The 57,671-nt window shown below is 47.9% G+C and carries 43 protein-coding genes (1 of these 43 running past the window's edge); 26 read left to right on the top strand and 17 right to left on the bottom strand.

Annotation, left to right across the window (positions count from 1 at the left end; all coding sequences use genetic code 11):
* Nucleotides 1-107, bottom strand: the 5' end (the start) of a protein-coding gene (gene rpsG, locus QN395_RS14745) for a 30S ribosomal protein S7 (RefSeq protein ID WP_322120246.1). Its footprint begins 364 nt before the window's first position; 107 of the gene's 471 nt are visible here — the first part of the coding sequence; the start codon lies at nucleotides 105-107; its stop codon lies off the left edge, out of view.
* Between the two features lie 140 nt (nucleotides 108-247).
* Nucleotides 248-631: a 30S ribosomal protein S12 gene (gene rpsL / locus QN395_RS14740; RefSeq protein ID WP_322120247.1), complete on the bottom strand. Its 384-nt coding sequence runs from the start codon at nucleotides 629-631 to the stop codon at nucleotides 248-250.
* Nucleotides 632-1,118: 487 nt separating this feature from the next.
* Between rpsL and QN395_RS14735 the strand changes: the two genes are divergently transcribed.
* The gene (locus tag QN395_RS14735; protein ID WP_322120248.1) at nucleotides 1,119-3,062 is read left to right on the top strand and encodes a phosphoethanolamine transferase; all 1,944 of its coding nucleotides are present in this window, start codon (nucleotides 1,119-1,121) and stop codon (nucleotides 3,060-3,062) included.
* Nucleotides 3,063-3,205: 143 nt separating this feature from the next.
* Here the strand turns inward: QN395_RS14735 and QN395_RS14730 are convergent, their stop codons facing one another.
* The 3 genes from QN395_RS14730 to QN395_RS14720 form a co-directional block, all read right to left on the bottom strand.
* Nucleotides 3,206-4,744, bottom strand: a complete 1,539-nt coding sequence (locus QN395_RS14730) for a DUF3999 domain-containing protein (protein ID WP_323492263.1) — start codon at nucleotides 4,742-4,744, stop codon at nucleotides 3,206-3,208.
* Nucleotides 4,741-8,637 carry a DUF2339 domain-containing protein gene (locus QN395_RS14725; RefSeq protein ID WP_322120250.1) on the bottom strand — a complete coding sequence of 1,299 codons (3,897 nt, stop codon included), beginning with the start codon at nucleotides 8,635-8,637 and terminating at the stop codon, nucleotides 4,741-4,743. Before QN395_RS14725 ends, QN395_RS14730 begins: the two co-directional genes overlap by 4 nt.
* A gap of 248 nt (nucleotides 8,638-8,885) precedes the next feature.
* Nucleotides 8,886-9,941 carry a DUF3667 domain-containing protein gene (locus QN395_RS14720; RefSeq protein ID WP_323492264.1) on the bottom strand — a complete coding sequence of 352 codons (1,056 nt, stop codon included), beginning with the start codon at nucleotides 9,939-9,941 and terminating at the stop codon, nucleotides 8,886-8,888.
* Between the two features lie 188 nt (nucleotides 9,942-10,129).
* On the opposite strand from QN395_RS14720, the gene QN395_RS14715 reads away from it, so the two are divergent.
* From QN395_RS14715 to QN395_RS14675, 9 genes are all read left to right on the top strand, one after another.
* Complete coding sequence (locus QN395_RS14715; RefSeq protein ID WP_322120252.1) at nucleotides 10,130-11,269, top strand: ABC transporter permease; 1,140 nt, start codon at nucleotides 10,130-10,132, stop codon at nucleotides 11,267-11,269.
* Nucleotides 11,269-12,162: an ABC transporter ATP-binding protein gene (locus QN395_RS14710; protein WP_322120253.1), complete on the top strand. Its 894-nt coding sequence runs from the start codon at nucleotides 11,269-11,271 to the stop codon at nucleotides 12,160-12,162. The genes QN395_RS14715 and QN395_RS14710 overlap by 1 nt, the downstream gene beginning before the upstream one ends.
* On the top strand, nucleotides 12,162-13,109 hold the full coding sequence (locus QN395_RS14705; RefSeq protein ID WP_323492265.1) for an MlaD family protein: 948 nt from the start codon (nucleotides 12,162-12,164) through the stop codon (nucleotides 13,107-13,109). The genes QN395_RS14710 and QN395_RS14705 overlap by 1 nt, the downstream gene beginning before the upstream one ends.
* Nucleotides 13,110-13,135: 26 nt before the next feature.
* The gene (locus tag QN395_RS14700; RefSeq protein WP_322120255.1) at nucleotides 13,136-13,774 is read left to right on the top strand and encodes an ABC-type transport auxiliary lipoprotein family protein; all 639 of its coding nucleotides are present in this window, start codon (nucleotides 13,136-13,138) and stop codon (nucleotides 13,772-13,774) included.
* Between the two features lie 197 nt (nucleotides 13,775-13,971).
* The gene (locus tag QN395_RS14695) at nucleotides 13,972-15,174 is read left to right on the top strand and encodes a VanZ family protein (RefSeq protein ID WP_323492266.1); all 1,203 of its coding nucleotides are present in this window, start codon (nucleotides 13,972-13,974) and stop codon (nucleotides 15,172-15,174) included.
* Between the two features lie 139 nt (nucleotides 15,175-15,313).
* A complete protein-coding gene (locus tag QN395_RS14690; RefSeq protein ID WP_322120257.1) occupies nucleotides 15,314-15,658 on the top strand; it encodes a (2Fe-2S) ferredoxin domain-containing protein in 345 nt (114 codons plus the stop codon).
* Nucleotides 15,659-15,685: 27 nt separating this feature from the next.
* Complete coding sequence (locus QN395_RS14685) at nucleotides 15,686-16,336, top strand: alpha/beta hydrolase (RefSeq protein WP_322120258.1); 651 nt, start codon at nucleotides 15,686-15,688, stop codon at nucleotides 16,334-16,336.
* A gap of 81 nt (nucleotides 16,337-16,417) precedes the next feature.
* Complete coding sequence (locus QN395_RS14680) at nucleotides 16,418-17,608, top strand: D-alanyl-D-alanine carboxypeptidase family protein (RefSeq protein WP_323492267.1); 1,191 nt, start codon at nucleotides 16,418-16,420, stop codon at nucleotides 17,606-17,608.
* 143 nt (nucleotides 17,609-17,751) lie between these two features.
* Nucleotides 17,752-18,330 carry a GNAT family N-acetyltransferase gene (locus tag QN395_RS14675; protein WP_322120260.1) on the top strand — a complete coding sequence of 193 codons (579 nt, stop codon included), beginning with the start codon at nucleotides 17,752-17,754 and terminating at the stop codon, nucleotides 18,328-18,330.
* An 85-nt stretch (nucleotides 18,331-18,415) separates the two neighbouring features.
* Here the strand turns inward: QN395_RS14675 and QN395_RS14670 are convergent, their stop codons facing one another.
* The gene (locus tag QN395_RS14670) at nucleotides 18,416-19,261 is read right to left on the bottom strand and encodes a sterol desaturase family protein (RefSeq protein ID WP_322120261.1); all 846 of its coding nucleotides are present in this window, start codon (nucleotides 19,259-19,261) and stop codon (nucleotides 18,416-18,418) included.
* Nucleotides 19,262-19,550: 289 nt separating this feature from the next.
* Here QN395_RS14670 and QN395_RS14665 point away from each other — a divergent pair, with 289 nt between their 5' ends.
* Entirely contained in the window at nucleotides 19,551-20,396 is an 846-nt protein-coding gene (locus tag QN395_RS14665) for a D-amino acid aminotransferase (RefSeq protein WP_322120262.1), read from the top strand.
* 21 nt (nucleotides 20,397-20,417) lie between these two features.
* Nucleotides 20,418-20,708, top strand: coding sequence for a DUF493 family protein (locus QN395_RS14660; protein WP_323492269.1), 291 nt, complete (start codon nucleotides 20,418-20,420; stop codon nucleotides 20,706-20,708).
* A gap of 309 nt (nucleotides 20,709-21,017) precedes the next feature.
* Here the strand turns inward: QN395_RS14660 and QN395_RS14655 are convergent, their stop codons facing one another.
* On the bottom strand, nucleotides 21,018-22,664 hold the full coding sequence (locus QN395_RS14655; protein ID WP_323492270.1) for a chemotaxis protein CheW: 1,647 nt from the start codon (nucleotides 22,662-22,664) through the stop codon (nucleotides 21,018-21,020).
* A 12-nt stretch (nucleotides 22,665-22,676) separates the two neighbouring features.
* Complete coding sequence (locus tag QN395_RS14650; protein ID WP_323492271.1) at nucleotides 22,677-23,630, bottom strand: hypothetical protein; 954 nt, start codon at nucleotides 23,628-23,630, stop codon at nucleotides 22,677-22,679.
* Nucleotides 23,631-24,402: 772 nt separating this feature from the next.
* Between QN395_RS14650 and lipB the strand changes: the two genes are divergently transcribed.
* From lipB to QN395_RS14615, 7 genes are all read left to right on the top strand, one after another.
* Nucleotides 24,403-25,074, top strand: coding sequence for a lipoyl(octanoyl) transferase LipB (gene lipB / locus QN395_RS14645; protein ID WP_323492272.1), 672 nt, complete (start codon nucleotides 24,403-24,405; stop codon nucleotides 25,072-25,074).
* A gap of 20 nt (nucleotides 25,075-25,094) precedes the next feature.
* Nucleotides 25,095-26,069: a lipoyl synthase gene (lipA, locus tag QN395_RS14640; RefSeq protein ID WP_322120267.1), complete on the top strand. Its 975-nt coding sequence runs from the start codon at nucleotides 25,095-25,097 to the stop codon at nucleotides 26,067-26,069.
* Between the two features lie 32 nt (nucleotides 26,070-26,101).
* Nucleotides 26,102-26,518 carry a hypothetical protein gene (locus QN395_RS14635; protein ID WP_323492273.1) on the top strand — a complete coding sequence of 139 codons (417 nt, stop codon included), beginning with the start codon at nucleotides 26,102-26,104 and terminating at the stop codon, nucleotides 26,516-26,518.
* 73 nt (nucleotides 26,519-26,591) lie between these two features.
* Complete coding sequence (locus tag QN395_RS14630) at nucleotides 26,592-28,010, top strand: TolC family protein (protein ID WP_323492274.1); 1,419 nt, start codon at nucleotides 26,592-26,594, stop codon at nucleotides 28,008-28,010.
* Nucleotides 28,007-29,344: an efflux RND transporter periplasmic adaptor subunit gene (locus QN395_RS14625; protein WP_323492275.1), complete on the top strand. Its 1,338-nt coding sequence runs from the start codon at nucleotides 28,007-28,009 to the stop codon at nucleotides 29,342-29,344. Before QN395_RS14630 ends, QN395_RS14625 begins: the two co-directional genes overlap by 4 nt.
* Nucleotides 29,341-32,556: an efflux RND transporter permease subunit gene (locus tag QN395_RS14620; RefSeq protein ID WP_323492276.1), complete on the top strand. Its 3,216-nt coding sequence runs from the start codon at nucleotides 29,341-29,343 to the stop codon at nucleotides 32,554-32,556. The genes QN395_RS14625 and QN395_RS14620 overlap by 4 nt, the downstream gene beginning before the upstream one ends.
* 110 nt (nucleotides 32,557-32,666) lie before the next feature.
* Entirely contained in the window at nucleotides 32,667-35,366 is a 2,700-nt protein-coding gene (locus QN395_RS14615; RefSeq protein ID WP_323492277.1) for a diguanylate cyclase domain-containing protein, read from the top strand.
* 91 nt (nucleotides 35,367-35,457) lie between these two features.
* On the opposite strand, the gene QN395_RS14610 is transcribed toward QN395_RS14615, so the two are convergent.
* The gene (locus QN395_RS14610; RefSeq protein ID WP_323492278.1) at nucleotides 35,458-36,261 is read right to left on the bottom strand and encodes a sulfite exporter TauE/SafE family protein; all 804 of its coding nucleotides are present in this window, start codon (nucleotides 36,259-36,261) and stop codon (nucleotides 35,458-35,460) included.
* 707 nt (nucleotides 36,262-36,968) lie between these two features.
* On the bottom strand, nucleotides 36,969-37,460 hold the full coding sequence (locus tag QN395_RS14605) for an antibiotic biosynthesis monooxygenase family protein (protein ID WP_323492279.1): 492 nt from the start codon (nucleotides 37,458-37,460) through the stop codon (nucleotides 36,969-36,971).
* Nucleotides 37,461-37,804: 344 nt separating this feature from the next.
* On the opposite strand from QN395_RS14605, the gene QN395_RS14600 reads away from it, so the two are divergent.
* Nucleotides 37,805-38,716 (top strand): AraC family transcriptional regulator, encoded by a 912-nt coding sequence (locus tag QN395_RS14600; RefSeq protein WP_323492280.1) that lies wholly within the window; start codon nucleotides 37,805-37,807, stop codon nucleotides 38,714-38,716.
* Between the two features lie 126 nt (nucleotides 38,717-38,842).
* A complete protein-coding gene (locus QN395_RS14595; protein ID WP_323492281.1) occupies nucleotides 38,843-39,751 on the top strand; it encodes a ketopantoate reductase family protein in 909 nt (302 codons plus the stop codon).
* 689 nt (nucleotides 39,752-40,440) lie between these two features.
* Here the strand turns inward: QN395_RS14595 and QN395_RS14590 are convergent.
* The 3 genes from QN395_RS14590 to QN395_RS14580 all read right to left on the bottom strand — a co-directional run bounded on the left by QN395_RS14590 (nucleotide 40,441) and on the right by QN395_RS14580 (nucleotide 41,821).
* Entirely contained in the window at nucleotides 40,441-40,917 is a 477-nt protein-coding gene (locus tag QN395_RS14590) for a DUF6691 family protein (RefSeq protein ID WP_323492282.1), read from the bottom strand.
* Nucleotides 40,917-41,366, bottom strand: a complete 450-nt coding sequence (locus QN395_RS14585; RefSeq protein ID WP_323492283.1) for a YeeE/YedE family protein — start codon at nucleotides 41,364-41,366, stop codon at nucleotides 40,917-40,919. Before QN395_RS14585 ends, QN395_RS14590 begins: the two co-directional genes overlap by 1 nt.
* A gap of 101 nt (nucleotides 41,367-41,467) precedes the next feature.
* Nucleotides 41,468-41,821, bottom strand: coding sequence for an ArsR/SmtB family transcription factor (locus QN395_RS14580; protein ID WP_416352058.1), 354 nt, complete (start codon nucleotides 41,819-41,821; stop codon nucleotides 41,468-41,470).
* 96 nt (nucleotides 41,822-41,917) lie between these two features.
* Here QN395_RS14580 and QN395_RS14575 point away from each other — a divergent pair, with 96 nt between their 5' ends.
* A complete protein-coding gene (locus tag QN395_RS14575) occupies nucleotides 41,918-42,790 on the top strand; it encodes an MBL fold metallo-hydrolase (RefSeq protein WP_323492284.1) in 873 nt (290 codons plus the stop codon).
* A gap of 67 nt (nucleotides 42,791-42,857) precedes the next feature.
* On the opposite strand, the gene QN395_RS14570 is transcribed toward QN395_RS14575, so the two are convergent.
* Nucleotides 42,858-44,168, bottom strand: a complete 1,311-nt coding sequence (locus QN395_RS14570) for a hemolysin family protein (protein ID WP_322121643.1) — start codon at nucleotides 44,166-44,168, stop codon at nucleotides 42,858-42,860.
* 477 nt (nucleotides 44,169-44,645) lie between these two features.
* Here QN395_RS14570 and QN395_RS14565 point away from each other — a divergent pair, with 477 nt between their 5' ends.
* A complete protein-coding gene (locus QN395_RS14565) occupies nucleotides 44,646-46,724 on the top strand; it encodes a site-specific recombinase (protein WP_323492285.1) in 2,079 nt (692 codons plus the stop codon).
* 251 nt (nucleotides 46,725-46,975) lie between these two features.
* Here the strand turns inward: QN395_RS14565 and QN395_RS14560 are convergent, their stop codons facing one another.
* Nucleotides 46,976-49,390, bottom strand: a complete 2,415-nt coding sequence (locus QN395_RS14560) for a beta-L-arabinofuranosidase domain-containing protein (RefSeq protein ID WP_323492286.1) — start codon at nucleotides 49,388-49,390, stop codon at nucleotides 46,976-46,978.
* 426 nt (nucleotides 49,391-49,816) lie between these two features.
* Here QN395_RS14560 and QN395_RS14555 point away from each other — a divergent pair, with 426 nt between their 5' ends.
* Nucleotides 49,817-50,824 (top strand): tetratricopeptide repeat protein, encoded by a 1,008-nt coding sequence (locus QN395_RS14555; protein ID WP_323492287.1) that lies wholly within the window; start codon nucleotides 49,817-49,819, stop codon nucleotides 50,822-50,824.
* A 1,100-nt stretch (nucleotides 50,825-51,924) separates the two neighbouring features.
* Nucleotides 51,925-54,567 carry an Ig-like domain-containing protein gene (locus QN395_RS14550; RefSeq protein ID WP_322121644.1) on the top strand — a complete coding sequence of 881 codons (2,643 nt, stop codon included), beginning with the start codon at nucleotides 51,925-51,927 and terminating at the stop codon, nucleotides 54,565-54,567.
* 111 nt (nucleotides 54,568-54,678) lie between these two features.
* On the opposite strand, the gene QN395_RS14545 is transcribed toward QN395_RS14550, so the two are convergent.
* Nucleotides 54,679-55,518: a phytanoyl-CoA dioxygenase family protein gene (locus tag QN395_RS14545; RefSeq protein WP_322120280.1), complete on the bottom strand. Its 840-nt coding sequence runs from the start codon at nucleotides 55,516-55,518 to the stop codon at nucleotides 54,679-54,681.
* Between the two features lie 269 nt (nucleotides 55,519-55,787).
* Between QN395_RS14545 and QN395_RS14540 the strand changes: the two genes are divergently transcribed.
* Complete coding sequence (locus tag QN395_RS14540) at nucleotides 55,788-56,909, top strand: beta-ketoacyl-ACP synthase III (protein ID WP_323492290.1); 1,122 nt, start codon at nucleotides 55,788-55,790, stop codon at nucleotides 56,907-56,909.
* A 71-nt stretch (nucleotides 56,910-56,980) separates the two neighbouring features.
* Here QN395_RS14540 and QN395_RS14535 read toward each other — a convergent pair whose 3' ends face one another.
* A complete protein-coding gene (locus QN395_RS14535) occupies nucleotides 56,981-57,502 on the bottom strand; it encodes a TlpA disulfide reductase family protein (protein ID WP_322120281.1) in 522 nt (173 codons plus the stop codon).
* Between the last annotated feature and the right edge of the window lie 169 nt (nucleotides 57,503-57,671).

Raw genomic sequence — 57,671 nt, 5'->3', positions numbered from 1 at the left:
TTCTTGCCTGACAACATCAATACGTTTACAAATTTTGCTACTTCTACATTGCCGAACTTTGGGTCCGGCAGAATATCCCGTTTCGGGACTTCACGACGACGTGGCATTTCGATTCCTTTTCAATCTTCAGTTGAGTCGCAGATAACATTTCATCTACTTCTCGCGGCAAGCCATCATAACCTGCCACTTACTCAGCCCATTAGGAGCCGACACTGCTCCATTTTATGGAGATTAATTTACAAGAGTATTACTTCTTAACGGCCTTAGCGCGCTTCGTACCGTATTTGGAACGAGCTTGCTTACGGTCTTTAACGCCTTGAGTATCCAAAGCACCGCGAACCATATGGTAACGCACACCCGGCAAATCCTTTACACGACCACCGCGCAACAGCACTACGCTATGTTCTTGCAAGTTATGGCCTTCACCACCGATATACGAAATTACTTCGAAACCGTTAGTCAGACGTACTTTGGCAACTTTACGCAAAGCCGAGTTAGGCTTTTTTGGAGTTGTCGTATAAACGCGGGTACAAACGCCACGTTTTTGCGGGCTGTTTTCCAGCGCCGGTGATTTGCTTTTGACGCGTACAGAGACACGTGGCTGGCGAATCAGTTGATTGATGGTTGGCATCGTTTTTAATCCAACAAAATACAACGTTAAACACAAACCCGGAAACGGTTGCCCGGGGACTTAAATCTTTATTGGCATCGAACTTTCATCCGACACACCCGATTTTTGCTGAATAAACCAATCATATTTTTGGGAAAATATGCAAGCTATAGACCATCCAAAATCGAGAACTCGCAAGTTTAAACCCTAGATCTTGCCGCTGTCAATCTGTTTGTGTCGGCGTAAGCTACACCAAATCAAGTAGTTAGCGCGGCATGATCATAAGTTTGGGCTTACAGAATAGCCCGTTTGCGCTGGAATACAAGGCAAGCATTTAGGGTCGCATTCGCAAACAGCTTGAAAATAAATTGCAACATAGTTTTTCTCATCAGCACCAAGCCATCTTAAATCCTTTATATTTACGCGCTTTACGCTGTATTCACGATTCACTGCGCTTGGCGCATGTCTGGGCATTGCGCCTGGCAGACCACACCGGACCACCATCACCATGCCGCCTTTGTTGCAGCCCGCCGCTATTTATATTGTTGTCAGCTATTTTTTACTGTCGGCATTACCATTCTTCTCATTGTTGCTAGATAAGCCCGTAGAACAGGCTTGGCAGATTGTGGTGATGGAAGTAATCACCTGGCTTGCCTTATGGGCAACCATGAAGCGGCCGCGCTGGTTTCACTGGTTGCTGCTCCCTGCTTTTTTTGCAGTACCGACGGAAATCTATTTACGCCTGTTTTTTGGGCAAGGTATCTCAACGCATCATCTGGGCATCATCGCAGAAACCAGCCCAAAAGAAGCGCTTGAATTTTTAGGCAATAAAGTCTGGCTATTGCTAGCCGTATCGATCACCGTCATTGCCTGGTGGTGGAGTATTTTAAAGTTAAGCAAACGAACTCAGGCTCTGGATTGGACGCATAAGTCTCGCTGGTTGGTCATTATCTTAGTGCTGTGCGGCGCGGCCACATGGACTTACGGCGAGCAAATTGGCATTGCATCTGCATCCGCCAAAGCCAGCGCAAAGGCGTCAACTAGCTTAAGCGCTAGCACCTCTGTCAGCGAGGAAGAAGATGAGGATGAAGACGACGACAGCAGTACCTCGGCACCAACAGCAGCATCAATATCAGTGCCAGCATCTGTCTCAGCACCATCAGTGGCAGGTAAAAAGATCACTTTCTATGAGAAAGCCTGGAATCAGCTACTGCCGACGCTCCCCAAACTACCTCATTGGGCAAAGATCCCTTACGACGAGGAAACCTTCGCCCGCACCTGGCCGTTCGGCCTGGTTATCCGGGGCAAGGATTTTTGGAATGAGCGCAGTTATTTGTCGCAACTCGCAGAAAAGAGTAGTGAATTCCACTTTAAAGCGAGTCTGACTGGCGATAAAAACCAGCCCCAAATCGTCGTCATGGTGATTGGAGAATCCTCACGCTATGACCGCTGGAGTCTCAACGGCTATGAGCGCGCTACCAATCCACTGTTAAAGCAGGAAAGCAAGCTCGTCAGTTTTACCGATGTAGTCACTGCCGTCTCTGCTACCCGTTTGTCGGTACCTATCATCGTCTCGCGCAAGCCTGCGGCACAGAGTTTAAAAGCGGGTTTTGCTGAAAAGTCGTTTATCAGCGCGTTCAAAGAAGCGGGTTTTAAAACATTTTGGTTGTCAAATCAAATGAGCTTTGGGCAATTTGATACGCCGACCTCTGTGTTTGCCAAAGAAGCCGATGTCACACAGTTTTTAAATCTAGGCGGCTTTACGAATAACTCCAGTCTGGATCAAATTTTGTTGTCGCCGATGGAAAATGCCATGCACGACCCAGCAGTTAAAAAACTGATTGTGCTGCACACCTTGGGTAATCATTGGAATTACAGTCATCGCCATCCTAAAGAATTCGACCAGTGGAAGCCATCATTATTTGGCATCAACAATCCGGCCTATACCGATCTAAAAAACAAGCAAGCGCTCAATAATAGCTATGACAATTCCGTGCTGTATGTTGACTGGATGTTGTCTGAGGTAATCAAGCGACTCAAAACGAGTCAGCAGCTGACCTCGATGCTGTATGTATCTGATCACGGACAAACCTTGTATGACGGCAGTTGCAACCTCGCCTTTCATGGCCATAACACGCAGTATGAATTCCATATTCCGGCTTTCATGTGGTACTCGGACGCGTATCAAACCCAGTATCCCGACAAGATCAAACAATTGTACAAACACCAGAACGCCAGACTGTCCACAGAGAACGTATTTCATTCTTTATTAGACATGGCGAATATCCATTACCCGGGCGAGCGCCTTGAATGGAGTTTTCTAAATCCGAAGTTGCAAACCCATATTCGCTATGTTGATAGCTATGGCTGGACCAACTATGACAATGCCACATTCAAAGGTGATTGCCGTGAGGTGATGGATAAAAAGACACCGCTGACGCAAGAGAAATAAAAAAAACAGGGGAGTATGTGAATTGAAAGCCGTATTGTCCAATCATTCTCTGGACAATACCACCTAATTACTTCATACACCCTCATGTATATAAATTAAACTACCCAAAACTAACCAAAACTCGTTAGATAAGAAAGCGACGATTAATTCCCGCTTTCTTTAGACATCGTCCGAAATAAAGACCACGCCATTCCGCCGAGCAGGAGTAAACCTGCTGCCAGCGCTGCCCATAACCAGATTTTGTTGGACGCACTTTTGTTCTCTTTTGTCGCTGGTGGCTGCGAATTTTCTGCTACGGATTCGACTGGTGCTGTAGCAGCTGAGATGTTCACGCTTGCCGCATCCATTTTAAATACCTGATCTTTACGGTAAGCAGGTAGCAATGTCGCTAGCGGCAGCGCGCTGCTGTCTTTTTGATCCACGCCCCATTGCAGGCTAAACGGTGGATTTCCTCGCGCTAAAAAGGCCAGATTACGTGGAATACTGGCAATTTCTATTGTCGGCGGCGTCGCCCCAAGCAAACTAATCGCACCTGCTGTTTGCAAGCGCAAACGTGTATAAATACCACCGTTCATAGGCAGATTTTCTGACTCGACCTCATACTCACCTTGCTTTAAGCGATACAAGACGCTCTGAGTTAATCCAATGAAATTGTCTACCGGCGCGGCATCTGCCTGGCGCTTATGGCGCAAAGCATGCAAGGCGTACAGCGGCGAGTGATATAGGCGATGCTCTCCATAGCTTGTATCATCCGGATTACCCGATGTATTCGCTGGCAACTCGCCCAAAATCTGCACATCTGCCAATGTATTAATCTCTGCAAGCCGAATCCGCAGGTTATCGATCGGCGTATTCTTGGGTAACAGGTAGTCGCAATAATGAATCTCGCAGCTTATCGCCGAAATACGGCTAGACCATTGCAAGGGCGACAGCGTTTCTAACTGCTTCACACTATCCAGCGTGAACGACCGTATCGCCGCACTGCGGGCTGAATCAAGCCAGTGCAGGCGTACAAACCGGGCATGGGCGCCATATAAATCCAGGGTTAGTCGTTCTATCGCCGCGCCCTGTTGCTTGAGTATCGCCAGTTGCTGTTCACCACCTATGCTGCGCCATTGATGCAAATCATCGCTCGCTTCCAGCGTCAAGGGAAACAAACCTTCCGCATTGTCTGCCAAGCTCACACGCGCTTGCAAAAACTGTCCCTGAACCTGGCTGGCGTCGATAATCCAATCGCCGCCCGATGCTGGCGTTTGCGCAGCAAGCTTGCCCGTACTGATGGAAATCAAAGAGCCATCCGGTTTCTGCGTAAAGCTGAGTTGCACATCATTACGGGAAGCAGATTGATCAGCGACGGCCGTTTTCAAAGGAAACACAGGGAGTTTGTTTGATATGAATTCGGGCGCAGTTGCATCTTGCTGCGCTTGCTGAAGCCATGCATACGGCACCGCGGCGCCGCTGGCATTGAGGATACGAACATCGCGCAAATCGGTATGAGCGGCAGAAGGATAAATCGTCGTGGGCAAACTCAATTGATAAAATGGTCCGTCACCACTGAGGGCGATGGTAGCTTGTTGAACGGGCTTTGGCTTAGGCACATCGGCAGCAGCAATATTGGCGGCCTGTGTAGCAAAAGAAACCGCCATGCACCCAAGCACGCTGAAGAGATTGCGCGACGTCATATGGCGGCTCCAGAGTTGGGCTTTGAAGCGGGCTCTGTATCTGGCTTCAGATCAGATTTCTCCGCATGCGACGACTCTTTTTTTACTGGCACAGGCGCAAAATATCCGACGACCAACAACAGCACGCCCACTCCGATAAACGAGACGATGCGATACAAACCACCACGATCGGCTAATTCAACAATAAACAATTTCAACACCACAACCGCAAGCAAGCCTGCACCCGCCATCCACACAGAGCGTGAGCCACGGCGGTTGCCAAACAACATCGCTGCGACACCGGCAATTGCCCAGGTAATTGACACCGCAGCTTGCGCTAGCCATGAGGCAAATAAGCTGTCGAACTGCCACTCCACACCCGCCCAATGATGGATGGTACGCAGTACCATGCCGGTAATCAATGCCAGTGCTAACGCAGCAACCAGTTTGCTGATGGCAGATTTTAATTGTTCATCATAGGCTTTGACTGGCAACGCTCTCCACCAGGCAACTAGCGACGCTAATACTAGCCATTGTCCCAACTCCAGAGGATTGATCAGGGGAATGTAAGGCAGAGGTGCAGCACTGCCAGCACTGACAACATTACTGATACAGCACCATAAAAACAGATAGGCGGCAACCGGTGTGCCCGCGATCTCCACATAGGCCTGACGGAATTCGCTTAGCGGCCAGCGACGCAATACAAACTGTGATCGGACCAGCCACAAACTGAGTGCTGGTACCAAAATCCAGCCCAGCATAGGCCACGCCGACCAAGGCTGAGAAATACTACTCATATGCCATTGCACTTCACGTGCTCCCAGCAAAACAAAGAACCAGAAACCGCACACATGAAACAGTTTGCGGAAAAAATGTTCACTCCAGCGCGCTTGCACGAATAACAAACGTAGATGCCACGCCAAGGCAATTGGCCAGAGCAACCAGCCCAAGGCTTGCGAGGGTATAAATACGCTGGTGCCGTAAGCAGCTCTAAATAACTCGATCAAGCCAATCAGCATCAAAGCAGGTAAGGTGAAAAAAGTCGCCTGTCCCATTTGTGACCAGTTGCGCCAACGCGCCAGTACTGACATGACGATAGACAGCATCAGCACAATCGCAATTCTGCTGGCGGGGATAAAACTAAACAAATCGGGATTTAAAAGACGATATGCTGCCTCATCAAACAGCGCACGCAAAAGCCATAACAAGCCCCAGACCACCGGTGCCCAAAGTAAAACATCCAAAGAAAGCCATGACTTGGCTGATCTTGTGGCATCGTGATCAACTGATTGCTTAGCCGCCATTTGTAAACGATCACCACTAAACCATGCCGCCAGACCAAATACCAGAGGCGTCCAGAAATTGAATGAATTGCTCATCAAAGATCCGGAGTCGGCCAAAGCATCCAACTGGGCTAACGCTGGCGCATCGGTTTGGTACAGTAAAAATAAAGGCACGGAGAACACTTGCAATAACAAGGCAAATGCGGCCAATGCACTATGTGACATTCTCAATGCCACCCACAAAGCAAGACAAGCTGTGATCGGCCAGATCAACGCGGCTTGCTGAAAATTAATCGCAAACAACATCGCCAGATGCAGCAATCCTACGCCCGCAACCACCGCGACTGAATTGGCCAAGGACCAGTTTGGTGCCTGATTATTTTGTTTGGCTTCACGCAAGATTGCCGCCATGCGCCATCCTGCAGTGAATAAAATACATGCTGCAATCACCAGCGCAGTGAGTAAGCCTTGCGAACCGCTTTCTAAAGCGCTGTTTGCGGGAGCAAAGCCGCTGGCAGAGCGATGCAAACCTGCGATAAAACTGACCACAGCGACTACTTGCAAAGTGCCTACGACAGGCAGCAAAGGCTTTAAGCGCCAGCGGTTAGCAACTCCAAATGTGACGACCGACAATACCGCCGTGGCTGCGGCGGCGACAGAAGGAACAAACCATTGCCACGGCAACACAGTCAATGCTGCCATACCCAGCCAAGGTAGCAGTGAACCTGGAATCGCTTCCCAATGGTCTGTCGTGTTTAACGCTGCACGACGATGTTGTAACCACATTGCGAACGCGCTGGCCGCTAGCAAGATCGGGCCAATGCTGGAACCATGCAAGAAGTGACCAACAGCAGTCGCGTCTATCGTGATGGTGTTGAGTAATTTATAGGATGCCCCCAGCAATACCAGATACGCAAACCCGCGTGCATACGGGCGACGTTGCCGCACACCCAGCCAGTGCATACCAGCGCCCTCCACCGCCCAAGCCGCGCCAGTCCAGACGCCTTCCAATCCCAGCGGAATGGCGAGCGTACCGAAGATCACGCCAACAATCGCATATGCCTCAGCCAATAACGCCAGCCCGGCTTTCTCTTTAGAAAAAACTATGCGTGCCAGCAATAAATAAAACCCACTGAGCGCCAATGCCGAAAAGGCGGCGCCGAATTCCCAAGGCTTCATCAGCAGATATTGCAAGCTAAACGCAGTAAGCGGCGTACCAAATACGAGGGCACTATCGACCCGGCCAACTTGCGCCAAGGCTGCGCCGGCTTGTTTTGCCAAGCTGTCAGACTCAACTAACTTCGCATCTAATAGCGTACGGCGTGCGAATAGCAATCCGACCGCCGTAAACAATAAAAAGAATACGATCAAAAATGCCTGCACTGTCGGGTATTGCGCATCGCTGTAATACTGATTGGCCCAGCCCGAGGCGAGGGTGAATGTGCCGACAAAACCGATCACATTCAACACACGCCAGGCATTAAACCAAGCAATCAATACAATCCCGATATCCAGAATCGTCAGGTAAGTGAACAGACCGACCATGTGATTACCACCAGTCGAAGTCAATACCGGTGTCGCAAAACCCTCCAGCGCGGCGATGATGGCAAGTGCTGGCGCCTTCTGGAAAATCGCCAATGCAGCACCCAGCAAGGACACCGCCAACATAAATCCAAATCCTGCTTCGGCCGGAATTAATCCATGAAATTTAATCGCTGCTAGCGTCGTCAGATAAAACACGCCAACGCCCATGCCCTGCAAAATCAAGCCGTAATCCCGACGCTTATGTCGCAAAAGCCACCCCAGTCCCAATAAGACCATGCCAACCAATGCGACACCGGCGTAGCGCAACTCAATCGGTACCGTAACGCGTTCAGCGGTGTAACGTAATAAGAAGGCTAGCCCAAGGAATAAAATCAGTACGCCAGTTTTCACCAGCGCGTTGCCGCCATAGATCAAGTTGCGGACAGGTTCTGGCAAACGATCGCGGAACGGAATCTGCGGCACCGGCGGTCGTCGTGGTGCGATCGTCGGGCGTGCTGTCGCTGCTGGTGTAGTTGCCGATGTCGATGCAGTTACTGAAATTTGCGCGTTGTTTGTATTGGCCTTGATCGCGGCGGCTTGTGTTGGCTTCGCTGCTAGCTCCGTTACCGCCGGGTCTGCTGTAACAGCAACGGATTCTGGCTTCAGAATTGCCGCCATCTCATTGATCGCCTCGGCCAGCGAACTTGCGGAACTTGTCGAACTTGTTTTAGATATAGGAGCAGAAGGAACCATAGGTACGGTAGCCACAGGACTCATCACAGGCTCTGCAATCACATCAAGCGCTAGCACCTGATCGGTTTCAACTTCACTGATATGGGATTGTTTGCTGACGATGCTTGATGCAGCCAGTTGCTGCTCTACCGTCTGCAAACGTCGCTCCAATACTGCGACCTGTCCCCGGAGTTCCACCAGTTCTGCATTCTGGTTTTTGCCGTCATCAGATTTTTTATTCCGACTGTTCTGACTGAGCACTTGCTTTAAAACATGCGCCGCAAAACCACCAACGATGGCATATAACACCGCGGCATTGGTTGATGAGGTCGCTATACCAAGGATCAAACCAATAATGGCGCCCAATATCCACATACTGCATCCTTTAGATCAATACCCCCAAAACGAGGGAAATAGTCGGGCGATAGTAAACCAGGAATGATGTTATTTCTACAAAATTAAAACAATCACAAGAAAATGCCCTTCTTTTGCCAGACCTTTAAAACGCGTGAGACCACTCAAAGATATTAAAATTGGGGGAGTATTGCCATCTACAGCCTTGATGTCCATACTTTATATGGACACTTATAAGAAAAGTTATCATACTCACCCAAGTATGATAATTAAATCAATGTCACAAACAAGACGCACAGCGCGATGCCAACACAGATCAGATACAGTCCCATTAACATCAGCGCCCGCAGTATTTGCGCCAGCCATCGACCGTGATAGACCTGCCGTAATGCGATGACAAAATAAACCAGGAACCCAATCGTCAACAATTCAGACGGCACAAACGGAATCATCAAGAGCAAGAACAATAAAAATGTGAAAGCATGCAAATGAAACGCCAATACCAGGTGAATGCCGTACACCAGATGGCGGCGGAAATACACCAGCCATAACAAGAACGCAAATACAGGCATCAGCACGAACACCGCATACGGGGCTTTATGCAAGGCCTCTTTGCCTAGTTCTTTTCTGGTTTCTTCAGGATGAAGCTGATACTCCTTAAAACGTTTACCCGCTCGTTTGACCCATGCAATGGCCGCAGGACTGCCACCTAGCTGTGATTTGACTTTGGGTGGCACGGAAGCATCGCTTTTTTCCACTACCTCAGATGCCGCAGATTCCTCAGACGCCTCCTGCAATACTCCACTCTCCCCGATAGATTGCCCAGCCTTACGGGTGTCACTATTCTTTTTTATATTTGCTTTTAATGGATCAAGGACATTGCCGATGCCGATACCAATGCCGGTAGCTGCAGCGGCGACATCTTCGTCCGGGTCATCCATCAACTCCTTCATGACATTCTCTTTATTAGCCGTCTGTGCTTTCTCAATATCGCCACCACTGACAGGCAGATGTCCGAACAGCCCAAACAGCACAAAAAATATAAAGCTCATCGTCAGATATAGCTGCAAGGGCTTGATATAACGTTGTCGTCTTCCTGCCACGTATTCCGCAGTCAGCCTGCCGGGATGAGCGATTAACATCCACAAAGTACGAGTTAAGGTGCCTTCCAGCGCGATATAGTGATGCAGATATTCGTGAATAAATTCCCACAAGGTCGGAGTTTCTATATGCGTTTTTTGGCCGCATGCAGGACAAAAATTCTTCGGTGCTGGGTGATCACAATTGGCACAGTAGCCAGTGGAATGATGGTGACTGGAAGTCATACTGGGGGATAGTCAATAAGTTAAAAAGCAAATGAGATAGCGTCGAAATTGGCGGCTAGATAAAGCGACAAGCGTAAAAATAAGTTGCAGTGAAACATGATCAGATTGCAAATGCAAGCATGGCAAACTCATGCTGATTTTGGGTCAGGATGATTGCCGCTCAATTCAATCTCCCTTACACTGCGGGTATGCCCCGTGACACACCTCCCTCGCTGACCAGACACTCATCCAACCCGAATACCATCCATCTGGCAGGATCGTGGCGGGCGCACACCCTGAGCAATCAAGCGCTGATGCAAACCTTGACCGCGCAATTGCAAGCGCTGCGCACACCGTTGGAGTTGCCGAATAATTTGCACTGGGATTTGCGCGACATTACCGCACTTGACCATATTGGCGCACAAATTTTGTGGCAGATCTGGGGCAAAAAGCGCCCTGCTGATTTGCAATTGCAGACATATCACGAAGGCTTATTTGTCAGACTGGAAGAAGTCTGCCAGCTACCAGTGCCGCACTTACCAAAAGAACGGTGGGAGCGGGTCAGCCAATTGGGTACATTTGTACTAAGTTTTGTCGAGCATGGAAAAGGTCTGACCATTTTATTGGGGCAGCTCATCCTGGATTTATTCCGCCTGATCCGTCATCCGCTGCAAGGCCCCTGGAAAGAAATTTCTGCCAACCTGTACCGTACTGGTTTTCAGGCATTGGGGATTACGGCGCTAGTTGGTTTTTTGATCGGGATTGTGCTGTCTTATTTGTCGGCGCAACAGTTGCGCGCTTTTGGCGGCGAGTTATATATCGTAAATATTTTGGGTATGAGCATCGTCCGCGAACTAGGACCTTTGCTGGCAGCGATCTTGGTTGCAGGTCGATCAGGGTCAGCGATCACCGCGCAGCTCGGTGTGATGCGGGTGACGGAAGAGCTAGACGCCATGCGGGTGATGGGAATACCACATGGTTATAGACTGATTATGCCGCGAGTAATTGCCTTGGCGATTGCGATGCCTTTGCTGGTGATCTGGACCGATGTGATGGCATTAGCCGGTGGCATGCTGGCAGCGCAATCCCGGCTGGGGATGTCACCGACATTTTTTCTGTATAAATTGCCAGAAGCCGTCGCTTTGATTAATTACTGGATTGGCATGCTCAAAGGTGTCACCTTTGGCATATTGATTGCGCTGGTCGCCTGCCATTTTGGTTTGCGCATTAAGCCCAATACCGAAAGTCTGGGTCAAGGCACAACCAGCTCGGTTGTGATCTCGATTACGATTGTAATTATTGCTGATGCGATATTTGCGATCTTGTTTAGCAAGTCAGGATATTACTGATGACTACTACCTCGATTGCCTCGGTTGCACCCACTGCCTCCAATTCCATCATCGATGTCCAGCATCTGCGTACCCAGTTTGGTCACGCGGTTGTGCATGACAATTTAAATTTACAAGTGCAGCAAGGCGAGATTTTATCGATCGTCGGTGGTTCCGGCTCGGGCAAAACGGTCTTAATGCGCCAGATGCTGGGCTTGGAGACACCGGCGCAAGGCAACATTCGCGTGTTTGATGAAGACATCCATGCGCCCAGCACCAACAATCTGGATTTTTTACGACGCCGCTCTGGCATGCTGTTTCAGCATGGTGCTTTGTATTCTGCACTCAGCGTGTTTGACAACGTCGCCCAACCGATGCGGGAACTCCGTACCTTATCGGAGAGTCTGATTGCCGACATGGTGTATCTCAAACTACACATGGCGGGGATTGGGTTTGAACATGCGAAAAAAATGCCCGCCGATTTGTCCGGCGGCATGATCAAACGAATCGCGCTGGCACGTGCGTTGGCACTTGATCCCGAATTATTATTTTTGGACGAGCCAACGGCAGGACTAGACCCTGATCGATCAGACAGTTTCGTCAAGCTGATTCAATCACTGCGTCAGCAATTACATTTGACAGTCGTGATGGTGACGCATGATCTGGATACCTTATTCGCCTTATCCAGCAGGATCGCCGTGTTAGCAGAGAAAAAAGTCGTTACCATCGGCACACCGCAAGAAGTGGTGGCGTTTCAGCATCCGTTTATTCAGACTTTCTTTCTGGGTGGACGTGGCTGCAGAGCGATGGAAGTATTCACGTCACCTGATGTCAAAGATAGCAGTGATCATAGTCATAGTAAGAGCAACAGCGGTAGCGTGGACGATGCGCACGGCAAAGGAGTTAATACCTGATGGAAAACAGATCTCACGCACTGATGGCAGGTTTTTTTACGATTGCCTTATTGGTTTTGGCGGCGGTCTTTGCGCTCTGGCTGGGCAAAGATAAAATCAAGCGTACACCGTACGAAATTGCGACCAAATTGTCGGTCGCCGGACTAAATATGCAAGCCGCCGTGCGCTACAAAGGCATACGGGTTGGCAATGTCAGCAACATCAGCTTTGACCCCACTACACCCGGTCAGATTTTATTGCATTTAGATGTGATGTCAGACACGCCTGTGACCAAATCCACCTATGCCACACTGGCTTACCAAGGCGTGACCGGTATTGCGTTTGTGCAGTTGGATGAAGACAATATTCATGCAGATCACGCACCACTGCTGGCCTCGACTCAAAACGATGTAATTCCACGGATTCCGCTGCGCCCGGGCATGATGCAAAATCTGGAGCAACGTGGCGTCGCTATCCTGAACCAGACCGAAGAGCTGACTAAGCGCCTGAACCTGCTGCTCGACCCAAATAATCGCCAATCCATCGCCACCACAGTAGAAAACATCGGCAAAGCCGCCGCAGCCTGGCAAACAGTCCCGGAAAAACTCGGCCCCGCTTTAGACAAACTACCCGCGCTGGCCGAGCAAACCCAAAGCACCCTGATCGCCATCAAAACCTTGTCGGGCGACGCCAGCAAACTCAGCAACAACATCAACCAGTTCACGGTCAGCATGCAAGCGCCAGACGGCCCTTTAGCCAGGCTCAACCAGTCAGTAGAACAAATCAGTGCCGGCATCAGTCAGGAAACCCTGCCTAAAATCAATGCCATCACCAACGACGCCCGCAGCAGTTTGCGCGCGATCAACCGTACCACCGATGCACTCAATGAGCGGCCGCAAAGTCTGTTATTTGGCAATGCAGCGCCGGCACCAGGGCCGGGTGAGCCGGGCTTTGTCGCACCGAAGTAATCGCGTATAGAAACTAAGGAATTTTCATGAATCACAAGCAGATTTATCCATCACGTTCTGGTGTCGTACGGACGTATAGCTTGATGTTAATTGCACTGGCAATAGCTTTAACAGGCTGCTCAAGCGCTCCGGCACAGAAGCAAAGTTATGACTTTGGGCCTTTATCTGCGCCGGCGTCTACGTCGACTTCGATTACTCCCATATTGGCTATCAGTCTGGCAGACATCAATGCCCCTGCATCGCTAGACAGCACAGCGATGCTATACCGGCTGCAATACGATAACGCGCAACAAGCGCGTCCATATGCGCAACATCGCTGGAGCATGCCTCCGGCGCAATTGCTGACACAGCGATTAAAAACCAGAATCGCCGCGGCTGGCGGTACCGTGATCGCCAGCCGGGATGCAGTAAGCAGTTTGTCGGTCTTGCAAATGGATCTAGATGAGTTTTCACAAGTGTTTTCCTCCGCTAGCAGCAGCACTGTGCAAATCCAAATCCGCGCTACCGTCTTCAAAGGACGTAATCTACTGGCGCAGCGAAGTTTTCAGCAGCAGGTCGTAACGCCAACCGCGGATGCGCCGGGCGGTGCAAAAGCCATGGTCACCGCCAGCGATGCGCTGATCAGCGATGTGATGGCGTGGATGCAGACCTTGAGGTTGAACTAGAGAGAATTTGTTGTGCTCACATTGCTAGAAATAGAAATAAAATCGAAGTTACTTTTACTCCCTCTGCGGTAAGCGGGAGAGGGTAATAAAGTCAGGAACAAAACGTAAAAGAATATAGTGCGCTTAACATACTGGTAGTAGGTATATATTGAGTGTCCATACAATACTTGGACAATCCAGTATATTTATAAAAAATAATGGGGAGTATATTGATTCAACCCTCATTCTCGATCATCGCAATGCAGAATACGTCGTCAAAAAATATCGAGCCGCAGATTGAAACGCCACTTGAAATCCAGCGCCAGGCCTCGCCATTTGCGCGGGTCGCTTTGCTTGCGTATGCCTTCCTGATTGTTTATGCCAGTCTTTATCCTTTCTCCGGCTGGCAAAACGATAATCTGGCAGCACTGACCGATGTGATAAAGCAGTGGCCACGCTATTGGACTGGCTTTGATGCGGTTACCAATGTGATCGGCTACATGCCACTGGGTATGCTGATTGTATTTGCGCTATATCCGGTGTGCAGGCGGCGCTGGTCTGTGTTGATTGCCTCGTTTTCTGGCGCTGTACTCTCGGCCAGTATGGAAACGACGCAGTATTTTTTACCCAGCCGCGTGACCTCTTTACTAGACTTTTTGACTAACTCTGGCGGCGCTATTCTGGGGTCCATACTCGGTGCGCTGCTAATCCCTTTATTGCTAGAAAAAGGACGCTTGCGTTTACTCCGCAAGCAATGGCTGTATGGGGAAGCCAGCCGGGAAGTACTGGCGCTCGGCTTGTGGCCAATGGCGCAAATTTACCCGCAAGCCTACTTGTTTGGTCTGGGTCAAATCCTGCCGATTTTATCGTTTTGGCTGAGTGATTTTTTAGATATGCCAATTGATCTGGGTGGCATGCTACTCAACGGAATAGAACTCAGTCCAGAAAAATTCCTGCTGGCAGAAACCATTATCACTGCCTGCGGTTGTACCAGTGCGGTACTGATTTGCCTGTTTATTCTGAATCGCCATGCGCCCAAGGTCCGCTTATCAGGCTTACTTTTACTAGCGGCTATTGGCATCAAATCACTAGCAAGCGCCCTACTGTTTAAACCGGAATATGCCTTTGCCTGGCTTACCCCCGGCGCACAAGGCGGCCTATTGATCGCGCTGATTATGTTGTACGGATTTTCGTTCGCACCGCACCAGGTGCAGCGACGGCTAGCGATTTTGATGCTGGTGATTAGCTTAACGGTGATTAATCTGATCCCGAGCAATCCTTACTTTACGGTCACGCTGCAAACTTGGGTACAAGGTAAGTTTCTCAACTTTAACGGCGCTGCGCAATTTTTATGTCTGCTCTGGCCATTCATCAGCTTGTGGATATTGCTGAGCAGAAAAACATCCATCAAGAGTAAATAACGATCATCAATAAAAAACGTAACGAAGTGTTCCGATCTGCTTACGTTGAGCTTGATCCTAGTTTGAGCGTGTATCATAGTCGCCTATGCATTCGTCTACATCGAATGCGCTCACTCACCTCAGAACACGATAAATGATCATGGCTGATACTCTTAATAATCCCAAAACTCCCGACGCACCGTATTTTGAAAAGCATGTTTTTTTCTGCATGAACCAACGTGAAGATGGCCGCCCTTGCTGCGCTGATCGTGGTGCGCAGGCTGCGCAAGAACATACCAAGAAACGGATTAAGCAACTCAACCTCAGCGGTCACGGCAAAATTCGCATCAACAAGGCTGGATGCCTGGATCGCTGCGAAGAAGGTCCGGTGATGGTGATTTATCCTCAAGGCACCTGGTACACCTTTGTCGATCAATCCGACATCGATGAGATTATCGAAGTGGATCTGGTCGGTGGCGGTACGGTAGAACGCCTCAAAATTTAAGTTTGAAGACTTAAGATTGATATCAATATGAATGCCCAAACAGAACATTTTTTTACGCAAGGTGCGGTTGGTCAGCTGGAATGCGCACTGGATTTACCTGATGCAGAACATTTTCCAGCACCACGCGGGCTTGCCTTAGTTGCTCATCCGCATCCCTTGTTTGGAGGGACGATGGATAATAAAATCGCCCAAACACTGGCGCGTGCTTTTGTTACCTTGGGTTATGTCGCAGTCAGGATGAACTTTCGCGGCGTCGGCAAGTCAGAAGGTGTGCATGACAACGGCGTCGGGGAAACTGATGACATGGCTTTACTTCTGGCGCAAATGCGGACGCGTTATCCTGATCTACCGCTGGCCTTAGGCGGATTTTCGTTTGGTACCTTTGTGCAGGCACAATTGCAACAGAAGCTGATTGCGCAAGGCACGCCAGCAGAACGACTGGCATTGATCGGTACCGCAGCAGGCAAATGGCCGATGCCGGATGTGCCAGCCAATACGATTTTGATCCATGGCGAGCTCGACGATACAATCCCGCTGCAAGCCGTTTTTGATTGGGCACGACCACAAGATATCCCTGTCATTGTGATCCCCGGAGCAGATCATTTCTTCCATCGAAAACTGCAACATATAAAAAATTATGTCGTCAATTTGTGGGATGAGTCTGCCAATGCGAGCTAACCCACGCTAGACCAAACTTGTCCGCTAGACTATGAACGTCCTTACTGTTTTACTTTTCAATGCTACTTTTTTACTGATTCAATGAAAAAATTTCTCGCTACATTCCTCTCCGTCAACTCCTCCGCTGTCCTCGTACTTGCCAGCGCATTGTCAAGCCTGACTGTCAGTTCCATTGCCAATGCCCAAAGTCTGCCAGCGCCCACGATTGCCGCTAAATCCTGGATTTTAGTCGACACCACCAGCAATCAGGTCATCGCTTCACAAGATGCGACGCTGCGCATAGAACCTGCGTCGCTGACCAAGATCATGACAGCGTATCTGGTGTTTTCTGCGCTCAAAGATAAAAAGCTTGATCTGAATCAGTCTGTTAACGTATCGACTCACGCATGGAAGGTCGATGCCAGCAGCTCCAAAATGTTTATCGAGCCAAATAAGCCTGTCACCATCAACGAATTGCTATATGGACTGATCGTTCAGTCGGGTAACGACGCCGCTGTTGCGCTGGCGGAAACGGTAGCGGGCAGTGAAGAAGCCTTCGTCGTTCAAATGAACAAAGAAGCCGAGCGCATGGGGCTTAAGTCCAGCCACTTCGCCAATCCACATGGTTTGCCTAGCCCCGAGAATTATTCTACGGCACAAGATTTGTCGACTTTGGCTGCGCGCCTGATCAATGATCACCCACAGTTTTACAAAACCTATTACTCGACCAAAAGCTTCACGTATAACAAAATCACCCAACCAAACCGCAACCGCTTATTGTGGCTAGACCCAACCGTTGATGGGATGAAAACAGGCCACACCGAAGCGGCTGGTTTTTGCCTGATTGCCTCCGCGATTCGTCCTAATGGTAGCGGTCAGCGTCGCCTGATTTCTGTCGTCACAGGCACTGCCAGCGATCAGGTCAGAGCGCAAGAAAGTTTAAAACTGCTGAACTGGGGCTTCCTCAATTTTGATACTGTCAAGCTGTATGAAAAAGGTCAGGCTATTGCCACACCAGAAGTCTGGAAAGGTACACAAGCGCAAGTCAAAATCGGCTTCACCCGTGATCTGTATGTCACTTTGCCAAAAGGCGCTGCCGCTAAATTGAAACCCGCTCTGGAACGCAAAGATCCACTGGTCGCTCCTATCCCATTGAATAGCCAGGTTGGCACAGTCAAGATGATGTTGGACGGCAAACCGGTCGCAGAATTTCCAGTACTGGCGCTAGAGCAAGTCGACCAGGCAAGTATCTTTGGTCGCGCCTGGGACTCTTTACGCTTACTGTTTAAGTAAGCGATAGCTTTCAGATGCGCTGATGGATTGATTCATCAACGCATCCTCAAAAAAGGACAAGACTCATGCAGTTCTTGTCCTTTTTTTCTGATTGTTGACTGAGATTAAAATAGAGTTTTTCTGATCTGGCCTTCACAAAAATAATGACCTTAAAACCAATGAGCCGCACCTCCTTTACAATCCGCGCCGCAGAACCTGCAGATGCTGTCCGTCTGACAGCGCTCGGGATTCACGTCTGGTTGCACACGTATGCAAAAAATGGCATTTCTGATCCAATTGCCCGCTATATATTGGAAGAATTTACTGTCACAAAAATGCGCGCGCTGATCGCAGACAGCAAACAGCGCGTCTTGGTCGCTGAGAACAACGAAAACTTACTCGGCTATGCGACGTTGAATATGGGTCACCTGCTCTATGACCTCAAGGATCAATCCATGGCTGACCTCACCGACAAAGCCGCAAATCAACGGCGTGCCAAATTAGAAACCTTGTATGTACAAGAGCACTTCACGGGCCAAGGGATTGGCCAAGCTTTACTACAACGCGCCTTGCAAGAAATCACAGATAAATTCGATACGCTATGGCTGATGGCAAACGCGCAAAACCAGCGCGCAATTGATTTTTATCTTGCCATGGGTTTCATCGAAGAAGGCATTACGTATTTTGATCTGGAAGGTAGCCAGCATAAAAATCTGGTGCTGGCATACACTCTGAACATCTAAAGAGATTTCTAATTTTTGCGATCACCATCTCGCTATCGAGAATTGTTGACGATGGTGCAATCAGCAATCCCAGAGCAACATCAACCTACTCAACGATCACCCGCTCTTTACCCAGCGCAGAATGTGATCGTTTAGATTTAAACACTGGGAAAAACACTTCAATATACCAAGCCTCTTTCCCATATTGAACATCGTCCATCAGGCCAACTTGTTTGGGGTATTGGCGTGTGATCAATGCGCTTTTAAACAGGATGTCCCAGAAAAACAAGAAGTTACCAAAATTGCCTTTGTAATGACCTATACCGTCATCCATCGTAATCGCATGATGCGCATAGTGTGTGGCAGGTGTAGAGATGGTGCGCTCTAGCAGCCACATTAATGGTCTTGTCAGGCGGAAGCGATACAGAGGCTCATCCCAGCGTACTGCGCTGTGAGCACCGATAATGACCAAGAGTTTGAGCACAACATAGACTAAATACACCTTGGCAAATCCGAGAAAAATCAATGCAGAGGAAATCCAAATTCCCGGCATCATCGCGTAATAAAAAAAATTATTTCGATACACAACACGAACGCTCATATAGCTGGCGGAATGATGCACGCGATGCAGTGGCCACAGCAAAGGCGTGTGCGAAATCCGATGCCACCAGTATTGCGTCATATCATCAGCAACCAGCAGAATCAAAAACATCCCCCACCACGGCAAGAACGAAAGGCTATTTTTGTACTCAGGATAATAATGCTGCCCTATCCACAGAATGCCAAACAAGATGCCGGGCTGTATCAATACCAGTAGCAAGACAGGCACCAAAATCTCAATCTTCCAATCATCTTTGGCAACGTTGAGTTTTTTAAATCGACCAGTGAGGATCTCTAACATCAGGAAGATAACGAAAGCGAGTGTAATCAATAATGGCTGTAGCAAATCCATTTTGTCTCCTTAGGATGAATCAATTATTTTTATTATTCAAAATAGTAACCGTAAATATAAGCTCATTCATTGTTCATGACTTCATTTGGTTTTAACTTTATACAAACTACTAGCCAGACTGATTAAAACATCACAATAGCCTGCAGAAATCGTTCGGCATAACCTAACTTGATTTCGCTAAACAGAATATGCAATAGCTTTTTATCACCCATAGATATGCTAACTTTGCATCGATCCTATCAGCAGCTTATGTAAGAATGAGGTTCCATCACTCACCCGGTATCCCATCATGAACGACCCACTTGTTTACCTCAACGGCAGCCTGACTCCGCTCTCTGAAGCCAAGATCCCTGTGCTGGACCGCGGCTTTATTTTTGGTGATGGTATTTATGAAGTCATTCCGGTGTACGGTCGAAAAATGTTCCGCGCTGATCAGCATCTGGCGCGCTTGTTCCGTAGCTTGGCAGCGATCGGCATTCCAAATCCGCATGACAAAGCAGGTTGGCTGGCATTGATTGCGCAGGTGATGGATACACATCCGGCGGATGATCAGATGGTGTATTTGCAAGTGACGCGTGGCGTGGCCAAGCGCGCGCATGCGTTTCCGCAAGAGATGGTGCCGACGATCTTCATCATGACCAACCCGATTGTGTTACCGTCCGACGCGGTGCGCGCCAAAGGTGTGGCTTGTGTCTCGATGGAAGACAAACGCTGGCTACGTTGCGAGATTAAATCCATTTCTTTGCTAGGTAACGTGCTGGCAGCGCAGAATGCAGCAGAACATGGCGTCACCGAGAGCATTCAGTTCCGCGATGGATTTTTGACCGAGGCATCGGCGTCGAATGTCTGGATTGTCAAAGATGGCGTACTGTCTGGTCCACCAAAAGATCATCTGATATTGGAAGGCATACGCTACGGACTAATTGAAGAATTGTGTGCCGCTGGCGGCATTCCGCTGCAAGCCCGCAAAATCACGCAAGAGGAGGTATTTGCAGCGGACGAGGTGTTGTTGTCCTCCGCGACCAAAGAAGTGCTTGCGGTCGTCAAGCTAGACGAGCAGACTATTGGAAACGGCGTGCCCGGCCCCATCTATCAGAAACTATATGCGGCCTACCAGCTTGCCAAAGCCGCTTAACACTTTCTGAATGTTGTGATCATGTCAAACCAAATGCTACCTCCTGTCGATCCTGCCGCAAGTCTGATCGAATACCCAAGCGACTTCCCCATCAAAATCATGGGGGCGATGCATGATGACTTTGCGCAGACGATGCTGGAGGTGGTGGTATCGCATGATCCCAGTTTTCATGCGGGCAAGATGGACATGCGTCCTTCATCGAAAGGCAATTATCTGGCAATCACAGTGACGGTGGTAGCCACAAGTCGTGAGCAACTGGATAATTTATACCGCGCTTTGTCCGGTCATCCTATGGTGAAAATGGTGTTGTAGGCAAAGCTGTTCTACGTCAAATCTTTACGTCGTTACTGGGTTAATGTTATTTCAACCCAGCCTGACGACATCGCTGCATAGCCCTCTTCAATAAAACATACTTCCATATACTCAGACAGAGTATTTTTAATTGTCCATATAAAACCTGGACAGTAGGCCATTTTTATCAAAAATGGAGGGGAGTATATGTTTTTTAGCTATTCAGATTACATCTTGATGGCCGTCACATTGATGCGCAAAAGAGGTCGTGCGTCATTCCGGCGGGTTTCAGCCGGAATAACTTGCAAAGCACTATCCAGCGTTTAAAAATCAAACCCTCTGGCGTAATGGCGTCACATTATGATCCGGCTCTGGCATTGCTCTTCTGTCAAACACATGTCGCATGATGCTCTCGATATCGACAATTTGTATCATCCGGTTTTGCCCGCCGGTTTTAATTAAATTACTCACAAACCGCGGCTCGCTGCGGAACATGTCCAACGGCGGATCGATCTGATCACTGCCAAATTCCAATACATCATGCAAGCTGCTCACCAGCAAACCCAAGGTGCTTTTGCCCCGTCGGGTGATGATGATTTCACCCACATTCTCATCGTTTTGTTCGCTGCCCTGTCTACCTGCACGCAGCAGATTGCGCATGTCCACAACTGGCACAAAAATCGGCGGCGCTCCGCTATTGTCCTGATAATTCAGCACCCCAGCAATGAGCGGCTTTAATGTTGATGCCTGCCGCATACGTTTGATTTCGACCGCCTCAACCACATAATCGGTGGGCAAGGCGAATACCTCGCTGTCGATCATAAAAGTGGCATATTCCTTAGCGTCGTTGAGCTTACTTTTTTGATGCTCCGGTCGCTCATCGACATAGGTCCAGGCAGCATCCTGCTTGCTGATCTCTGTCGTCGCACCGATAGGCACAAACACGACGGACAACACATCGTTTTGATAGTCACCGGTATTTTTATATTCGCGATAGCCGAACGACGTGGTGTGCCCCAGCATCATGTACTGTTGGTCGTGTACCAAAACCTGTGCTGCGCTGATCCCGTTTTTTTCTTGCATGATCTGCGCTGGCAACAGCAATTGACTACTCGCCGGAAAATCCGTGTGCGTGCTAGAAATCACATATCCGGCACGGTCAATAAATGCTGCAAAAGCACCGCTGCGTTTGGGTAGTGAGGAACGCAAAATATTCTGAAATTCCGGCTCAGAATCAAACACAATCCCGATGCCGCCAACGGCACGATTGTCGTCAGGATGAAAAATCGCAGCACAATAAATGTAGGTCGGCCGGTCGCCATACAACCAGCTAGACTCAAAACCAGACACGCAATATGCCTGCCCGTCAGCTAATGCCAAAGTCTTGCGCGTGAGAGCCGGATCCATCAGGCGACCGATGGTTTGCAGGCCATCTTTATGCAAATCCGATGCGGCAACAATCTTACCCTTGGTATCAAACACGACCAGTCTGGAGTAAGCGGTATACAGTGCGTTAATCGATTCCAGAATGCGGGTAATTACTTGTGTATCGTCTTCGCCCATCTCGCCATTGATGAACGCATCCGCCATCAATAACTGGATATCCGGCGTCAGCGCCCACCAGCGACAATCGTTAGCGCGCTCATATAAATTACGATCCATGATGTCGATCATCAGCCGCGAGATAAACTGCGCATCTTGCAAACCCGATGACACTACGGTGCCATACAGATCATGAATAGAGTCTTTAAAAACTCGGCTGGTTTCATCGCCGGTCTGACTAATTTCTTGCAAGATGGATTTGAGCCGTAACAAATCGCTGTCCTGTCCTGCCGACATATTTTTGCCATTCCACACCACGCGACGCAGCGCGAGATTGATCGCTTCTGCACTGACCGATACATCATGCAAAGGTGGACAAAAAGTTTTAGCATGCGACATGATGCCCGCCAGCGTGGCAGCATCTAAGGACGACAAAATATCTAACTCCTAACTGCGAAAAGCCGCCTCACACGGGATCATCACATGCCCAAGCCAGCCCGGACCGCTATAGCCCTGATAATTTTGCGCAGCGCAGGTTTTGGCAAAATAGTCGCGTCCCGCATAAGACACAATCTGATAGGCACCATCCAACGCGATCTGCATTTTTCGACCGGTCGGAATATGATACTCATCGCTGCTGGAAATCACCTCACCACTCGCGTCCAGCATCAACATCACCGAGCGATCCGCGGCTTTATGCAAGCCGGCAAACACGCCGCTCATCTCAACCGCATGCGGAAAACAAAGACACAGCACACCAATCGCACTGCCGTCTTCGGGATGGGTTATTTTGCGTGAATAAATCAGACTACGCTGCTGCGTTGCACGCAAGTCCGACTGCTGAAAACTCTCGACATAAGTGTCGCTATCCAGAGTCGCGGCAAGCAATAGATCGTAGGATTGTCTAACCAGATTACTCTGATCTAAGTTGGCCAATACCTCGCCGTGCGTATTGAGTATCAAAATCTCGTCATACACGGTGTACTTGTTGCGGTAGTCCTGCAGGCGGACACGGATGGCATCGACGTCTCGCTCGTCATCCAGAATGAAATCGCGGATCGCATCATCCATCGCCAAAAAGCCAACATCTGCGGTGCGTTGAAACAAATTGCGCACGACGATATCAATAATCACCTGTGCCTTGAACTGCATTTCCTGCACTGCTTTAGTGACGTTCTCTTGCGCCAGATTGGTGATCAACTTTTTTTCCAGCTGATTGAAACCTTCGCGCGTTGCCTTCATCGTCGGCAGGATGGTCTTGGCCTCTGTCGGACACACCATCTTGGCGGTCGACTCAATCAAGCGCCAGGCAAAGTTAAGGTCATGCAGAGAGCGCTCGCACTTGGCGACTGCTGGCATGTAAGGTAAAAATTCTTCCGCGAGTGTTGATGTTTGCGTCATTCTTTAGCCTTAAGCAATTCAATTACTGATCAAATGGTAGCCGGAATACGAAGCTCGGCCGATGATGATATCAAGCAATAATCTTGCCATTGAAGATGGGCTTTTAGAATGATAGCAACTTGCTGCGTTATCGAATCGCTTTCTTTCTATGGATTATTTGTTGGATAACTGCAAACGAATAACAGACAACGTTCCAACTGAATCCGCCCAATTATTAACAACAAATTTAATATAGGTAGATAAATATACTCCCTGTATGTATATTTTAATTACCCATATAATGTTTGGACAATAAGGCATATTTAATTAAAAAATAGGGGAGTATATTAAATACAATATAAAAATAAGTCAAAAAAAACTATCCTAATCAGTTGTAGGTTTTATCCGCAGGCGCATACGCTGTATGCCCTAATAATTCGCGTTTCAGGCTGTCTTGTACGCTGTAACGCCCCAGCGCACTGAGTCCGCACTCAGTTCGATCTACGATATTAATTTGTGCTGGTAAGAACACGGGTAACAATAAACATCAGGGCCGGTCAACAAGCTGAAAGTTATTCAGCCGCAATTTCTTCCAATAACCAAGTCCGAAACGCTCTGACTTGCGGCCGTTCCAAAGCATTCGCCGGATATACAAGGTAATACGACACGGGGCTGGGCAAGATAGTGCATTTAAACAGACCGAAGGTTTTAGCAATATACCTTCGGTCTAGCTTTAACTGAGATATGTAAGCCAAGTCCAAGTGCGCCGCACACGATGTTACACTTGCGCCCTATGTCTGCCATCTCCACCTCTCCTGTTTCTTCCCAGCTGCGCATCATTGATCGTGGTATTGAAGACTATCAAACCACCTATGACGCGATGCGCGCTTTTACCGATGCACGCACCGAACTGACGCCCAATGAATTCTGGATTGTTGAGCATCCGCCAGTGTTTACTCTCGGCCTTGGTGCAGATCAATCGCACGTGCTGGCAGCACATGAAATTCCGGTGATTCAAACTGATCGTGGCGGCGAAGTGACTTACCATGGCCCAGGGCAAGTGGTGATTTATCTGCTGATGGATTTACGCCGTGGCCACCCCAAAGCGCGCCTATTCGCGCGTGAGTTCGTGAATAAAATCGAGCAAGCGGTCATCAACACGCTGGCAGCGTATAATCTTGCTGGTGAACGCAAGCAAGGCGCGCCCGGTATTTACGTCAGCGATGGCATCTGGCAAGGCGCAAAAATTGCGGCGCTTGGCTTAAAAGTCCGCGGCAATGGCTGCACTTATCACGGCGTATCACTCAATGTGACGATGGACCTGACCCCTTTTTCCTGGATTAATCCTTGCGGTTATGCCGGTCTTGCGACGATTGACATGACGACTCTGGGCGTCATCGTCCCGCTAGCCGACGTGCAACATGCGCTGGCGACTAATTTGCAAGACCTTTTGACCGTATCCTGACATAGCAACTGATCAGCACCATGACAACAGAAAACACTCCCGTCTCTACTCTGGCTCCCGCCTACGATCCAACCGAAAAACAAAAAGGCGCGAGCAAAACCGCGCGTATTCCCATCAAGATTATCCCGATGGAACGTTTGCCAAAGCCGGATTGGATACGGGTTAAAGCAGGCTCGCCGACGACACGTTTTTATGAAATTAAAGACATCCTGCGTGCCAACAATCTGGTCACGGTCTGTGAAGAAGCCTCTTGCCCCAATATCGGCGAATGCTTTGGCAAAGGTACTGCAACCTTCATGATCATGGGCGACAAATGCACCCGTCGTTGCCCATTCTGCGACGTCGGTCATGGCCGCCCAGATCCGCTAGATGTCAACGAGCCGCTCAATCTGGCAAAAACAATTGCACAGCTCAAATTAAGTTATGTCGTCATTACTTCAGTAGATCGTGACGATCTGCGCGATGGCGGTGCAGCCCACTTTGCAGAATGCATTACCAAGATCCGCGAACTCTCACCTAAAACCCGAATAGAAATTCTGACGCCGGATTTCCGTGGTCGTATGGATCGTGCACTAGAAATTTTGAACCTAGCACCACCCGATGTCATGAATCACAATCTGGAAACCGCACCGCGTCTGTATAAAGAAGCGCGTCCGGGATCGGATTATGAATACTCATTAAATTTGCTAAAGCGTTTTAAAGAGCAGCATCCAAATACCCCGACCAAATCCGGCATCATGGTTGGTCTGGGTGAAACCGATGAAGAAATTCTGCAAGTCATGCGCGACATGCGTACCCACAATGTCGATATGCTGACGATAGGCCAGTACTTATCACCAAGCGGCCACCATCTGCCAGTACGTCGTTATGTACACCCGGATGTATTTAAAATGTTTGAAGAAGAAGCCTATAAAATGGGCTTCGCGCATGCTGCAGTCGGCGCGATGGTGCGTAGTTCGTACCACGCTGATCAACAGGCACATGGGATAGGGTAGTTTTTAACTACCAACAATCAGTGACATCACTTGTGAAACTCTCTCGCCCATCTCGCCTGGTTGCAGCGTTTCTAACGCTGTTTAGTATGCTGTTTATGCAGCTTGCTTTGGCGTCGTATGTCTGCCCTGGCAAGATGATGGGTAATGTATCGAACGGTATGAGTGGCATGAGCAAAAGCGTCAGCACTATGCCGATGCTGAACTGCGAAGGTATGGACAGCGAGCAACCAGCGCTGTGCCACGCCCACGCAGAAGATGCACTCAGCAAACAATCGCTGGATAAGCCAATAGCACCGGATGTACCTGCCTTTATAATGGCCGGATTGGTGCTGACGCTCACAATCATCGATAGCGCAGAATTCCCGCAAGAACCTGAACCACAAAGTCTATTGCTAATGCGCTCTACCGCGCCGCCCATCGCTATCCGCAATTGCTGTTTCCGCATTTAAATCTCCAGATCGCTTAGCTTGTTGCCGTACGTCTTTTTGACGACAGTGCCGTTGATCGTTCTCTGGAGATTCCATGTCTTTCCCAATCTGCGTACCTTTACTTGCGCGCCTTAATGCTGACCATCATTCTAAGCTGGTCAATACTCTATCCCGTGCCGGAAAAATCGGCAAAATAATCACCGTGTTCGTGATTACGCTGTCGTCACTCAACGTCAAGGCCGCGGATATATCACTAACTATGCCAATGACGTCGCAGACTGCGCCACTCACCGTGCAGCTAACTTTGAGTCAAGCGCAGCAACTTGCGGTCGCCCGGTCACATCAACTGATTGCACAGGATTTAGCTGTTACTGCCTCGCGTGAAATGGCGATCGCGGCAGGACAATTACCTGATCCAGTATTAAAAGCCGGCATCGATAATCTGCCCGTCAACGGCCCTGACCGTGGCAGCCTGACCAGCGATTTTATGACCATGCGTCGTATCGGTGTGATGCAAGAACTGACCCGAGGCGATAAGCGCCAGTTGCGCGCCCAACGCTATGACCGGGCAGCCGATAAGTCGCTGGCAGAAAAATCCAACCTCATTACCGCTATTCAACGCGATACCGCGATTGCCTGGTTGGATCAATACTATGCAGAACGCATGGCTGTCGTGGTCGCAGAGCAAGCAACCCAAGCCAAGCTTGAAATCGATGCGGCGGAAGGAAATTATCGCGCTGGTCGCGGCAGCCAGGCAGATATCTTTAGCGCCCGTAGTGCGCTAAGTATGGCGAATGACCGCAGCAGCGACATTCAACGCAAACTGCGCAACGCCAAGACGATGTTACATCGTTGGACCGGTGTTAACTCAGAGCTGAGCTCAGCGGAGCAACCTCAGCTTGAAACCATACGTCTGGATCAATCAACGCTAGACACTTCGCTCGCCCATCATCCACAGATTGCAGTATTGAACAGGCAAACAGAGCTGGCCGAAGCCGATGTCAAACTGGCAGAGGCGAATAAAAAATCGGACTGGTCTGTCGAGGTCGCTTTTCAGCAACGTGGTTCTGCCTATTCAAATATGGTGTCGGTCGGCGTATCGCTACCGTTTCAGTGGGATCAAAAGAACCGCCAGGATCGCGAGCTGTCTTCCAAACTAGCGATGGTCGAACAAGCCAAAGCCGAGCGTGACGAAATGCTGCGTGCCCACGTCGCCGAGACCAAAGCAATCATAGATGAATGGCAAACGGCGCTTGAGCGCGTCGCCCGCTATGAGCGCGAATTAATCCCGTTGGCAATTGAGCGGACGCAAGCCACGATGGCGGCATACCGGGGCGGCAAATCCAGCCTATCTGAACTCTTGTCTGCACGTCGCAATGAGCTTGATATGCGCCTGCAAGCGCTGCAACTTCAATCCGACACTGCCCGTTTATGGGCACAACTGAATTTTCTATTTCCTGCCGAACTGCCAGGCATCCATTCGGCTCAGTCCATGAACAAGGATATCCAATGAAAAATAAAAACATCATCCTCCTCACCGCAGGACTCGTTGCTATCGGAGTGTTGGCAGGATTTGGTCTCTATCGTCTCGGCCTCAGCCAAGGCATGAAAGCCACCGCAACACCCCCGACAAATACAGCGATGGCAGCAGCTCCAGCTAAGGATAAAAAGGTACTGTATTGGCACGATCCTATGGTTCCCACCCAAAAGTTTGATCAACCGGGCAAGTCACCGTTTATGGATATGCAACTGGTGCCGGTCTATGCCGATGGCGATAGTAATGGCGGCAACGACGGCAATGGTGGTAGCGAAAACTCAGTCAGTATTAGTCCCCGAGTGCAGCAGAATTTGGGGATACGTACCGCGCCAGTGGTCAAAGGCAATCTGAGCCTGGCAGTAGCCGCGGTCGGTAGCGTTACCTATAACGAACGTGAAGTGGCGCTAGTGCAGGCACGCAGCAATGGCTTTATTGAAAAACTGTATGTCCGCGCGGCCTTGGATATGGTTAAAAAAGGGCAAGCTCTAGCCGAATTATATGTGCCGGACTGGGTTGCAGCGCAAGAAGAATTTCTGACAGTAAAACGAATGCAGACGAGCGGCATAGAGGGATTACTAGAGGCCGCTAAACAACGTATGCGTCTGGCCGGCATGAGTGATGAACAAATCCATTTGGTAGAAACCAGTGGCAAGGTGCATCCACGCATCACCATCACAGCGCCGGTCGGCGGCGTCATTACAGAATTGTCCGCACGCGAAGGGATGACCGTCATGACAGGCGCACCGATGTTCCGCATCAACGGCCTGGCGACGATCTGGGTCAATGCTGATATTCCGGAAAATAGTCTAGCGCAGATACGTCCGGGTAATACGGTGGAAGCCAGCACCCCCTCCTTACCCGGCACAACCTTCAAAGGGAAAGTCAGCGCGATCTTGCCACAAGTCGATATGACGACCCGCACGCTAAAAGCCCGTATTGAACTGAACAATCCTTCCGCTCAATTGGTACCGGGCATGTTCGCTAACATTAAATTTAATTCCGACGCGCGCAACAATATTTTGCTGGTACCGACAGAAGCCATCATCCAGACCGGCACCCGCTCGGTCGTGATGATTGCTCAGGATAACGGCAAGTTTATGCCAGTGGATGTTGAGACCGGAATGGAGGCCAATGGTCAGACCGAAATCCGCAAGGGACTGCAAGTCGGGCAAAAGCTGGTTGTTTCGGGTCAGTTTTTGGTCGATTCAGAAGCTAGCCTGAAAGCGACAACGACCCGTATGAGCGACGCTTCTGCCAACGCTGCAATGACAACGACTGTGCCTGAACTTCCATCAGGAGCCAAAAAATGATGGCGAAAATAATCCGCTGGTCTATCGCAAATCGCTTTCTGGTATTGCTAGCAAGCTTGATGATGACCGCATGGGGTATCTGGTCACTGTCACGCACACCGTTGGATGCGATTCCAGACTTGTCCGATGTACAGGTCATCATCCGCACCAGCTACCCGGGTCAGGCACCGCAGATCGTTGAAAATCAGGTGACGTATCCATTGACCACGACCATGCTCTCGGTACCGGGAGCCAAGACGGTACGCGGTTATTCGTTTTTTGGCGACTCCTTCGTCTACGTATTATTTGAAGACGGTACAGATATGTACTGGGCACGCTCACGTGTGCTGGAATACTTAAATCAAGTGCAGTCGCGTTTACCACCGCAAGCGAAAGCCTCGCTTGGCCCTGATGCTACCGGCGTAGGCTGGGTGTATGAATACGCGCTGATAGACCGCAGCGGCAAGATGGATTTGTCGCAATTACGCGCCTTCCAGGATTGGTTTCTGAAGTACGAATTAAAATCCGTTCCTAACGTATCCGAAGTCGCCAGTATCGGTGGCATGGTGCGCCAATATCAGGTGCAACTCGATCCTGACAAAATGCGTGCGTATAACATCCCCCACGGCAAAATCGTAGAGGCGATACAGAAAGCGAACCAAGAAACCGGTGGCTCGGTATTAGAACTTGGTGAGGCCGAATTCATGGTGCGCGCTTCTGGCTATCTCAAAAGCTTGGATGACTTTCGTAAGATTCCTCTGACTACCACCGACGCTGGTGTATCGGTGCGGCTAGGCGATGTAGCGCGTGTCCAGATCGGACCAGAAATGCGGCGTGGCATTGCCGACCTGAATGGCGAAGGCGAAGTCGCAGGCGGCGTGATTGTGATGCGCTCCGGCAAAAACGCCTTAGAAACCATCAAGGCCGTCAAAGCAAAATTAGAACAATTAAAAGCCAGCCTGCCGCCTGGGGTTGAGATCGTTACCACCTATGACCGCTCGCATCTGATCAAGCGTGCAGTCGATAATTTGCAAGAGAAATTGATAGAAGAATTTATCGTCGTCGCGCTGGTCTGCGCGATTTTCTTATTCCATTTGCGCTCAGCGCTAGTCGCTATCGTCACTTTGCCGATGGGTATTTTGATTGCGTTTACGGTCATGTATTACCAGGGAGTGAACGCCAACATTATGTCACTGGGCGGGATCGCGATTGCTGTTGGTGCCATGGTGGATGCCGCAGTAGTAATGATAGAGAACGCACACAAACATATCGAGGCCTGGAACCATACCCATCCGGACAAAAAATTATCCGGCGAGGAACATTGGCGGGTCATCGGCGATGCAGCGGCAGAAGTCGGTCCCGCACTTTTTTTCTCGCTCTTAATTATTGTGTTGTCGTTTATTCCTGTGTTCACGCTAGAGGCGCAAGAGGGACGTTTGTTTGCACCGCTCGCTTTTACCAAAACTTATGCCATGGCTGCTGCCGCCGTGCTGGCGGTGACACTGATTCCGGTACTAATGGGTTATCTGATCCGCGGCAAAATTCCGGATGAACAAAAGAATCCGCTGAATCGTTTTTTTATTGCACTCTACCGCCCCTTGCTGGATGTGGTGCTGCATTCACCCAAAGCGACTCTGGTCGTTGCCGCCATAGTCGTCGTTGCGACTCTTTGGCCAATATCACGTTTGGGCGGTGAGTTTATGCCGCCGCTGGATGAAGGTGATCTGTTGTATATGCCCTCTGCGCTACCTGGGATTGGTGCCGGTAAGGTATCCGAATTACTGCAACAAACCGACCGTCTGATCAAGACCGTGCCAGAAGTACAAACCGTCTTTGGCAAAGCGGGACGTGCCGAATCAGCAACCGACCCCGCGCCCTTAGAGATGTTTGAGACCACCATACAGTTCAAACCACGTGATCAATGGCGTGCCGGCATGACCACCGACAAGTTGATAGAGGAACTAGACCGCATCGTTAAAGTCCCCGGCTTATCTAACATCTGGGTGTCACCGATCAGAAACCGTATCGATATGCTGGCTACCGGCATCAAGAGTCCGGTCGGTATTAAAGTTGCTGGCGCTAGCTTAAAAGAAATCGATCGCATTACCGCAGACATTGAACGCGTCGTCAAAAATGTAGCAGGCGTTTCTTCTGCCTTAGCAGAGCGTTTAAACGGCGGCCGCTACATTGACATCGATATCAACCGGGATGCAGCAGCTCGTTATGGCTTAAATATCGCGGATGTACAAAGCATCGTTTCAGCGGCCATCGGTGGCGACAATATTGGAGAAACCGTCGAGGGTTTACAACGCTTTCCTATCAATCTTCGCTACCCCCGCGAGCTACGTGACTCGGTAGAAAAATTACGCCAATTACCGGTACTGACCGAACGCGGCGCGCAGATCCAATTAGGCGATGTAGCTCAGATCCGCATCAACGATGGACCACCGATGTTGAAGAGTGAAAATGCACGCCTGTCGGGCTGGGTTTATGTCGATATCCGCGACCGTGATTTAAATTCGACGGTGCATGAGATGCAGCAAGCAGTCGCCAAACAAGTGAAACTACCCGCTGGTTATTCAGTCACCTGGTCCGGTCAGTTTGAATATCTGGAACGCGCCACCGCCAAGCTAAAAGTGGTAGTACCAGCGACCTTACTGATTATTTTTGTGCTGCTGTATATGACGTTTAAACGTATCGATGAGGCCGCACTGATCATGGCGACCTTACCGTTTGCACTGGCTGGCGGGATTTGGCTGCTTTGGTTACTTGATCATCACTTATCCGTTGCCAGCGGGGTAGGATTTATCGCTTTGGCTGGGGTCTCGGCAGAATTTGGCGTGATCATGTTGCTCTATCTTAAACAAGCGTGGGATGCTCGCGTCTATATCGGCAAAGAAACCGAGCAAGATTTATTAGATGCGATTCGTGAAGGCGCGGTGTTGCGGGTAAGACCAAAAGCCATGACGGTAGCGGTGATTATTGCCGGGCTAGTGCCTATCATGTTAGGGCAAGGCACAGGCTCAGAGGTCATGCAACGTATCGCCGCACCGATGGTAGGCGGCATGATCACCGCGCCTTTATTGTCGATGTTTGTGGTACCTGCGGTATATTTTTTATTACGTCGAAAACAAATCAGAAAATTGGCAGAAACATCGGCAAAAACATCAGCAGGAACATTAGCAGATACATTAGCAGATACATTAGCAGATGCACCAGAGCGACAAGACTAAAGAGTCACCTAATTATAAGTTTGTAACACTTAGGTTTAGAAATCGCAGTTTAGCTATGTATGTGAATGTTAATATGATTTTCTAAGGTAACTCTCACGGGACAAGTTCTTATGACTTTATTAGCGAATATTCGAGTGCGCGATATGAGTGTAAAAACTCGTTTAACCTTGGCAGTCGCCTTATTTTTTACTCTGGCATTTGCCCTGCTCACCGTATTCTCTATATCCGTATTTGAAAGAACCTTAGAAAAAGTCATCGACGTTCGTCAGTCAAGTCTCATACAAAACACCGCAGATGAGATAGATCAAAAATTTGAATTGAAAAGAAGCACCTTAATCCGTCTGGCGGTTGACCTTGGCTCAGTGCCGAGGAATAACGACAACTTACAAAGTTTTCTTGAGCAACAACATAGCCTCGACGGCTTGTTTGATAATTTTGCGATCTTCGACCTCAAAGGAGACCTAATCGCAAATATGGATAGGCCAGAAACCCGCGGAAAATTAAATATCTCGACCAGAGACTATTTTCAGAAATCGATTGCAGAGGGCAAAGTCGTCATTTCATCACCGTTAAAAAGTGGTGTCTCAGGACGACCAATTGTCGTGATCTGCGTTCCTATTTTTGATCCTAGGGGGCAAATGATCTTGACCTTATTGGGCACCATAGAATTGACTGAAGACAGTTTTTTGGCCAACTTTGCTACCGAGAAAATTGGTGCTACAGGATATTTTTATATCGTAACTGCTAAAGGCTTTTTTGTAACTCACCCAGACCAGTCACGTATCTTAAAGAACACCAGCGATATTCCCGGTAAAAGTTACTCGCTAGACATGGCATTGAATGGATTTGAAGGGACAACTATGTCCACTACACGGCAGGGACAAGATGCGATATTTTCTTTCAAACGCTTGAAATCTGTGGACTGGATTGTTGCCGCTGTCTACCCGTCTGAGGAAGCATTTAGCCCCATCGTAGAAGTCAAGCGCAGCGCTATTTTTGTCAGCATAACTTTATTAGTGATTCTATTGCCACTTGCCTGGTGGTTTATGTATCGGCAACTAGCGCCGTTACAGAAATTACGCAATAAAGTTATTAACGCAGACACTGATTTTGATATTAAGTTACGCCCAAAAAGCTACCCCAGGGATGAGATTGGAGAACTCGCTAAATCTTTTGACGATGCCATGGCCAGACGGTTGCTGGCTGAATCCGCCTTAGTCGCAAGTGAAAATAAATTACGATTAATCGCAGATAATATGTCCGCCTTTATCGGCTACATTGACTACAACGAGAAATATACCTTCGTCAATAAACAAGTTGAAAAACTGTTTGGCATCTCTGCTAAAAAAGCCATTGGCAAGACCATCAAAGAAGTGATGGAGCCTGCTTTTTACAATCAAAATAAACCGTTTATCAATCAAGTCCTCAACGGTGACTGGACACGGTATGAACGTCAGGCGCACAGAAATGGCAATGCTGAATGGGATCGTGTGACGTATGTCCCGGACGTTAACGCCGATGGAATGGTTGATGGATTTTTTGTACTGGTTGAGGACATTACAGAGTTTAAACGCATTCAGACAGAATTAACTGCGAGCGAAAAACGTACCAGAACTATTACGGACAATGTACCGGCACTGATTGGTTATATTGATGCTAATGAACGCTATCAATTCTGCAATCGGTTCTACAACATGATTCCAGGTTTAAATTCTGAGATGATGATAGGCCAGACGGTCAAAGACGTTTTCGGCGAAACGCCGTATCTGGAATTGAAGGAAAATATCCAGCAAGCACTGAAAGGAAAAGCGGTCTCTTTTGAGCGCTTTACCACCGAGCGAGGTCTCGCCAGATATCTGCAATATGAATATGTGCCCGACGTTAATCTTGATGGTTCTACGGTCGGTTTTTATACCATGGTCATTGATGTAACTGATCGTAAAGAGGCGGAATTAAAGCAGCAGTCCAGCGAGGGATTGTTGCGTGCGATTGCAGACAACATCCCGGCATTCGTCAGCTTTATCGATAAAGAAGATCGCTTTCAATTTGTGAACCGGCCATACGAAGCCTGGTTTAATCTGCCACTTGCAGAGATACGCGGGCGCTCTGTCTTGTCATTGCTAAGCGAACCAATTCAGCAACTACACACAGAGCATTTTCTGATTGCGCTTGCAGGTGAAAAAACAGAGTTTGAATTACAAATCAGTATCTCCGGGATTTTTAATCATTACAAAGCGACTTATGCACCGCAACGCGATGAGGCTGGAAACGTGATCGGCGTTAATTCATTAATTAATGATATTACCGATGCCAAAGCGATAGAAACACAACTTCTCGCGCTGGCAAGATTTGATACCTTAACTGGCTTACCCAACCGTAACCAACTCAACGAAAGATTAGCGGAAGCTACCGCCAGATCAACACGAAACAAGCGATCCATCGCTGTCATGTTTCTTGATCTTGATCGTTTTAAATCCATCAACGATACCCTTGGCCATCACGCAGGCGATCTGGTCCTCAAAGAATTTGCGTTCAGATTAAAAGGCTGCATCCGCCAGACCGACATGGTCGGGCGCTTGGGCGGTGATGAATTTGTGATTGTTCTTGAAGGTTTAAATAGCCAGGAAGAAAGTGAAATTGTAGGATCAAAAATCATCCAGGCAATGACGACTCCTTTCAATATTGATGGCAACTCCAGAATCATCACCACCAGTATCGGGATTGCGATTTCTAACACTAAAAATTCTAGTGGCGAAGACCTCTTGAACAAGGCTGACGAAGCCTTGTATCTTGCTAAAAAAGCGGGGTGAAATATTTTTAGAAGTCTTGAACTTTAACGGATGAAAAGTTAGACGTCACCACTCGTTAGCGATGCTTGGCTAGGTTTGCGAGGTATGTTACTTAAAGCAAAACTATCACTCTATAAGCAAACAAACAGGCAACTGATAGCAACAAACAAGCAAAGCTAGTTTGTATCATCGTCTCACTGAATAATCTGGCAGCACGTCTGCCCAGCAGCATGCCAAGTATCGTACTCAGTACAAAAAATGTTGTGAACTGCAAAGGGATTACCGCGCCATGTAGTACAGCGCTACCTACCCCGGCGCTGCCGACTAAAGCAATCACAAATAAGGAAGTCGCAATCGCACCATGCATACTGAGGTTGGTGTAGTGCCGCAACATCGGGACGATAACAAAGCCGCCGCCAACGCCCAACAAACCCGTGACTAAACCTGCAATACCGCCGATTGAGGCAATTACCACGCTGGTAATCCAGGTCCATTCAAAACGCCCGGTGCTACTGTTGATACAAACCCGGGTTGGTGAATGCTGACCGGCAGCGGGATTAATCCTTCGGCTGAATAATCGGATCGCCACAAAAAATAAAATCACAGCGAATAAACCCATCAACCAGACTTGTGGCAAGCGCTGGGCAGCTAATACACCGATAGAGGTTAAGGGCATACCAATCAAGGCCATCAGTAATGCAGCCCGGTAACGCACCAGATTTTTTCGAAAGCCCTCTACCGCACCCACCGCAGCGCCAACAGTGACGGCTAACAATGCCACGGGCATAGCTTGCTGCATTTGCCAACCCATTGCCTCAACCAACGCGGGTACCGCCAAAATGCCACCACCCGCACCAGTCATGCCCATGACTGCGCCAACGGTTACACCAATAATCAAAGCAATAAGCTGGAGCATGTGAATAGAGTCAAGTGAACAGTGCGTATTTGCATCAAAACAGCCATTAATTTTCAATTTAAACATGCTGTGCTTTTTCATCCAAAAGTGCCACCCATTTGCAACTCAATTAGGCCATCGATTGGTAAAGAAATGATTTCTTCTGATTGGAGAATGCATTGCCGCCAAAAGCGGATTGCCGTCATTGATGTTTTACTTCGACTGCCCAGATCTTGCCCTGAGCCGGCGGTTAATATAATACCAAGTGGTCACGCAAAGTCAAATTCGCCCGCCTTTCAGCTCGACCACCAATCGAATTAAGGGGCGCTATGATAGTCGGGAATGTGCTGTAGTCCTTATCAGATCCAGACATTGAGTTAGTTTTGGCATAAGATTTACCGTCCGCCATGTAAAATTTTTTTTCATTGTTCCAACCGGAGCGCTGAATAGAAATTTGACTCCCCCCGCAAGGGACAGTTGCTTCGAACTGTTAGGTCAGAAACCTCGTCCAAATTACGTTAGAGCTCGGCGATACGGCACTCGGCCCTAGAATGCAGGTGTTAACCCGATCAACGACAAGATTAACGACAAGAATTTTTAATATTATTTGCGGCCTTGGCTACTTTGTCCTCGGGAAAGTGCTGGCGGTATAAAAAAATCATTTTAGCCATGCTTTCACGCGAAGATAATTACGACAACCCCAAATACTTGTTTGCGCCAGCGTCATTTTATTTCGAATCCAATTTGGTTTCTTTATGCTGCGGATCAGATGATTTGAGCAGCACGTCCCAAGAAAGCGGTAAGTCACTGCGCTTAATAAGCAAGCGGGTATATTGAATATTTCGTACAGCACTTCGACTTTCTCGAACAGCTTGAACATGTGCAGGCGATTGAACAAACCGCAACATTGATTCCTCGTCCAACCAAACCGTAGCAGTCCATACTTCGTCACCAAATAGTTGACGCCGCACAGAATAACCCAGCAATCCGGGTTGAGAAGGCAGGCTGTCGAGAACCCGATACGCACCGGCATTAAAAAGATCGCGTTTATCCGGGTCAATATTGGCATGAGTGATTGCAACGAGGACTTGATCATTTTCAATTGCTCCAATCGTTTTTTTTTGTAATTCACCGTTTACCCATTTGAAGGGTGTAGAAACACTGCAACCAGTGATTAGTGCCAAAATGACTACCCAACAGTGGATAAAGAGTCGTTTCATTTTTAATCTTCACCTAAGGATTTGAAGTGGTTTTTATTTCCATTCCGATTGATTTGAAATTGGTTATAAAAAAATTGGCTTGTTAGAATCTTAAAGACATTTAGCGATGATTATTCTATAGGCCGAAAACAGTAGAAGATATGTCTCATCGCCCGTATTTCCGTTGCAATCGTCCGAAATTGATTCGGTGAATTTTGAAGCTTGTTTGTCGCCTGAGAGTTGCATTTGAACTGACTATGCAGGATCTCGCTATCTGCAAAGACCGGTTTATATTCGTGGATCGAAATGTGTCGACACTAAATACCTGTGTGATATCGTATAAAACAATAATTTGAAAGCAATGAATGGATGCATTATCGAGTGTCTTAGCCTTGTTAAAGCCCCAGAGCTACGGTACACGTGGCTTGGATACTGCAGGCGACTGGTCGATCGAATTTCCGGCAGGCGAAGGAATCAAGTGTTATGCACTTCTATATGGCGCTTGTTGGCTAGAGGTAGAAGGTATTCCCCATCCTTTGCGCATCAATACTGGCGATTGCGTGCTACTTCCACGTGGACAGGCTTTTCGCTTTTGTAGCAAACTTGATGCTCAATCGATCAGCGTGCTCCCATTAATATCCGCGGTTGAAGATGGCAACTTTATGGTCGTCAATGGCGGTGGAGAGTGTACTGGCCTAGGCGCTTACTTTGTCTTCGAGGGAAGGCAATCGAACATGTTAGTGGGAATGCTTCCGCCAATCGTTCATTTTCATCACGAAACTGATAAAGCATTGTTGCGCGGCTACCTCGAGCGGCTTATGTCTGAACTGCGGACCCCTCAGCCTGGAAGTTTTCTTATAGCTGAACATATGGCGCAGTCACTCTTAATTCAGGCACTTCGACTGCATCTCTTAGATAGCTCGGTCAATGGCATCGGCTGGATATTTGCGTTACGTGACGGTAAGTTAAGTAAGGCACTGGAAGCCATTCATTGTGAACCTGGACGAAATTGGAGTTTGGATTCGTTGGCCAAAGTAGCGGGAATGTCGCGGTCGAGTTTTGCTGCAAGTTTTAGCACGACGGTTGGAGAGTCTGCGATCGAATATCTTACTCAATGGAGGATGCAAATCGCCGCAGACCATTTGCAAAACCTTGGAACACCCATTTCAGTGCTAGCCGAACAACTAGGCTACCAATCTGAGAGTGCGTTCAGTGTTGCCTTCAAACGTATCCATGGCAGTTCACCTCGTCAATACGCCAATCGAATTCAGAACTAGTACTTGTTCCGAGCAATTAATGAGCCATAAAAGTTTGGACGATTAAACATTTAGTTTGGACTGGCAGCTATTCACGGTCCGGGAGATCAGTCATATGATAAAGGCTCATCAATCTGGGAAATATTCATGAATGCTCCACAATTATTGCGAATCGCTGTACTGGGTGCTGGAAATATTGGAAGTGCGTTTGCATTCCACCTTGCAAAAAACGGTGGCCATGACGTAACTGTGATCGCCCGTCCAGGCTCTGCTCGATACCAACAGTTGCTGCGCGATAAAGGCATTATTGACGTTCATGATGACCGGGCAAGCGTGATTGTGGCTGAACGATTGAACGAGGAAATTCAATATGACGTCGTCGTCGTCACTTTGCTCGCCCACCAACTTGACGCAGTATTACCGGCCATGTTGAAAAGTAAGGCGAAATCGTTTCTATTTCTGTTCAATAACTTTGATCCTGAAAGTATTCAGGATATGTTTGGTACTGATCGATGTACGTTTGGGATGCCGTTCATACAGTCGTTTCTTGACAGGGACGGTAAGGTAAATGCAACCATTGGTGCAGGCGGTCAAAAAACAAAATTGGGAAAGCAAACCTGGGTAGATGTATTTAATACTGCGGGCCTTCCTACGTCTCTCGAACCAAATATGTCGCTCTGGTTGCGCTGCCACGCACCGATATGTATTGCTTTTGAAAGTTCGTCGTTCGCTGGAATGAAACGAGGTGGCGGCGCAACCTGGGCCGAATCGATGACTATCGCTCATGGCATTCATGAATGTTATCGACTAATTAAGGGCTTGGGTTATAACATCTATCCTTCAGCGAAAGTCCGTATTAATCAATGTCCAGCATGGCTTATTGCGTGCATGCTCTGGGTGTTGACACGAGTTAAATCCTTCCGCGAATTGTTGGCTTTGGGCGCCCTTGAATGCAGCGCAATGATTGACCTGCTGGTAGCTGCTGCTCCGCTGTCTGACAATCCCATTGCGATTGAAAAAATCAAAGCCATGAGACCGGTTGGAATTGTGAATTGATAATGCAGGTCGGATTTATTCAATGAAAACGTCGGTTAAAATGTCATCCTGAGTCTGATTTTTTGGGATAAGACCAGCCGCAGATCATTTTAAAAACTCATTTCTAGGTGGTTAGCTGTTCGAAAGTTTTTTTTAAAAAATTTCCGCGATTAGCCCCATTGCGTTTTTTGAACTAATTGATGCGAGAGTTGTAACGAAATCGTCTATATTTAATAGCCAAATTCCGATTAGTGCCTAGCATAATGCCCTAGATAATAAGAATATCGCTGGCGCTATTCTTGATCGCTTGATTCACAGCTCCCACGCGTCAAGACTTGAGGGCAAGTCGTTGAGGTAAAAGACTAGAAAACCCAGCAACTGAAACTCTAATACATCTAGTACAAAAATCTGGCTTTACCTGCTCATAATTCTTTGGCGCATTCATTCCTCAAATGGCTGTGCCGTTTTCGCCTTGTTTCACAAATTTTGCTTGTCAGCCATCACAAATAGTATTGGTGTCATAAGCAGTATGCAAATCACTGGCTCTTTTATGAAAAATACTGCCTTTTTTTAACTTATAGGATTTGGCATTTTTCAATGAAAAAGACTGGCACTTTTGGGATTAAAAAGGTGGCTGACTTAATGAAAATACTCAAACAGAGTCATCGAGGTTGGATCAAATAGCCAGGGTCAAATGAGCAAAGCTGTTTTTATTGATCAGATTGGTTTGGTGTAGCACTGTAGAGTTTTTCTAACCATGTAAAAAGCTGCATGCCGGCCAGCATCGCCAGCACAAACAAGGCGCCTTTGCCAAAGCCGCCACCCAGCAAAACCAGCGCCGGGCCCGGACAAATTCCGGCGATTCCCCAACCCACACCAAACAGCAGACTACCGATGATCAGACGACGATCGATCTGCGTGCCAGTCGGCAAATGTATAGGCAAACCAAGCAGCGACTGTTGATGTTGGTGTTGATGTTGGTGTTGATATTGACGCTGACGTCGACGCGCAAACCAAAATGCACTACTAGCTAACGCAATCGCACCCGCCATCACCAGGGCCAATGACGGGTCCCAAGCGCCGCCCAGATCTAAAAAACCAAGCACTTTGACGGGATCAGCCATGCCCGCCAAAATCAGTCCCAGGCCAAAAATCAGTCCCGCCAATCCAGAGAAAAATAGCGGCATTATAGAACTCCGGTTAAATTGGTCAAACCATGCCGTAGGATGAAAACGGTGACAAAACCGGCTGCCATAAACGTGATGGTTGCCATTAAAGAACGCGGCGATAAACGCGACAAACCACAAACGCCGTGCCCGCTGGTACAGCCTGAACCATAACGTGTACCGATGCCGACCAGCAAACCGGCAATGATGATGGCCGGCCAGCCAGACTCAATTTTTATTATAGGCAAAGTGGCAAATACGCCGTACACCAAAGGCGCGCTCAGCAAACCCAGCACAAACGCCAGGCGCCACCACCAATCACCCCGCACCGGTCGCAACAATCCGGCAACGATGCCGCTAATGCCAGCAACCCGACCATTCATTAAGATCAGTAGCGATGCGGCGAGACCGATTAAAGCGCCGCCAAGCAAAGCAGAAACCGGGGTAAAAACGGCCCATTCAATATTCATAAAAATAGTCTCATAAAATATACTCCCCAATATTTTCTTCAAATAATGCCGATCGTCCAGATAATACCTGGACAATTGAAATATACTAACCCTGAGTATATTCAGGACTTAGGACAATATAGGTCATACAAAAACTGCAATAAATGCAGTACTTTGGGGTCAGCGACAGAGTAATAAATGCGCTTTCCGTCACGCCGCGTATCGACTAAACCTTCGGTTCGCAGCACGCCCAATTGCTGCGACAAGCTGGGTTGATGCAGATCTAGCAGCTCTTCCAGCTGGCTGACAGACTTTTCACCCTGACTAAGCTGGCACAGCAGCAGTAAGCGATCTTCATTGCCCAAAGCACGCAAGGTGCTGCTGGCAGCTTGCGCAGCGACACGCATTTGCGCAATATCAAACGCATGTCCGGCTGGCTCTGTTGATTCTGTTGATTCTATTGTTTGGGTAGTCATAGCAGCTCATTACAATTTACTTGATTACATTATATAATTTGATATTATGTAAGTCAAAAGAATATTTACCCCCCGATCATTAGGAATGAGGAAATCATGTCCGTGCAATTACAAAGCTTCTTTGATGCCACCACTTGCACCGCGACTTATGTGGTCTTTGATAAGGTAGCAGGCAAAACTGGCGGTCATGCCGCCGTGATCGACAGCGTCCTCAATTACGATCCCAATTCCGGGCGCACCAGTACCGCAGGTGCAGATCAGATTGTGGAATTTATTCGCAGCCAGCAATTACAGCTTGATTGGATATTAGAAACCCACGCGCATGCCGATCACTTATCGGCTGCACATTATTTGCGCCAGCAGTTAGGCGGCAAAATTGCGATTGGCGCACATATCCGTCAGGTACAAACAGTATTTAAAAAGCTATTCCATCTGGAACCGGACTTCGCGGTTGATGGTTCGCAATTTGATGTGCTGTTTGAGGAGGATGAAGAATTCCAGATCGGCAGTTTGACCGCCAAGGCCTTATATGTGCCTGGCCACACCCCAGCAGATATGGCATACCAGATCGGCGATATGGTTTTTGTCGGCGACACTTTATTTATGCCCGATGTCGGCACGGCGCGTTGCGATTTCCCGGGTGGCGATGCGCACTTACTGTATCGCTCCATCCAAAAACTATTATCGCTGCCGGAATCGACACGCCTCATGATGTGCCACGACTACCCACCGACCAACCGCGCAATCCGCTTAGAAACCAGTGTGGCCGAGCAAAGGATTAATAACATTCACGTACATGACGGCATCAGTGAGGCCGCGTTTGTAGCAATGCGCAACAAGCGCGATGCGGGTTTAGAGATGCCAATATTAATTTTGCCGTCGGTGCAAATCAATATCCGCGCTGGTGCTTTTCCGATAGCGGAAGAAAACGGGATTAGCTACTTAAAAATCCCACTGAATGGCATATGACGTTTTCTACATATAGTTTTCTACATATAGTTTTTTACTGCAGCGTCGCCAGATTTATTCACCAGTTTTATGTGCTCTCGACGAGCTCTTTAGGATAAATCCTTACCAGCACTATCCGTGGGCCATTCATTTTTTTCACTACTGCATCAAATTGTGGGAAACCAATTTTTTGGCCTTCAATCGGTAAATCGCCCAAGGTATGCATGATTAAACCGCCGATAGATTCGACCTCTTCGCTATCGATGTCGATGCCGAGTGCAATGCCCAGAGTAAACAAAGGCAAACTGCCTTTGCCCATCATAGTACCGTCGTCCAACGTGACCCAATCGTTTTCATTCAAGCGGAATTCGTCACGGATTTGTCCAACCAAAGCGCCTAGCAAATTATCTAAAGTCAAAAAGCCCAGCGGCTTATTGTCTTTGTAACCGACGATCGCAAAATGCGGCGCACCTTTACGAAAGCGCCGGAATAATTCCAATGCCGGCATGGTCGGCGGAACAAATTCTACATAGCGCAAATGGCTGGTTAATTCATCTAACGATTTACCGCTTTGCTGCGCCAGAAATAAATCCTTCAGATGCAACATACCAAGGACTGTTTTGCCATCTGCCTCCAGATACGGATAACGGCTGAAGCGATTGCGATACGCAGTTTCCATATTCTGCGCCAAGGTTTTGTCCTTATACATCGCCACTACTTCGCTAAATGGACGCATCAGGTCAGAGACTTCCAGATCACCAAAATCCAGCATCTGCGCCATGATGCTCCACTCATCTGGCGTCAGTTTTTTACTGCCATGGCTGCCGCGCAAAATCAGCTTTAGTTCGTCCGGCGAGTAATGTGTATCGCCACCATGTGCGGCATCTAAGCCAACCCAGGTCAAAACTTTATTGGCGCTGGCATTGAGCGCCCAGATAACCGGGTACATCGTCCAATAAAATAAATACAGCGCGGGTGCAGTCCACAACGATACGGTCTCTGGCATACGGATCGCCATCGATTTTGGCGCCAGTTCACCAATCACAATATGTAAAAAGGAGATGACGAAGAAGGCAAAAATGAAGGAAATGCCATGAATCAATTCTACCGAGACGACGCCAACGGCAACCAGCAGAGGCTCCAGCAAGCGGGCAAACGCGGGTTCACCTATCCAACCCAGACCCAAAGACGCCAGCGTAATACCAAGCTGGCAGGCCGATAAATAAGAATCCAGATGTTGATGCACGGTACCAAGTAAGCGTCCACGCACGCCGCCGGTTTTGGCAATACTGCGCACTCTGGTTTGACGCAATTTGACCAACCCAAATTCGGCGGCCACAAAAAAACCATTCAACACCACCAAAAACAAGGCGGCGATTACGAGCAAAAGATTATCCAACACAAACTTTCTGTCAACGAACCAACCGCTAATGTAGACTAGATTGAGGGAACTTGCCTAGTAATTGAGGTGCCAATATGCGATTATTTAGCAAGTATCGCTTGAAAATTGCTACGGTCGCCAACATATACTCGGATCAAGTATATTTAATTTGCCCAAAGAATCATTGGACAATAGGCATATTTTTCAATAAAAATAGGGGAGTATATTGAAAATACTAGAAAAAACCGGCTCGGACAGATTAAATCAGATAGCATAAAAATACTGGCAGCAGCGAACATAGACAGACGTCGCATCCCTTAGCTGCAAGCTTGGCGTACAGAAAAATTCGGACTGTATCCTTAGGACTTTTACTGGTTTCGCGACCGCTCTCTACTCATCCCTGAGCTTACTTCCGCACATAATTATCGGCACTTAGTTACAAGCAATCGTGCCAAGATGACATAGAATCCGACAAAGCTCATCCGCAAGAAAGAAATGGAGAAAACATTGTCTATCGACAGCATCCTTATTCGCATCTCTCAAATCAGACAGCAAGATCCACTCTATCGAGATATAGATTGTTTGCGTGATCTGGTCGCAGCGCTACGCCCTCCTCGCGTCCACAATATTGGGCAAGCTACCGACAATATCCGTGCGCTGTGCTACCTGTTAAAGCAACATCCAGATTGGGCGCGCAGCCTGCGTGAATACATCGCGCAAGTGATCACGACCCGCAAATTGGTACATCTGTTTACTGACACTGGCATTACCCAAAACAAGGGATTCTGGGGCGCCGCCTGGCATCAATTGGCAGAGAAATTTTTGCCGCCGCTGGTCAATGACGACTACCTTAAAGATTTGTTCGGTCAACTATTTAATAATGCCAACGACTATCGCTGGGTATCGGGTGTCAGTGACGAGGTCTGGCTAGAGTTATTCATGAGTCTGGGTTTTAGAGTCTCCAACCCACGTCCGATCTATGCCGCAATGACGCAAGAAGTACTCAGCGCCGTACAAGTCTTGTCTTACCGTATCACTACGATTGGCCTAGAGGCAGAACTGGTCAGAAATTATCCAGATATAGAACGTTTTGAATCGCCGTTTTTACGCCAGAACGACGCCATCAACGATTACATTGTTGGTCATAGTGATTGGTTAATCGATAAAGAAATAAGCCGCGAAGACAGTTTGCATATCGAAGTGTTACTGACGCAGTGTGAAGAAGTCGTAATCAAAATCAGACGTACCGCAGCGATGCAAGGCGTATCCGTCAGCCTGACGCGTTTGCTGTTACGCCTGACACAAAGTATCGAGCGCTTACGGATTTTACTAACACTGCTGGATACCCGCAGCGCCAAATCTGCGGCGATGATCGGGGTCGCGCTGTTAAAAGAACTGGTATTAGCCGATAACAAAAACGGCAGTATCCGGGACCTAATCCAAACCAACACCGAGTTACTGTCATTGCAAGTCACTGAGCATGCTGGTAAGAGCGGTGAACATTACGTCACGACCAATCGCAAAGAATGGTACGAAATGATGCGCTCGGCAATGGGCGCGGGATTTATTGTCGGCTTTATGGCGATGATCAAAATCCTGTTTGGCAAATTGATCATGGCGCCGTTTGGCTATGCCGTTTTATATAGCCTGAACTATTCATTCGGATTTATGTTTGTGCATGTCTTGCACTTTACGATTGCGACCAAACAGCCTGCGATGACCGCTGCACTCATCGCCAAATCAATTGATAAAGGCAAGCAAAAACTCGATGAACTGGTCGAGCTGATTGTACAAGTACTACGTTCGCAATTTATTGCGATTCTCGGTAACGTCGGGATTGCGATCCCGACTGCCTTTGCGATTGCCTGGGCATGGTTTGCGATCTCTGGTCATCACATGGTGACGGTCGATAAAGCCCACCACTTACTGCAGGATATTGATCCTATCCACAGTCTGGCACTTCCGCATGCGGCAATTGCCGGCGTGTGCTTGTTTTTGTCTGGATTGATTTCGGGCTATTACGATAATAAAGCAGCGTATTCGCGCATACCAGAACGCTTGCGCCAATTACGTTGGTTAAGAGCGATTTTGGGCGAATCACGCTTGCATAAGATGACCAACTATATCGGCAATAATCTTGGTGCGTTAGCAGGTAATTTTTTCTTCGGTGTGATGTTGGGTACGATCGGTCAGTTGGGCGTGTTCTTTGGATTGCCGATTGATATTCGCCACATCACTTTCTCCAGTGCTAACTTTGCTTTTGCACTCGTGGCGATGGACAACCATATGCCTTGGCAAGTTGTGCTCACTTCACTTTCAGGTATTTTATTGGTAGGTCTGACCAATTTAGGTGTGAGTTTTTCACTCGCGATGATGGTTGCCTTACGGTCTAAGCGCGTGAGTTTTGGCCAAGGCCGGGCTCTGAATAAAATGCTGTGGAAGCGGTTTTTGTCAGGCACCAGAGACTTCTTCTTACCGCCGAAAGAAACACATAGTAGTGCAGCAGAAACTGTAGGTGAGCTAACTACAAAGGAGCAACATTCTGAAGACGAAAAATCGATTGATCAAAAATAACGTCAAAGATCATAAACTAAACGCTGTCCCATAATTTGGGATCTACGCAAAAACTGAAACCCATGACCACAGAGGCTCAGTGACACGGATGCACATAGATATAGAGTAACAACAGAGCAAGAGAAAGGTTGGTTTTCGCTGTTCTCTTGCTGTTCTCTTGCTGTTCTCTGTGCCGCTGTGTTGAAAGGTCTTGATGTAAAAGCAGGTTAGAGTTTTTGATACTCAAATGATGGCGACGAAGAGTGATTTTTCTAAGCCCTCAGCTTGCTAATCTCCATAATCCGACACGAGAATGCCGGGCCAGCAGTGTAACCTGTCTCAGGCTGAAACCTGACGATCACATGGGATTTACCAGCACTGAGTGCTTCAGGAATAGTATAGGTTTGATCGAAAAATACACCCGGCTGGCGTCCATTAAGTTCAACTTTAGCTATTTCTTGTTGGTCGACCAAAATCGAGAAGCGCCGGTTGCGTTCTTCGCCCCAATAAGTTGCTTGTAATTCCAGCTTACCTGGTTTTACTTTCATCTTGAACGAAAAGAATCCGCCTGTGCGCGCATCCCGCCCATTGCGGCCACGATAAGAAACCGGATAAGAGATAGCTGATTCCAGTTGATGATCTCGTTCTGCCTGCATCTCGCCCAGATGCATGATATCCACTGATCGTTCTGCGATCGCCTTCAATTCTGCCAGTTCTTTGTGATATTGATCGGCCGCGACTAACCACTGGGCATCGGTAAAACGATTAAAGTAGACTGCTGCGCGTCGCTCATACATCGCATAAAACGGCTGCAAGCGCAAATCTTCCGGGCGCATGATGCCAGTGCTTTGATATTGCGCTTTGCTGCCATCCACCGGAGTGATTTTTTCTAATAACTTCGCACCTACCAATGCTGGTGCCTGCCCTTTGTAGTCTTTGTCTGCTGCGCCGAGATCCGCTGCCATCACAAGTGGTCCACGCACAAATGCGACGATACTTTCATCTTCTTTTGCTGGCTGTCCCAGCGCGTTTTCAAAACGCATGGTGATCGGTAATTGTAATCGTATCTTATCGTTCTTTTTCCAGCGCCGGTATATCAAACAATAGCCATTTTGCAGAGAAGGCTTGATGATTTCATCATTGACTCTTAACGAGAAATCCTTGGCCCAGCCGGGTATCCGCAAGGCGATTGCAAATGGTTTTGCTTCTTGCGTTTTGTCGAGATTCAGCTGGATATTGCCCTCGAAAGGATAATGTGTTGTCATCGTCAAGTTGACCGCCTGTTCGCGCCAATTCAGGCTCGAAGGGATATACAGATTGACGAATAAACAGTCTTTATGTGACCAGTAAATACTGTCGCCATGTTTGGCATGACTTTCCATACCGGATAACACACAACACCAAAAACTGTCTTCTTCTGTCGAAAACTCGCGCGGCATGCCCGACATCAGCGGCGTCATGTAGGTGAACATGCCGGTCTTAGGATTTTGATGCGCAAGGATATGGTTGATATGACCGCGTTCGTAAAAATCAAAGTAGGCTGCATTCGGACGCCAGCTAAAAAGGTGGCGCGTCAGCTTTAGCATATTGTAGGTGCCACACGCTTCACACGTTTGTTCAGAAATATGCTGGTGCACGGTGTCTGGCGCGTTAAAATATTCTCGGTCACCGTGCCCACCGATGACGTAACTATGATGTTGGGTCACACTTTCCCAAAACTGGATAGCGGCTTTTTCATAACCGCGCTCGCCAGTAATTTCAGCAAGACGGGCGAGACCAATTAACTTAGGAATTTGTGTGTTGGCGTGCAAGTTTGCTAGTTCGTCACGACCTTCACGCATCGGTACCATGGTTTTATTATGGTAGAGACGCTCTGCCAGTTTTAGCCAGCGCACATCTTTGCTGCGTACATATAGTTCTGCGAAACTCTCATTAATACCGCCATGTTCGCAATTAAGTACTTGTTGCACTTGTTCATCGTTGAGGGCAGCAAATACTTTATCAATGTAGGCAGCGAGTTTGAGTGCCACCGGTAATGCCTGGGTGTTGCCGCATAAAGATTGAGCATCAAGCAAACCCGCGAAAAGTTTGTGCCAGTTATAGAAAGGCACCCAACATCCGTTTAAATCGAATCCCGCTGAATGAATGTTTCCCGCCATAATTTCAGGGAAAATTTCTTTACCGTCGACGATCTCACCTGACTTTCGTTTGCGCATAAAGCCGGCAATGTAGCCCGCACTATCACCGCTGCCTTGAGCGTTTTGCGCAAGTTCTAGTTCGTTGACAATATAGTCCACTCTCTTACGCATCTCGCTGTCGCCAGTTTGCGCGTACATCAACGAGAGTGCCGTAAGGTAGTGTCCCAAAGCTTCACCCGCAATGGTGTCTGCTTCCCAGCCACCATAGGCTTTATCTTTTACAGGCAATCCGGCAAATTGATGATAATTGTGTAAAAAGCGATCTGGCTTAAGGCGCAGTAAGTAAGCCTTATTGGCGACTACAGCATCATAATAAGGTGAGGGCAATAACCTGACTTGCTCTAGTGATATCGGAGCTGCTTTTTTGGGTAACTCAAACGGATAAGTTAGTTTGATGACTGGCGACGCGCTCGCAAACGACGTGAGAAAGGCACTGCCAGCGATACCTTGAAGCATTTGACGACGTGGCAGGTTTTTGGGCTTAGCCATAATTTATCAACTTTCTTATTTACCGGATAATTTTTTAGATTAATGAATTTGCTTCACCTGGAGATCTCCACATGAGATTTTAAATGAGAGTTGTTTTAGTGCAAGCTAATTTAATGAGATACCCCCCCGGCTTTGCTGGAGGTAGTTTAATTTCAGGTGAACAAGCATCATATGGAAAGCGTACTATCAGTGAGTTAGAAACGAAGTTGAAAACTAAGTAAGGAACTAAGTTAGAAACGTTTTCACTTAAAAGACCATGATATTTAGCGGCGTTAGTTTTTCAAAAAATATTAGTAATATTAGTAATAAAACGTCAACCTGAATGAGCATGATCGCGTTATTGTCGTGGCTTCATTTTTACGTATGCCCAAGCCTTAAGCATTGCACGGGTATCACGTCCATTACAATTCGACATCAAGGATTTTCATGCAAAGATCTTCTGCCGCTATCCTCGCAACCAGCCTTGCAATAAGCCTTACCGTCAGCTTGTCTGCACTGGCATCCCAATCCGCACTTGCCAGCGACTATTTGGCTTTATTTAAAGCAAAAAAATATGATGAAGTGGCGCGTGTCGCCAACGCAAAACTCAGCGTCGAGCCGAATAATGCAGATGCATTAATTGCCAAAGCCAAATTGATTTTAATCGAGGGTAAAGAAAGTCGTTTAGACGAAGCAGCAAAGCTAGCTGAGCAATGTATTAACGCCAATCCAAGCAATTCGGATTGTCAGGAAAGTCTGGGTGAAGTGTTAGGCACCAAGGCCATGCGCGGCGGGATTATGTCAGCGATTGGTTACGCTAGCAAAATACGTCATGCCTTCCAAAAAGCAGTCGAACTTAACCCTCAAAACATAGAGGCACGCAGCTCCTTGATGGAGTACTACATGCAAGCGCCAAGTATCGCTGGTGGCGGCAAAGGCAAAGCTGAAAAACTCATCGCAGAGACAGCCAAAATTAACCCGGCAGCCAGTACCTTAATGCAAGCCAAGCTGGATATCGCAGACGAAAAATTCAGCAAAGCAGAAGCGGCGATCTTGTCAGTTAATACGGCCAACTCCGAAGAACTTAGCGGTATGCAAGCCAACCTGCTACAAAGCCTGGGCAGCAATTATGTGCAGCAGAAAAAATATACGGATGCAAGCCGCGTGTTCCAAGAATCACAACAACGCTTCCCGGATAAGCAAGGCGGCTTTTATGGTATGGCTAGAAATCTGCAAGAGCAAGGCAAACACAAAGAAGCCATCACATTTTTTGAGAAAGCCCTCGCTATTGACGCGCAATCCTATACTTACTATCGCATGGGTCAATGTCTGCAAGCTTTAAGCGACAAAGCCAAAGCGATTGTGACATTTGAAAAAGCATTGAGCTTTAAACCAGAATTACCTAAAAAAATTAAAGAAGATGTTGAGGCACAGTTGAAACTGTTGAAGGGCTAGTATGTTTGAGCCGTAATTTTTCACAAACTTAATACTAAAAAAATCGTTCGTCGCGCTGTAATGCGTGACGAACGATTTTTTTATATCTTAGAACTTATAGCGCAGCACATAAAATTTAGGCATGCAACAACCGAATAAATCGTGGACCAATATACTTGCTCAACAGCCTTGTCTCTATCCCTTAGTCTGACCATATGACAATCATTACCATATCTTTTTTGCCATTTCTCTAAGCATCATTTACAGCGAAAAATTTTTGCTAACTTCAAGCCTAAATTGCTTGTAAATCTCCTATCAAAAATCACTCAAAAAAAATCTGCTAATTCTTCGAAAATAATCATGTAAACGATTTTTTGCTGAATTTAGCGACTAATAAGCACTTAATAACTGTCATTAACGAGTAATAAATCTGTGCATCTTAGAAAATTGTTTTTATTTAACAACGGTTTGCATCAACTTTTATTAAAAAAAACCCCAAATCCTTGACTTGATTTCCTCCTCATCGGTTAATGAGCAATCGTTTGCGCAAGCGATTGCTTTTTCTGATTTGCGAAATTCTTTTTCACGAAAGACAGCACGTAATCTAAAAACAGGCATTTGTTCGTAGAACTTTGGCGTCGACGTTGTTGGAGGAGCTTTAGAGTCAGTTATCGGCTCAGCGATAGGGACAAAGCAGTAAGCCATATTGATGTCGTATTAGTGATGTAAAAAAGTAAAAGATGTAGAACACAAAAATAACAAGAATAGGTCTGCAGCGAAGTATGTTGTCCTTCCCTTCTGACCGTAGCAATCTTGTTGCAGTTTTTTTATTAACTTGCTTCAGATTTACTTAACTTATTCGGTCCAGAACACATCGGACTTATTGATTAGCCATCTCAAGGGAGAAACAACTCGTGCATAACTCTACTAATAATTTCCATCACCGTATCAACTTAAAATCACTCGCTTATCAACTCAGTCTGATCTTCGCTTTAGGTGTGGCGGCAAGCGATAGCGCCTTTGCCTCGTACGCCGATCATCATGAATTTGACGCTACCTTACATGTACCTTTTCGTGCAGATGCCAGTTTGCGTACTGGCAATGAATCACGCTATTTCACAATGGAATTTGAATTTCCGCTGCTACAACAAGAGCAATCCGTTACCTGGCGTCTGGAACTATTAAACCCGGCCGGTAAAGTTGTTGATCGTTGGTACGGTGTAGAAAAACTCCTGAAAAAAACTATCACTACTAAAGTATTGTGGACGGGTCGCCGCTATGGTGCCAGCAGCTTACCTGACGGCTTATACCAAGTACGTTTGACTGCAACATCTAATGATACGACAAGTATTGCATCGTTGGCTTCTGGTAATAGCGCACAAGATAAATTGGTAGAGAGCGTCTTAGCGAAGTCCAAAACCGAAATCGTTACCCAGAACTGGCCTATGCAGGTAGGGACGCTAGTAATGCCATCAATGCCAAATTTTAAGGCATTACCTACCAAGGTAAAAGCTAACGGCACCGTGACCACAAATGCTAAAGCGCTTAGTACAATGGGCTCTGGCGGTACAGTTAGTTCTTTGGCTGTTACGGCACCAAGCAGTTTGCCGTACACCGTCTATTTCGGTAACTTGCATAGTCAGACAAATCATAGCGATGGTGGTGGCGCTCTGAGCTCTTGTACCGGCGCACAAAATCCGCAATCTGCTGCGCTTGGTCCGACCGATGCTTACCAATATGCGTTGAACCGTGGTCTGGATTTTTTGATGACCTCGGAACACAATCATATGTACGATGGGTCTGACAGCACCAATGCTTCTGCTGTACCAGCGACTGCAAAAAATCTATATCAATCTGGACTAACGGCGGCGACCAGCTTCAATTCTGCACATTCAAACTTCTTGGCTATTTATGGTATGGAATGGGGCGTCATTAGCAATGGCGGCCATATGAATATTTTCAATTCCAACGAATTACTGGAATGGGAATATAACAGCAGCAATCAGTTGATTGGCGACACCTACACAGCAAAAAGTGACTATGCCGCGCTGTATACTTTGATGCGTCAACGCGGCTGGATCGGCCAATTTAATCATCCAGCAGCTACAGGCCAGTTCAACGCCGGTGGCGTTGATTTGGGCTATACCGCTGATGGCGATCAGGCGATGGTAATGTGCGAAGTGCTGAACACTTCTGCGTTCTCAACCAATACCACCGAGACCGAAACTAGCCGTAGCAATTACGAAGCGGCCTGTAATAAAGCGTTGGAAGCTGGTTATCACGTTGCCTTCAGCACAGATCAAGATAACCACTGTGCTAACTGGGGTGCTTCTTACACCAACCGCACTGGCGTGTTGCTACCAACCGGAACGACCTTAAACACAGCCAACTTCCTGGCTGCATTAAAGGCGCGCCGTGTGTTTGCGACGATGGATAAAAATTCCCAATTGGTCTTGACTGCCAATGGCCATTTGATGGGCGAGCGCTTTACCAATACCGGTGCGTTAACTCTGGTCACTAACTTTGCCAGCAGCACGGGACGTACTGCTGCAACGGTAGCAATTTACGAGGGTGTGCCTGGACGTAACGGCACGGTCACACAATTGTCCAGCACTGCCACAACGACCATCACACCAGCAGTCGGCGAGCATTTTTACTATGCAAAAATCACTCAGGATGACGGCAATATTTTGTGGTCTGCACCGATGTGGGTAACGCAGTCCACAGGCTCCGGTGGCTCCAGCGATACAACGCCGCCAACAGTTAGTGCGACTGAAAGTGGCACCAGCGGCAATATCACTTTATCCGCCAGCGCCAGCGACAATGTCGGCGTCAGCAAAGTTGAGTTTTATGTCGATAGCGTTCTGAAAGGCACTGCCACCAGTTCGCCATATAGCCTGACGTTAAACTCCACGACACTGAGCAATGCTTCCCATTCATTGGTCGCCAAAGCCTACGATGCGGCGAACAATGTCGGCACTTCCAGCGCAGTCAATTTTACGGTCAGCAATGCGACTAGCGACACCACTCCGCCGACTGTCAGCGCGACCGAGAGCGGTACTAGCGGCACCATCACTTTGTCGGCAACGGCAAGCGATAACGTTGGGGTCACTAAAGTTGAGTTTTATGTCGATAACACTCTCAAAGGCAGCGCCACGACCACACCTTACTCACTGACGCTGAACTCCACTACGCTCAGCAATGCAAGCCATAGCTTAACGGCCAAAGCTTACGATGCCGCCAATAATGTTGGCACATCCTCAGCAGTCAATTTCACCGTTAATAACGCGGCGGCATCGACTCAGTTGATTGTGAACGGTGGATTTGAAAGCGGCGCAAGCTCATGGACAGCAACTAGCGGCGTAGTCAGTTCTGATAGTAGCCAGGCAGCACATGGCGGAACCTATAAAGCGTGGATGGATGGTTATGGTGCCACGCATACGGATTCCATTTATCAGCAAGTCACGATTCCCGCTACCAGCACAACGGCAACGCTGAGCTTCTGGCTGAAAGTCATCTCTGACGAAACGACCACCACCAATGCCTATGACACTCTGCAAGTGCAAATACGTAATAGCAGTGGCACGGTACTCGCAACACTGGCGACTTACTCCAACTTAAATAAAGGCAGTACTTACGTTAACAAAACCTTTGATTTGAGTTCGTATAAAGGTCAGACTATCCGCGTCTACTTCTTAGGCGTAGAAGGCAGCACAGTGGCAACTTCGTTCCTGATTGATGATGTCAGCCTAATTGCGCAATAAAAAAATCGGTTGAAGCTGGCAGTCTCCAGTTTCAACCGATCTATCAATTCAGCAGAATACAATCTAATTCAAAACAATCGCGCCAGTTTGGAATTTCCAAGCTGGCGTTTTTTATTGAAAACCTCTCACTGGTAAATTGGCACCGCGTTGTATCCAGTTCTTAGGAGAGTACACAGTGCGGCCATCGGTAACATGCAGCGTATAAGCATGGCGAGATACCGCAGAGCGGTTCGGTGCGCTGTAATGCGGCAACAAACCATGGAAGCAAACCAGGCTACCCGCTTTGACTTCTAAAGGCACCGCTGTACTATCATCCGGCCAAGGCATCGCGTCTAATTTCTCTACGCTGACGTGATCGCCCTCACGGATAAAACGTTCACGCAAGGGAGTTCTGTGTCCACCCGGTTCTGCCCACAAACAACCGTTTTCTAAAGACGCATCCTCCAGCGCAAACCAGAACGTAGTCACACTGATTGGCGTCGTATCAAAGTAAGTAGCATCTTGATGCCAGCGTACTTCGCCACCAATGCCTGGCTGTTTAAAGATATACATGGATTGCCAAATTTGCGGCTCCACCAGACCTAAATCCTGCGCCACTTGCGCCAACTTGGCATCACGTGAAAAAGCAATAAAAACCGGATCGATATCATGCAAGGCGTGGCCGATTTTGTTGATCGATAAAGATTTATCCTGCTTCAGTTCGCCGTCCGGATCAAATGCCTCTTCCTCAAAAAAGCAGCGCACCTTATCGGCCGAACCTAAAAAATAGTCGTCTGTCGATTTCTCTTGCTCTTGGGTAGTAAAGATGGACTTGCTCTCAGCAGTGTCAAACTGCTCCACAATCAAACCCGCGCGTTCGCGCAGCGCAGCGATCTCGGCAGCAGATTTAAAGTCCGGCACGATCAAATAACCATCCTGAATAAATTGCTCTTTTTGGGCGACGCTCAACATGATACTTTTCCCTCTATGTGTGGCAAACGATGAATTCTCTGCAAGTCAAATCAGATGTTACTAGCTGTATGATACAAAATTATACGCTTGGCAGAATGTTAGCTATTTAAAGAACCGGATCTCACCAAGGTTGGAACAAGCGCTCTAGTTTTATCAGTTATCGTGGCTAATTTCTTAAAACTAAGCAATTTTGTGTAAAATTGTGCCGCTTTGTCGTGCATCAGCTTCGACACTATTATAAGAAAGATATCGAGATGAATGAAGTCCCAATGAATAAAGTCGTCATCAGCGGCACTGGTCTGTTTACTCCATCCCAATCTATCAGCAATGAAGAATTAATCGCTAGTTTCAATGCCTATGTTAATCAATTTAATGCACAAAATGCGACGGCAATTGCCAGCGGTGAAGTAACTGCATTAGAAGAATCCAGCGTCGGCTTTATCGAAAAAGCCTCCGGCATTAAAGCACGCTTTGTCATGGAAAAAGAAGGCGTGCTAGACATCAATCGTATGACGCCGCGCATACCAGAACGCAGTGACGAAGCTCCTTCCATCATGTGCGAAATGGCCGTGATTGCAGCAACACAAGCATTAGAACGCGCAGGTCGTACTGCCGCCGATGTCGATGCGGTCATTGTCGCTTGCAGTAATTTGCAACGCGCCTACCCTGCTATTGCAGTAGAAGTGCAAAGCGCATTGGGCATTGATGGTTACGGTTTTGATATGAATGTTGCCTGCTCATCTGCCACTTTTGGTATTCAGGCTGCGGTCAGTGCCATACAAAGCGGCCAGGCGCGTGCTGTGCTGGTCGTTAATCCAGAAATCACCAGCGGCCACTTAAACTGGCGCGATCGTGACAGTCATTTTATTTTTGGTGACGCATGCACTGCAATTTTGGTAGAGCGCGCAGATCTGGCAACGTCCGCTGATCAGTTTGAAATCATTGGTCTTAAATTAAAAACCCAGTTCTCCAATAATATCCGTAACAACTTCGGCTTCTTAAACCGTGCAGACGAATCCGGTATTGGCAAACCCGATAAGCTTTTCCGTCAGCAAGGTCGTAAAGTATTTAAAGAAGTTTGTCCGATGGCAGCCGCAACGATTACAGCAACGGTACAAGAAGCGGGGATACAAATCCCTGAAGTACAACGCTTCTGGTTACACCAGGCTAATCTAAATATGAATCTGCTGATCGCCCGCATGATACTTGGACGCGACGCAACGGCGGAAGAATCGCCAACAATTTTGGATACCTATGCGAATACTTCATCGGCAGGCTCCATCATCGCTTTTCACAAGTATCAGGACGATTTGGTCAGTGGCGCAGTCGGTGTGATTTGCTCGTTTGGTGCAGGTTATTCGATCGGTTGCGTCGTCGTTAAAAAGCTCTGATCGTAAGCATCCTTAAAACAAAAAAGCTGCGTTTAGGTCGCAGCTTTTTTTTTAATGGCGTCAATTTTTTTTTAAACTGCCAAGGCTTTTTCTAACAAGGCATGCAGCTCTGTAAAGGACGGTTCTCCGACATAACGCTTAAGAATATTACCTTGCTTGTCGATGATATAGGTCGTTGGCGTTAATTTAACTTCACCAAATGCTTTTGCTAAGGCGCCGTCAATATCTAAAGCTACGTTAAAAGGTAACTGCCGTGTCTCCGTGTAATTGAGCACATAGTTAGGAGGATCGTAGCTCATTGCAACTGCTACAAATTCCAAGCCTTGCACGTGATACTTATTGTAAGTTTCTATCATACGCGGCATCTCAGCGACACAAGTAGTGCAGGAAGTCGCCCAAAAATTGACCATGACGACTTTGCCGCGCAAACTCTGCGCACTAATTTTTTCACCTTTCAGATTTACAAAAGTGACGTCCGGCACAATCGCCTTATTTGACAGTGATTGATAAAACAAGACGCACAGCGTAATTAAAGCTACGCCAGCAATAACGGAAAAAATTCTGAACTTGATCGGGGAAGAAGGCGCCAACATAAGAAACCACCAGAGATGTACACAACAGAGTCGCATTATACGACCGATGCCGTATTATGGTGGCTGACTATCTCTTGCAAATTAATATGCTGACTGAGGTTCTTGCAAAACGAAACACCGGAGAGTAATTTTATTGCGAGAAGCGCAAAATAGATGAGAAAGGAGCGGC

Source organism: Undibacterium sp. RTI2.2, assembly GCF_035018705.1.
In the GTDB taxonomy this organism is placed as follows: Bacteria; Pseudomonadota; Gammaproteobacteria; order Burkholderiales; family Burkholderiaceae_D; genus Undibacterium.
The sequence above is the reverse complement of the archived record's forward strand: the minus strand, read 5'-3'. Positions and strand labels throughout refer to the sequence as shown.

Coding starts and splice junctions, on each gene's coding strand:
- rpsL (WP_322120247.1), bottom strand. CDS start 631: ATGCCAACCATCAATCAACTGATTCGCCAGCCACGTGTCTCTGTACGC.
- QN395_RS14735 (WP_322120248.1), top strand. CDS start 1,119: ATGCCGCCTTTGTTGCAGCCCGCCGCTATTTATATTGTTGTCAGCTAT.
- QN395_RS14730 (WP_323492263.1), bottom strand. CDS start 4,744: ATGACGTCGCGCAATCTCTTCAGCGTGCTTGGGTGCATGGCGGTTTCT.
- QN395_RS14725 (WP_322120250.1), bottom strand. CDS start 8,637: ATGTGGATATTGGGCGCCATTATTGGTTTGATCCTTGGTATAGCGACC.
- QN395_RS14720 (WP_323492264.1), bottom strand. CDS start 9,941: ATGACTTCCAGTCACCATCATTCCACTGGCTACTGTGCCAATTGTGAT.
- QN395_RS14715 (WP_322120252.1), top strand. CDS start 10,130: ATGCCCCGTGACACACCTCCCTCGCTGACCAGACACTCATCCAACCCG.
- QN395_RS14710 (WP_322120253.1), top strand. CDS start 11,269: ATGACTACTACCTCGATTGCCTCGGTTGCACCCACTGCCTCCAATTCC.
- QN395_RS14705 (WP_323492265.1), top strand. CDS start 12,162: ATGGAAAACAGATCTCACGCACTGATGGCAGGTTTTTTTACGATTGCC.
- QN395_RS14700 (WP_322120255.1), top strand. CDS start 13,136: ATGAATCACAAGCAGATTTATCCATCACGTTCTGGTGTCGTACGGACG.
- QN395_RS14695 (WP_323492266.1), top strand. CDS start 13,972: ATGGGGAGTATATTGATTCAACCCTCATTCTCGATCATCGCAATGCAG.
- QN395_RS14690 (WP_322120257.1), top strand. CDS start 15,314: ATGGCTGATACTCTTAATAATCCCAAAACTCCCGACGCACCGTATTTT.
- QN395_RS14685 (WP_322120258.1), top strand. CDS start 15,686: ATGAATGCCCAAACAGAACATTTTTTTACGCAAGGTGCGGTTGGTCAG.
- QN395_RS14680 (WP_323492267.1), top strand. CDS start 16,418: ATGAAAAAATTTCTCGCTACATTCCTCTCCGTCAACTCCTCCGCTGTC.
- QN395_RS14675 (WP_322120260.1), top strand. CDS start 17,752: ATGACCTTAAAACCAATGAGCCGCACCTCCTTTACAATCCGCGCCGCA.
- QN395_RS14670 (WP_322120261.1), bottom strand. CDS start 19,261: ATGGATTTGCTACAGCCATTATTGATTACACTCGCTTTCGTTATCTTC.
- QN395_RS14665 (WP_322120262.1), top strand. CDS start 19,551: ATGAACGACCCACTTGTTTACCTCAACGGCAGCCTGACTCCGCTCTCT.
- QN395_RS14660 (WP_323492269.1), top strand. CDS start 20,418: ATGTCAAACCAAATGCTACCTCCTGTCGATCCTGCCGCAAGTCTGATC.
- QN395_RS14650 (WP_323492271.1), bottom strand. CDS start 23,630: ATGACGCAAACATCAACACTCGCGGAAGAATTTTTACCTTACATGCCA.
- lipB (WP_323492272.1), top strand. CDS start 24,403: ATGTCTGCCATCTCCACCTCTCCTGTTTCTTCCCAGCTGCGCATCATT.
- lipA (WP_322120267.1), top strand. CDS start 25,095: ATGACAACAGAAAACACTCCCGTCTCTACTCTGGCTCCCGCCTACGAT.
- QN395_RS14630 (WP_323492274.1), top strand. CDS start 26,592: ATGTCTTTCCCAATCTGCGTACCTTTACTTGCGCGCCTTAATGCTGAC.
- QN395_RS14625 (WP_323492275.1), top strand. CDS start 28,007: ATGAAAAATAAAAACATCATCCTCCTCACCGCAGGACTCGTTGCTATC.
- QN395_RS14620 (WP_323492276.1), top strand. CDS start 29,341: ATGATGGCGAAAATAATCCGCTGGTCTATCGCAAATCGCTTTCTGGTA.
- QN395_RS14615 (WP_323492277.1), top strand. CDS start 32,667: ATGACTTTATTAGCGAATATTCGAGTGCGCGATATGAGTGTAAAAACT.
- QN395_RS14610 (WP_323492278.1), bottom strand. CDS start 36,261: ATGCTCCAGCTTATTGCTTTGATTATTGGTGTAACCGTTGGCGCAGTC.
- QN395_RS14605 (WP_323492279.1), bottom strand. CDS start 37,460: ATGAAACGACTCTTTATCCACTGTTGGGTAGTCATTTTGGCACTAATC.
- QN395_RS14600 (WP_323492280.1), top strand. CDS start 37,805: ATGGATGCATTATCGAGTGTCTTAGCCTTGTTAAAGCCCCAGAGCTAC.
- QN395_RS14595 (WP_323492281.1), top strand. CDS start 38,843: ATGAATGCTCCACAATTATTGCGAATCGCTGTACTGGGTGCTGGAAAT.
- QN395_RS14590 (WP_323492282.1), bottom strand. CDS start 40,917: ATGCCGCTATTTTTCTCTGGATTGGCGGGACTGATTTTTGGCCTGGGA.
- QN395_RS14585 (WP_323492283.1), bottom strand. CDS start 41,366: ATGAATATTGAATGGGCCGTTTTTACCCCGGTTTCTGCTTTGCTTGGC.
- QN395_RS14580 (WP_416352058.1), bottom strand. CDS start 41,821: ATGACTACCCAAACAATAGAATCAACAGAATCAACAGAGCCAGCCGGA.
- QN395_RS14575 (WP_323492284.1), top strand. CDS start 41,918: ATGTCCGTGCAATTACAAAGCTTCTTTGATGCCACCACTTGCACCGCG.
- QN395_RS14565 (WP_323492285.1), top strand. CDS start 44,646: ATGGAGAAAACATTGTCTATCGACAGCATCCTTATTCGCATCTCTCAA.
- QN395_RS14560 (WP_323492286.1), bottom strand. CDS start 49,390: ATGGCTAAGCCCAAAAACCTGCCACGTCGTCAAATGCTTCAAGGTATC.
- QN395_RS14555 (WP_323492287.1), top strand. CDS start 49,817: ATGCAAAGATCTTCTGCCGCTATCCTCGCAACCAGCCTTGCAATAAGC.
- QN395_RS14550 (WP_322121644.1), top strand. CDS start 51,925: ATGGAATTTGAATTTCCGCTGCTACAACAAGAGCAATCCGTTACCTGG.
- QN395_RS14545 (WP_322120280.1), bottom strand. CDS start 55,518: ATGTTGAGCGTCGCCCAAAAAGAGCAATTTATTCAGGATGGTTATTTG.
- QN395_RS14540 (WP_323492290.1), top strand. CDS start 55,788: ATGAATAAAGTCGTCATCAGCGGCACTGGTCTGTTTACTCCATCCCAA.
- QN395_RS14535 (WP_322120281.1), bottom strand. CDS start 57,502: ATGTTGGCGCCTTCTTCCCCGATCAAGTTCAGAATTTTTTCCGTTATT.